Consider the following 55,869-nt stretch of genomic DNA (forward strand, 5'->3'; position numbering starts at 1 on the left):
TAGCTCTGATTGGTGAGCATCGGGCAGTGGCCGAAAACCTCGTGGAACAGGTCCGGTTCCTCGATATAGTCGATATGTTCGCGACGGCGCAGGAAGGTTGCAAGCGGGAATTTGCCTTGCGACAGAAGCTCATAAAAGCGTGAGGGCGGAATGAGGGCCGGCACGCCTTCGACGCCGAAGCCGGTGGTCTCGTTCAGGCGTCTGTTCACATCGAGAAGCTGAGGCACCTTATCAGGCGTCAGTCCCAGCAATTTGACGCCGTCCAGATATTCGCGGCACGCCGTATCGGCGAGCAGCTTCATCTGACGCCGGTAGAGCTCGCCCCATATCGCATCTTCATCCGGGGTATAGTCATAGAGGCCGTCCGGGCCGGGCAGTTTGGCGGTGTAGCTGCTTTCCTTGGTCATTCGCTGATCCTCCCAGATGCGGCGCTATTCCTCCCATTATGATCCAGGTTTGGAGGATTTTCTTTTCTTTCGTGCTGGCTGTTGCCATACTGTTGGCAAATCTTCCCGAAAGCGGCGCATAAAATGAAAGAAACTGGGAATTTTCACCGCAAGCTTCTGCAACTCGTTCAGGCCGACGGCAGCCTTTCGCTGGCAGACCTGGCCGAAAAGGCCGGCATGTCGCAGAGTTCGGCTTGGCGGAAGATCCAGGAACTGGAAGCCGACGGCGTCATCCGCAAGCGGGTGACGCTGCTCGATCCCGGAAAACTCGATCTCAAGCTCTGCGTCATTGCCCATGTGACGCTGGAGGATCACCACGAAGAGGCGGTTGCCTCTTTCGCTTCCGTTGTGCTGGAGCGGCCGGAGATCATGGAGTGTTACGCCCTGTCAGGTGCCTTCGACTATATGCTGAAGATCCGGGCGAGGGACGTGGAAAGCTACGAAGCCTTCATGACCCGCTACCTCATGCGCAATCCGCATGTGCGCACCGTCGTCTCGAGCTTCGTGCTGCGCGAGCTGAAATTCTCGACCGAACTGCCGCTCTGATTGAGATGCGTCTAGGGCGATGCTGTCGCCGTATCAATGACCCGGCATGTGCACCGGAAAGCCTTCGAATGTCTTCAGCGTGTCGAGCACGATCGACGTCTTCACATGCTGCACCGACTCGTGCGGCAACAGAACGTCGTTGACGAATTTGGAGAGGTCGGCGAGCCCGCGGGTCGCCACTTTCAGGTGATAGTCCATTTCACCGGTCAGCGCATAGGCTTCGAGAACTTCCGGCAGTCCGTTGATCAGCTGCGAAAACCGGCGGGCATTGTCCCGGTTGTGGGTGGCAAGCGTCACCGAAATGACCACCAGCATATCCAGACCCAGCTTCTGCTGATCGAGGTAGGCGCGGTAGCTGCGAATATATCCCTCAGCCTCCAGTCTCGTGCGCCGGCGCGAGCATTGCGACGGTGAAAGCGCGATCCGCTCGCCGAGCTCGTTGTTCGTCAACCGTCCGTCCTTTTGAAGTTCCTGGAGCAGGCGCAAATCCAATTTGTCGAGCTGTTCATCCATTGCGCAAAATCTCCAAAATACTCACGAACCGTGCATAATATCTTCTTGGAACATGAAGAATGCAAGAACTTTGCGCGCGTTTTGGGCCACACTTTGCACCAGTCAAGGTTCAATCCTCAGGAGGAGAAAATGGGCCCTTTTCCACATGACGCGCCGCCTTCGGAAATCACCCCCGACAACCCGGCCGGCACCGACGGCTTCGAATTCGTCGAATTCGCCCATCCCGAGCCCGAGAAGCTCAGCGAGCTCTTCACACGCATGGGCTATGTCGCGGTCGCCAGGCACAAGACCAAGGACATCACCGTCTGGCGCCAGGGTGATATCAACTATGTCCTGAACGCCGAACCCGGCAGCCATGCCGCCCGTTTCGTCGCAGCTCATGGTCCCTGCGCCCCGTCGATGGCATGGCGCGTCGTCGACGCCAGGCACGCCTTCGATCATGCGGTGTCGAAGGGCGCCGTTCCCTATGAAGGGGACGACAAGATGCTCGACGTCCCGGCGATCGTCGGCATTGGCGGCTCGCTGCTCTATTTCGTCGAGACCTATGGTGCAAAGGGATCGGTTTACGATGCCGAGTTCGATTGGCTTGGCGAGCGCAACCCGCATCCCCAGGGGATCGGCTTCTATTATCTCGACCATCTCACCCACAACGTCTTCCGCGGCAACATGGACAAGTGGTGGGATTTTTACCGCAACCTGTTCAATTTCAAGCAGATCCACTTCTTCGATATCGATGGCCGCATCACAGGTCTGGTCAGCCGCGCCATCACCTCACCCTGCGGCAAGATCCGCATTCCGCTGAATGAATCGAAGGACGATACCAGCCAGATCGAGGAATATTTGAAGAAGTACCGGGGCGAGGGCATCCAGCACATCGCCGTTGGAACGGAGGACATCTACGACGCGACCGACAGGCTGGCCGATAACGGCCTGCGCTTCATGCCGGGTCCGCCGGAGACCTATTACGACATGTCCTATGAACGGGTGAACGGCCATAGCGAACCGATCGAGCGCATGAAGAAGCACGGCATCCTCATCGACGGCGAAGGCGTGGTGAATGGCGGCATGACGAAAATCCTGCTGCAGATCTTCTCTAAGACCGTCATCGGCCCGATCTTCTTCGAATTCATCCAGCGCAAGGGCGACGAGGGCTTCGGCGAGGGCAACTTCCGTGCGCTGTTCGAGTCAATCGAGGCCGATCAGATCAAGCGTGGTGTCATCGGCACGGCGGCGGAGTAAACTCTAAGCGCCGCGGGTTTTCAGACCCGCGGCGCTGCGGCGTTTTCGGGGAGGAGTTGAGAATGGACCAGACATCGATCCAGGCTTCCGAGAGTGAAGCCGCGACGGCAAACAAGCTGAAATACATGCCGGGCTTCGGCAACGACTTCGAAACCGAGTCGCTGCCCGGCGCCTTACCGCAGGGCCAGAACAGCCCGCAGAAATGCAATTACGGCCTCTATGCCGAGCAGCTGTCCGGCTCGCCGTTCACCGCGCCGCGCGGCACGAATGAAAGGTCCTGGCTTTATCGCATTCGACCGAGCGTGCGCCACACCCGCCGCTTCTCCAACGCTTCCTATCCGCTCTGGAAAACCGCACCCTGCCTGGACGAGCATTCGCTGCCTCTCGGCCAGCTTCGCTGGGATCCGATCCCCGCGCCCACGGAAAAGCTGACCTTTCTCGAGGGAGTGCGGACCATCACGACGGCAGGCGATGCCACCACCCAGGTCGGCATGTCGGCCCATGCCTACCTCTTCAATGAGGACATGGTCGACGATTACTTCTTCAACGCCGATGGTGAACTGCTGATCGTGCCGCAGCTCGGCGCCATCAGAGTGTTCACCGAAATGGGCATCATGGATGTCGAGCCCCTGGAAATATGCCTCATCCCGCGCGGCATGATGTTCAAGATTTTGAGGGGCGGCGAGCAGACGGTGTGGCGTGGCTATATCTGCGAGAATTACGGCGCGAAATTCACGCTGCCGGACCGCGGGCCGATCGGCGCCAACTGCCTGGCCAACCCGCGCGACTTCAAGACACCGGTCGCCGCCTTCGAGGACAAGGAAACGCCCTGCCGCGTCCATGTGAAGTGGTGCGGAAAATTCTATGTCACGGAGATCGGCCACTCGCCGCTCGATGTGGTCGCCTGGCACGGCAATTACGCGCCTTACAAATATGACCTGCGGACGTTTTCTCCGGTCGGCGCCATCAGCTTCGACCATCCCGATCCGTCGATCTTTTCCGTGCTGACCGCGCCCACCGAAGATGCCGGCACCGCCAATGTCGATTTCGTGATCTTTCCGCCGCGCTGGCTGGTCGCCGAGCATACGTTCCGTCCGCCCTGGTACCACCGCAACATCATGAGCGAATTCATGGGCCTGATCCACGGCCAGTACGACGCCAAGGAGGAGGGTTTCGTGCCGGGCGGCATGAGCCTGCACAACATGATGCTTCCCCACGGGCCGGATGCGCTCGCCTTCGAAAAGGCATCCAATACCGAGCTCAAGCCGGTGAAGCTCGATCACACCATGGCCTTCATGTTCGAGACCCGGTACCCGCAGCAACTGACGAAATATGCGGCCGAGCTCGAAACGCTGCAGGATGACTACCTCGAGTGCTGGGACGGCCTGGAACGCAAGTTCGACGGAACCCCCGGATTCAAGTGAAGTATCAAGTGAAGCATCAAGCGAAGACATCCTCCAGCACAGGAATTCGGACATGAAACTTGCGACGTTGAAGGACTCTACGCGGGACGGCCGGCTGGTCGTCGTTTCCCGCGACCTGACCCGCTGTTCGGAAGTCGGCCACATCGCCCGCACATTGCAGGCAGCACTCGACGACTGGGAGCATGTGGCGCCGAGGCTTGCATTGATTGCCGAAGGCATCGAGACCGGAGCCCAGCCGACGATCCGCTTTCACGAACATGACGCAACGTCACCTCTACCGCGGGCCTACCAATGGGCCGATGGTTCCGCTTACGTCAACCATGTCGAATTGGTGCGCAAGGCGCGCGGCGCCGAGATGCCGGCGAGCTTCTGGACCGATCCGCTGATCTATCAAGGCGGGTCGGACACTTTCCTCGCTCCGCGCGAGCCGATCGTGATGGCCGACGAGGCTTACGGGATCGACATGGAGGGCGAGGTCGCCGTCATCACCGGCGACGTCGCCATGGGTTCCGGCCCGGAAGCGGCGCGCAGCGCCATTCGCCTGCTGATGCTCGTCAACGACGTGTCGCTGCGCGGTCTGATCCCCGACGAACTGGCGAAGGGATTTGGTTTCTTCCAGTCCAAGCCGGCCTCAGCATTTTCGCCGGTCGCCGTAACGCCGGATGAACTCGAAGACGCCTGGGATGGCGGCAAGCTGCACCTGCCACTGTTGGTGAGCTTGAACGGCAAGGCATTCGGCAAGGCCAACGCCGGCATCGACATGACATTCGATTTCGGCCAGCTGATCGCCCATGCCGCCAAAACCCGCCATCTCGCGGCCGGCACGATCATCGGCTCGGGAACGGTGTCCAACAAGCTGGACGGCGGCCCCGGCAAGCCGGTGGAGGAGGGAGGAAACGGTTACTCCTGCATCGCTGAACTCCGGATGATCGAGGCCATCGAGACCGGATCGCCGAAGACCCCCTTCATGAAGTTCGGCGATCAGGTCCGCATCGAGATGAAGGATCATGCCGGCCATTCGATCTTCGGGGCGATCGAGCAGACGGTCGAGAAATACGAGGGGGCCGGGCGGCAATGAACGAGGTCGTTCTCTACGACTACTGGCGATCATCGGCGAGTTATCGCGTCCGCATCGCGCTCAATCTCCTGGGCGTCGACTATCGGACCGTGCCGATCAACCTGTTGGAGGGCGCGCACAGGAGGCCGGACTATCTCGCGCTCAACCCGCAGGGCTTCGTGCCGACACTGGTGATCGATGGGAAAACACTGACGCAGTCGCTTGCTATCATCGAATATCTGGCCGAGACCCGACCGGAATGCGGATTGCTGCCATCGGATATCGCCGATCGCCAGAAAGTCCGCGCCCTCGCATATGCGGTTGCCATGGACATCCATCCGATCTGCAACCTGCATGTCGTCTCGCACCTCATGACGCTAACAGACAAGACGGATGCCCGCGAGGAATGGATGAAGCATTTCATCACCGACGGGCTTCGCAAACTGGAAGCCATGATCGGCAACGGCGATGGCGCGTTCAGCTTCGGAGATACACCGACGATGGCGGACCTCTGTCTCGTTCCCCAGGTCTACAACGCCCGCCGCTGGGGCGTGGATCTGACCGCTTTCACGCGTATCGTCGATATCGACGCCAGATGCGCCGAACTGCCCGCTTTCCAGGCGGCGCATCCTGACCGGGTGAAACCATAACGGCAGGCCTAACCACACGAAATCCGAAGGCGCACTGCCTTTTTCCTGCTGCTCCCACATCAATTGCCGGCACCGCGTCGGATCGCCTGGGCTGGGATCTATCGATCGCGGCGAGCTACCGGCGTTTACCGTGTCTTATCACTTCTGATTGTGCCGCTTGCCAGAAGATCGCTCCTTGTGCATTGATCAGGTCGCTGGGGTAGGTCTGAAATGTTCTCGTCAAAGCTGTTGATCTTCAAACTCGTAATGGACACGGGTTTGATCGCATTGAACGCTGATGGGATTTGATGATCACCCCCGGCAATACATACGTGAGCAAGATATGCTGCGAGTGACGACGGGAGAAATACACGTGCTCGAAGGCTGGAGAAGAATACGGAAATCCGTGTCGTTCATATCGATGCTGCTGGCTTTCGCCGCCCTGGCGCAAGAGACGCATGCGGCAATTTCCTATGAACGTCTCGACGGCGCGCCGGGCAAGCGCGGCCTTGCGATAAAGGGCGCGTTCGAAATCTCCGACGATCCGAAGGCGCTTGTCGACGAGTACAAGCAGTTCCAGCCGGCCTATATTACCTTTGACTCGCCCGGTGGAAACGTGATCGTCGCGATCGAGTTCGGCCGCACCATCCGCGCGTTGAATGCGCGAACGATCCAGCTCAGAGCCGTGGAATGCGCATCGGCTTGCGCCTTCGCCTTCGTCGGTGGCGTTCAAAGATTTGCCGAGCCGGGGTCCATCGGCGTGCATCGGGTTTCCCTATCCGAAGATGCCGCCATGGACAGCAATTTGGCAGTCTCGTCTGTTCAATCGCTGACCGGCGAGATCATCGGATATTTGACCGACATGGGGGTGAGCCCCAATCTGCTGCAGCTCAGCCTGTCGATTGACAGCACCGATATAAGGTATCTCACCGCTGCGGAAATGCGAGACTGGAATATCATCACGCCCGAGGACATGTCCTCGCCATCGGCGGGCGAGCCGCCACCGCCGGGCGCTGCGCCACAGGTGAGCGCCACACCCGCCGTCACGCCATCAGACCCAAGCGCTTCCGAGGAGGCCACCGCAGCCGCACCCGGCGACCTGACCACGGAGGCGGTTGATTTCGTCAACCGTTACAATGACGAATGGTCGAAAGACAGCGCTTCTGCGCTTGATTTCATGAAGAGCGTCTATGCCGATCAGGTTTCCTTCTTCGGGACCGTGGTCGACAAAGACGTCGTCTTGAAAGACAAGGCAGCCTTCGCCCAACGCTGGCCAGAACGCATATACAGCGTCAAACCCGGCTCCGTGACCGCCAGCTGCGCTGGAAAATGCGAAATGTCGGGAATTGTCGAGTGGTTTGCTCGAAACCGAGAAACGGGTAGGACAACCTCCGGGATGGCGGAATTCTCTTTCGTGTGGAACACCGCCTCCCTGCAGATCGAGTCCGAGACCGGAAAGGTGATCGCCACGGACAAAGGAGCCAAAGCGCCGGATCGGTTGATCCAGCAGTGGATAGGACTGGACGACATCTGCCGCGGCAGCACCGATCGCTACGGCATCGAGACGGAGCGGGCCTGCAAACGGCGCAAGCAGATCAGTCCGCTGCTCAATCGCGTCGACTGGTGCTATGGCCATGAGGATGAAGCCGGAATGGATATGCAATGGCACAAATGCGATGCCAACTCCCGTAGGTATTGAGATTAAGTACGAGGCGGTTTCACCGTCGGCTGCGGCGAGCGCGGAGTAGAAGGCAAGAAGACCACGGCGTCTATCTCGAGCTTCAAACGAGTGGCGATCGTCTCGGCCAAATAAAAAGCCGCCGGCAGCTGACTGTCGGCGGCTTTTGACTATCGATCAGTTTGTGTCGGACGCCTTTCAACGGGGCGCGCTAGACAACAAGCGCCCACTCAGCTGCACCCGCTCGTAGCACCACACGTGTCGCACTTCTCGCAGGTCCCATTCCGCACCATCGTGAAGTTCTGGCACTCCGAGCACATGTTGCCGGTATAGCCCTGCATGATCGAGCGTTGGCGGCGTTCGGCCTCCCGCTTCTTGGCTTCGGATTTCGCCGTGGCCGCGTCGGCCGCCGCCTTGTCGGAGAAGAGGGCGGTTGCGTCGCTGGTGATTTCGTCGATCACCTCTTCGGCAATCTCTTCCGCCAGTTCCTTGGCGCGCTCCTCATAGTCGCGCTTGAAGGCGACGATTTCGGAGGTGGAGATGGCGACCGTCGGCTCCAGCTTGCGGGCGGCACTGCCGGCAAAGGCAGTCACGGTACCGGTGGAAGCAGCGCGGGCAGGGGCGGCAGTCGCCGCACCCTTGGGCTCGGCCGCTGCCTGGCGTTCGCCGCCGGTGCCGGAGACCAGGGTCGGCTTGTAGCCGCGGGTCCAGCCGGTGGAGAGCAGGTTGGTCTTGCCCTCCTGGATGCCCTTGCCGAGCGCGGTGTTGGAGAAGTCGGACGTATCAACATGCGCCAAGTCGTGGCGGCCGAGATAGGAGACGGCAAGTTCGCGGAAGACGTAGTCGAGGATCGACGTGGCGTTCTTGATCGCGTCATTGCCGATGACCATGCCGGCCGGCTCGAACTTCGTGAAGGTGAAGGCCTCGACATATTCCTCGAGCGGCACGCCATATTGCAGGCCGAGCGAGATGGCGATGGCGAAATTGTTCATCATCGCGCGGAAGGCAGCGCCTTCCTTGTGCATGTCGATGAAGATCTCGCCGAGGCGGCCGTCGCCGAACTCGCCGGTGCGGAGATAGACCTTGTGTCCGCCGACGGCGGCCTTCTGGGTGTAGCCCTGGCGGCGGTTCGGCAGCTTCTCGCGTTCGCGCGAAACGCGTTCGATCACCCGCTCGATGATCTTCTCGGTGATGGTGACGGCCTGGGCGGCGACCGGCGCCTGCAGCAGTTCCTCCAGCGCATCCTCGTCATCCTCGTCTTCGATCAGCGAGGCATTGAGCGGCTGCGACAGCTTCGAGCCGTCGCGATAGAGCGCGTTGGCCTTGAGGCCGAGCTTCCAGGAGAGCAGGTAGGCGTTCTTGCAATCCTCGACGGTCGCCTCGTTCGGCATGTTGATCGTCTTGGAAATCGCACCCGAGATGAACGGCTGGGCCGCCGCCATCATGCGGATGTGGCTTTCCACAGAGAGGTAGCGCTTGCCGATCTTGCCGCAGGGATTGGCGCAATCGAAGACCGGCAGATGCTCATTCTTGAGGAAGGGCGCGCCTTCCAGCGTCATCGCACCGCAGACATGGATGTTGGCGGCTTCGATGTCCTTCTTCGAGAAGCCGATATGGTCGAGCAGGCTGAAGCTCATGTCGGACAGTTGTTCGTCGGAAACCTTCAGCGTGTCCCTCAGGAAGTCGGCGCCGAGCGTCCACTGGTTGAAGACGAACTTGATGTCGAAGGCGCTCTTCAGCGCGGCGTTGACGGCTTCCACCTTCTCGTCGGTGAAGCCCTTGGTCTTCAGCGTCGAGGGGTTGATCGCCGGCGCCTGGTTCAGGTTGCCGTGGCCGACGGCATAGGCCTCGATCTCGGCGAGCTGGCTCTCCGAATAGCCGAGCGTGCGCAGCGCTTCGGGCACGGCGCGGTTGATGATCTTGAAGTAGCCGCCGCCGGCGAGCTTCTTGAACTTGACGAGGGCGAAGTCGGGCTCGATGCCGGTGGTGTCGCAATCCATGACGAGACCGATCGTGCCGGTGGGCGCGATGACCGAGACCTGGGCATTGCGATAGCCATGCTGTTCGCCGAGCTCGAGCGCCTTGTCCCAGGCCGATTTGGCATGGGCGACGAGATCCTGGTCCGGGTTTTCCGAATGGATCAGCGCGACCGGGTTGATCGACAGGGCCTCATAGCCCGATGTTTCGCCATGGGCGGCGCGGCGATGGTTGCGGATGACCCGCAGCATGCTCTCGCGGTTTGGCGCGAAGTTCGGGAAGGGCCCGAGTTCGGCAGCCATTTCGGCCGACGTCGCATAGCAGACGCCGGTCATGATCGCAGTCAGCGAACCGGCAATGGCGCGGGCCTCGGTGGAGTCGTAGGGAATGCCCGACGACATCAGCAGGCCGCCGATATTGGCGTAGCCGAGACCGAGCGTGCGGTATTCGTAGGAGAGTTCGGCAATGCGCTTCGACGGGAACTGCGCCATCATCACCGAGACTTCGAGCACAACGGTCCACAGGCGAACTGCATGTTCGTAATCGGCAATGTTGATGCGCTTGGTGGCCTTGTCCTTGAACTGCAGCAGGTTCAGCGAGGCAAGGTTGCAGGCCGTGTCGTCGAGGAACATATATTCCGAGCACGGGTTCGAGCCGCGGATCGGGCCGCCGGCCGGCGAAGTGTGCCAGTCGTTCATCGTCGTGTTGAAGTGGATGCCCGGATCTGCCGAGGCCCAGGCAGCGTAGGAAATCGTTTCCCAGAGATCGCGCGCCTTCAGCGTCTTCATCACCCTGCCATCCTTGCGGGCGGTCAGGTTCCAATCGCCATCATTCTCGACGGCGCGCAGGAAGTCGTCCTTGATCGAGACGGAGTTGTTGGAGTTCTGGCCCGATACCGTGAGGTAGGCTTCCGAATCCCAATCCGTGTCGTAGGTCTTGAACTGGAGATCCTTATAGCCCTGGCGGGCGAACTGGATGACGCGCTGGACGTAGTTCTCCGGAACCTGGTCCTTCTTGGCAGCGCGGATTTCGCGCTTTAGGGCAGGGTTCTTGGCCGGGTCGAAGCAATCGCCGTTGTCGCCGCCTTCACAATTGAAGCAGGCCTTCATGATCGCCTTCAGATGCTTGGCGACGACCTTCGAGCCGGTGACCAGGGCCGCGACCTTCTGCTCTTCCTTGACCTTCCAGTTGATGTATTCCTCGATGTCGGGATGGTCGATATCGACGACCACCATCTTGGCGGCGCGGCGCGTCGTGCCGCCCGATTTGATGGCGCCGGCGGCGCGGTCGCCGATCTTCAGGAAGCTCATCAGACCGGAGGAGCGGCCGCCGCCGGAAAGCTTTTCGCCTTCGCCGCGCAGCATGGAGAAGTTGGAGCCCGTGCCGGAGCCGTATTTGAACAGGCGCGCTTCACGCACCCAGAGGTCCATGATGCCGCCTTCGTTGACGAGATCGTCCTCGACCGACTGGATGAAGCAGGCATGCGGCTGCGGATGTTCGTAGGCCGACTTGGACTTGGTCAGCTTGCCGGTGAAGGGATCGACATAGAAATGGCCCTGGCCTGGGCCGTCGATGCCGTAGGCCCAGTGCAGGCCGGTGTTGAACCATTGCGGAGAGTTCGGGGCGACGCGCTGGGTGGCGAGCATATAGGCAAGCTCGTCCTTGAAGGCCGCGGCGTCTTCCTCGGAGGAGAAATAGCCGCCCTTCCAGCCCCAATAGGTCCAGGTGCCGGCAAGACGGTCGAAAACCTGGCGCGCATCGATTTCGGAGCCGGTCTGCTCATCCTTCGGCAGGGTCTTCAGCGCAGCATCGTCGGGAACGGAGCGCCACAGGAAGGAGGGAACGTCGTTTTCCTCGACCTTCTTCAGGCGGGTGGGGACGCCAGCCTTGCGGAAATACTTCTGCGCCAGAACGTCGGTCGCGACCTGGGAGAACTGCGCGGGAACGTCGATATTCTCGAGGCGGAACACGATCGAACCGTCGGGGTTCTTGATCTCGCTCGTCGCCTTGCGGAATTCGATATCCGCATAGGCGCCTTGGCCGGCCTTCGTGAAACGACGTTCGATGCGCATGGTCTTGACCTCGTGTTGGCGCCCGATCCCCAGCGACCGGGGCGCAAAATTCCTATCCGGCGGCACTTTGTCGTCGTGCAGCCAGCCTCGTTTCCGTATCGTGACAGGGGTGTCATCCGGAGATGTCCTTCCTGTATCTTGTGGTGATGGTGGCTGCAAACGCTAAATATAGTATTAACAGCTTATTATCGCCAGTCCCGACGTCACTTTTTTTGGAGGCTGAAAACCGCGCAGAGAACCTGTCGGGTCTGAACCGCTCCCGGCGCATCACCCTGATTCTGCGTCCTGATTTTCAAAAGGGAACCGGGCTCGTTACCTCCGGTCCTGTCGCCGCCGCAACATCGAAAACAGTAAAGTTTGAAACAGCTGATTCCGTCAAGGGCTGGCTTTTAATTGATTGCTAACCACAACATGTTGTGGATGCGCCTGTGGAGATTGGGGAAAGCCGGGGAGCGCTGAAATTACAATGGCTTGCAGGCGTTGCCGGCTAAGGAAAAGGCCGGAACGATAAAAAAGCGCCCTGCGGCAAATCTTGTGATGGCATTTCCGGCGCAAATGCGCATGGCGATTCGGCGAGAAAACGAGCGGTCTTAAAGCGCGTCGATGGCGATGGTAACGGTGGCCACGCCGATCGGCCTGTTCTCTTCGTCCATGACCACGAAGCTCGCCTGCGTCTCGAGTATCTGAGTGGATTCGTTGCGCTCGGCCCGGTCGATGAAGACCTCTCGCGAGCCGTTGGCGAAGGTTCTGAGATATTTCTCTTCGTCGCCCTGCCAGTAGTCGGCGGTAATGATGCTCTGCCCGACATTCAGTCCATGACTATCGGTGACGAAAAATTCGACGATCGCTCCCTGCGAGGCGTCCTGCCTGGCTTTCAGGTAATGCGACACGGATCTGTCGAGCAGCAGCTTGACCATATGCAGGTGATGCTGATCGACCTCAGATCGGTAAGTGTCATCGAGCACCCGCATATCCATTTCGCTGACGTTGCCGAACTCCGCGTTCTGCTCGGCAATGGCCTTCAGCACCAATGGCGTTTCCACCATTGGCCGGATCTGCTTCTCGACATAGTCGCGCACAAGGGGGATATAGGCAGGCTCGGCGCGGACAGGCGTGAGGGAAAACAGACATGCCGCCAGCCCGACGGTCACAACCGCTGCTCTACGCCCCCACCGCGCCATCTTGTTTCCCTATATCACATCGTTTGCTGCACGCTTTAAGCGCAATTTGATGCGATTCGCAGCTGTCGAGTTTATGCGAACACGATAAAATAGATGTGCTGCTCCCGATAGCGGATTCAGGAAACCCCGCAGACAAAAACTGGAACAATTTCAAGTGGTAAATACGAAGGCCGCGCGCTGTGATCGGTGGCGATCAGCCTGCGCCTTTGGCGATCGGCTCCTGATAGGTGAAGCCCATGTCCCAGGGGAAGTAGATCCAGGTGTCCTGGCTCACCTCGGTGACGAAGGTGTCGACCGTCGGCACGCCCTTCGGCTTGGCATAGACGCAAGCAAAATGCGCCCTCGGCAGCATGGCGCGCACCTGGGCGGCGGTCTTGCCGGTATCCGTCAGGTCGTCGACGACGAGCACGCCTTCGCCGCCATTTTCCTGAAGTTCGGGCGCGATCCCCTTGAGCAGCACCATGTCGCCCTGGTTGACATAATCATGATAGGAGGCGACGCAGACGGTCTCGATCAGCCGGATGTTCAGCTCGCGTGAGATGATCGCCGCCGGAACGAGGCCGCCGCGGGTGATGCAGACGATCGCCTTGAACGCCTGATTGAGGCCGGCTAGCCGCCAGGCAAGGGCGCGTGCATCGCGGTGGAACTGATCCCAGGAAACGGGAAAGGCTTTATCGGGAAGGGACATTCGGGCTGCTCCGCGGCATGAAAAACGATACGCCGTTTGCCGGCGACCAGATGGGCTTGGAACGGCGATCGGCAAAACGAGAAATCGCGTAGCCGAAACTGCGCGAAATCGCGAGCTGCAGCTGCGCGAGATCGCGAGCTGCACTGCGCGAGTTGTGGCCGAGGCTCGAAGCTCTCATCGGTCGCTGCAATTAGCGGGATTTGCCGGCAAAACGCAAGAGCAGCAATGATTGCGGCAAGAGGATCATCGCGACAACAGGGTCAGCGCCGTCATCGATTGCAGCAAGCTCTTCGTCGTGCCGCCGAAGATCATCTGCCAGAGCCAGGAATGCGTATAGGCGCCCATGACGAGAAGATCGATGCTGCTGTCCGAAAGCCGGTTCTCGATGACATGCGACGCGTTCTTGTCCACACTTTGGGCCGTCGAAAGCGTCGTCTTCACGCCATGACGGGCGAGTGTGGCGGCAATCTCGGCGCCGGCGGTGAGCGGCGATTGCAGCGCCGTGTCGGCCGGATCGACCGAAAAGATCTCCACCTCCTCGGCGGCTTTGAGGATCGGCAACGCGTCGAAGGTCGCGCGCGCCACCTCCTTCGAGCCGTTCCAGGCGATCAGCACGCGTTTGATCGGCTTCGGCTGGCGGATGATATAGGGGATCATCAGCACCGGCCGGCCGGTTTCGAAAAGGAAGCTGTCGACGTCGACTTGGCTGTCGGAAGGTTTGGCCGGATCGGCCTGCGAGGCGATCAGAAGGTCGGCGCTGCGTGCACTTTCGATCAGCGGCGCGGAGCCGTAGCCGGTTGAGGTCGCAAAGCTGCGCCACTCGTAGGAGGCGCCTGTCGCAGCCGCTTTTGCCCGGAAGATGCGCTCAACCGCGAGCGTTTCGCTATGCGCCATGTCCTGCAGCGCCTGCACGGCGACGGGATCGGGGATTTCCATCGGCGCCACCAGCGGCACGGCGGAGATGATTTCGGCATGCAGGCCGATCACATGGGCACCGCTTTCAGCGGCGATGGCAAAGGCGAAATCGGCAACCGCAGCACTATTATCGGATGTATCGAGTATGGCGAGAATGGTTTTGTAAGACATATCAATTCTCCTTGCGCTGAAATGGCGTGCGCGAGGGAAGGAATGCACCGGCCCCTTCTGCTGTTCCTTGACAGGGATCAAGGATGACCCCCGTTCCGGCGTTTCCTTCAAGCCTCGGCAGAATGGTTTTCTGTGATGTCCTTCCTCCGGCGGATGGCTTCGATCATCGCCTGCACCTCGGCGCCGGCCGCATCGATCACTGCCTGCGAGCGGCCGCGCACGACGATCTCGGTCGAGAATTTCTGGCCGATATAGCGCGGGTAGGAGCCGATGCTGGTTTCCGGATGCGCTTTCTGGATCGCGGTCAAGGGCGTGCCGATTTCACCTTCGCCGTAAGGGCAGGCGATGGCGAGCGACAGCACCGGCGTGCCGGTCCGAAGCGCCGGCAGCACATTGTCGACCATTGCCTGGAAGACCTGCGGGACGCCGGCCATGACATGGACATTGCCGATGATGAAGCCAGGCGCCGTCGAGACGGGATTGGCGATATGCACGGCCCCGCGCGGCATGCGCGCCATGCGCTGGCGGGCTTCGGTGAATTCCATCTCGCGGCGCCGATACATTTCGGCCAGCAGCGTCATCGCCGTTTCGTCGTATTCGCAGGGCAGGCCGAAAGCCTTGGAGATGGCGTCGGCGGTGATGTCGTCATGCGTCGGCCCGATGCCGCCCGAAGTGAAGACGTAATCATATTTGCCGCGAAGCGCATTTAGCGCCTCGACGATCGCCTCCTCGTCGTCGGCGACGATGCGCACCTCCTTGAGGTCGATGCCGGAAAGCGTGAGCAGATCGGCGAGATGGCCAATATTTTTGTCCTTGGTGCGGCCGGAAAGAAGTTCGTCGCCGATGGCGAGCATGGCGGCGGTGACGACGATGTCTTGGCTCATGGGATGTTCCGTAATGTGAAGCTGGTGAATAGGTAGCGCCGTTCGATCTCTTTGCAAACAGCCGGAGCATTATGCCGCAAGTGCAAGCGGTTATCGGACGGCAGCATCTGCGTCCATTTTGCTGAAATGAAAAGGCAAGTGAATTTTCGTCTACATCAGTTGAACACTGAGTTCTTCAGGCCGGGGCTTTGTTCAAGCAGGCGGGCTGATAGACATCCTCCGGTCACGAAATTCAACCCGATGTTTCAAGAAAGATAGAAGATGGCGAAGGTTCTCGTCCTTTATTATTCGGCTTACGGCCATATCGAAACCATGGCCTATGCCGTCGCCGAAGGCGCGAAGTCGGCCGGTGCCGAGGTCACCGTCAAGCGCGTTCCGGAACTGGTTCCGGAAGAGGTCGCCAAGGCTTCCTATTACAAGGTCGATCAGGCCGCTCCGATCGCCACCGTCGACGAACTGGCGGATTATGACGCGATCATCGTCGGTGCCGGCACCCGCTTCGGCACGGTCGCCTCGCAGATGCGCAATTTCTGGGATCAGACGGGCGGCCTCTGGTTCGCCGGCAAGCTCGTCGGCAAGATTGGTTCGGTCTTCACCTCTTCGGCCACCCAGCATGGCGGCCAGGAATCGACCATCCTCGGCTTCATCCCGACCTTCCTGCACCAGGGCATGGTCGTTGCCGGCCTTCCCTATGCCTTCCAGGGCCAGATGGGCACCGAGGAAGTCAAGGGCGGCTCGCCCTACGGCGCGTCCACCATCACCAACGGCGATGGCTCGCGCCAGCCCTCCGAGATCGAGCTGGAAGGCGCGAAATACCAGGGCGCCCATGTTGCCAAGCTGGCCGCCAAGCTCGCCTGAGCGTTGATACTGACATGATGAAGGGTGCGGCGGGCGTGAGGCTCGCCGCGCCTTATCCGTTTTCGTTGGCGCAGCCGACAAAACGAGCACAATTTTACGCCTCGCGGCTCTTCCCATCGCCAATGACGCAAGATATTGAAAACGCAGCAAGCGGGCGTGGCGAAACTGGTAGACGCAAGGGACTTAAAATCCCTCGGCCTTGGCTGTACGGGTTCGACCCCCGTCGCCCGCACCATCTTCACAATCCTGTTTGAATATGCCTGTATTTTGTGCGTAAAAGCGCGTTGTTGCTTGACAATGACATTTTCGGTGCAAGGATTGCGCCGCGGCGGTTGAGTAAGTGTTGTCTTGTGGGAGTAAGACGATGGTTTACGATTGGAGTGGGGCGAGGGTTCGGCGCATCCGAATCTTCAAGACCAGTGTCGCACTTGTTCTGGGAACTGCGATGGCTGCAATACCACTGTTCTTTTGGGCAGTGCAGTTGCGCGCTTTCTAAGCTGGGACAATCAGCGTTCCGCTAGGGGAAGCGCGTTGGGCGCTTTCGTGTCGCGCCGCCTGTTGATCACCCAGCCGGCGAGCAGCCCGACGGCGGCACCCATGGCCTTGATACCCGCGTCATGCAGGCGCGGATGCCGCGTCGGCGAGAAGTACTGCAAATATTCGATGCCAACCGCACCGGCGATCAGCAGCACCGCCACCAATTTCCACTGTTTCGGATAGGCGAGCGCAAAGGCAAGGCCGAGGAGAACATAGGCGCTTGCGCGATCGGTATTGACCGTCGTCACTGTATCCGGCCTCAGCCCGATCGGTGAAATCGTGACGACGAGGATGAAGGCGAGCAGCAGCCAGGCGAGCGGTTTTGCGAGTTTGAATGTGATCATGGCTTCATATTAGTGGCTGGCCTTTTCATTGACAGTTAAAATCAGTTCATGTGCCGCTGATTTTGCGATTGGCTTAAGAAAAGCTTCCCAGGAGCGAACTGCAAATGGTCGAAGCGGGCTTTCTATTGCCGGCCGGCCTGTGCCATAGCGGCGCTGCAATCATGAGAATGGATCACGCCCGTGACGAGACTTGATGTCGAAAGCGCCGAAGAGGCAATGCGCAGCCTGTTTCCGGCAACGCCACTGCAGCTGAACGACCATCTGTCGGCCCGCTACGGGGCCGACATCTGGCTGAAGCGCGAGGACCTGTCGCCGGTGCGCTCCTACAAGATCCGCGGCGCCTTCAATTTCTTCCGCAAGGCGATCGGGCAGGGTGCGGCCGGCAAGACTTTCGTCTGCGCCTCGGCCGGCAATCATGCCCAGGGCTTTGCCTTCGTCTGCCGCCATTTCGGGGTGCCGGGCGTCGTCTTCATGCCGGTGACGACACCGCAGCAGAAGATCGACAAGACCCGCATGTTCGGCGCCGAATTCATCACCATCCGGCTGTTCGGCGACTTCTTCGACCAGTGCTACCAGGCCGCCCGCGAACATGTCGAGGCGGTCGGCGGCGTCATGGTGCCGCCCTTCGACCATGAGGACATCATCGAGGGCCAGGCGACGGTCGCCGCCGAAATCATGCAGCAGCTGCCGGAAGGAACCGTGCCCGACATGGTCGTCCTGCCGGTCGGCGGCGGCGGACTTGCCGCCGGCATCACCGGTTATCTCGACGGCACCGTGCCGAAATCGGCCTTCGTCTTCACTGAACCCGCCGGCGCGCCGAGCCTCAGGCGCAGCATCGAGGCGGGCAAGGTGACGACACTGGCCAAGGTCGACAATTTCGTCGATGGCGCCGCCGTCGCCCGCATCGGCGACCTGAATTTCGCCGCCCTTCGCCATTTCCCGGCAAGCCAAGTGCATCTGATGCCGGAGAACGCCATCTGCGTCACCATTCAGGAGATGCTGAATGTCGAAGGCGTCGTGCTGGAACCGGCCGGCGCCCTGTCGCTGACGGCGATCGCCGCGATGGACGGCCAAACGATCCGTGGCAAGACCGTCGTTGCCGTCGTCTCCGGCGGCAATTTCGATTTCGAGCGTCTGCCTGACGTAAAGGAAAGAGCCATGCGTTACGCGGGGCTGAAGAAATACTTCATCCTGCGGCTCGCCCAGCGCCCCGGCGCGCTCAGGGATTTCCTCAATCTGCTCGGTCCCGACGACGATATCGCCCGGTTCGAATATCTGAAGAAATCGGCACGCAACTTCGGCTCGATCCTGATCGGCATCGAAACCAAGGCGCCTGAGAATTTCGCCCGGCTGATCGGAAATTTCGAAGCTGCCGGCATGGGTTACGAGGATATCACCGAAAACGAGATCCTCGCCAACCTGATCATTTGACTTGGCGACAGCGATGCCGTCGTGCTAAAGGCGGAGCATGGCTTCGTTCATTTCAAATATCTTTTCGATGTTCTCCGGCGGCGGCAAACCGGCCACGGAAGCGGCAGGCCCTTCCGGCGAGCCCCAGCTTTACGGCGATTGCACGATCTATGCCGAGCCGCGCAGGGAAGGCAGCCAGTATCGCCTTGCCGGCCGCATTGAAAAGAAGGTCGGCGACGAGGTGCTGGTGCGCAATTTCATTCGCGCCGATCTGTTTTCTTCCTCCGACGACGCGATCGAATGCACGGTGCGCAAGGCGCATCAGATCATCGATCAGCATGGTTCGTCACTCTTTGGTGACGGCGAAAAGATTCGTCAGGTCTGAAATCGGGATCCGCCGGATCAGCACGCGATGCCGGCCCGCAATTGTTCTTGTTTATCAATCGGGTGACCCCGGGCCCCCGCCGGCGAACGCGATCTCACTCACGCAATCTTAAAGGATTGGGGTGAAAGGTATCTCCTGCAGGATTTGCAGGACGCCCTCGTGTTTGACTTTTTCCGACGATCGACCAAAGGATTCGCTGTCGCGATCGCCGCGCCGGCAGGAGACCGAGGGCGGATGTCCGGAGCCGAGCTATCGTGATGGAGACACTCAACCTCCTTCTCTTCGTCGTCGAAGCCATCGCCTATTTCGCGCTGATGGTGACGCTTCTGCATTTCCGTCATCGGCTCGGTCTCGGGGTTTTCCTGACGGCGCTCGGCGTCATGCATTTCATGGAGACCTATCTGGCGGCGGTCTTCTACGTCTCGCTGCCGTTCGGGGACGTATCGCCGGGTTCATCCGTCTTCTTCTCCGGCAAGCTGATGATGATCCTGATGCTTTATCTGCAGGAGGATGCCGCGACGGTGCGCCAGCCGATCTATGGCCTGTTCCTCGGTAACCTGCTCACCGTCGGCATCGCCGGGGTGCTCCAGCTGCACCAGCCCCTGCAGATGTCGCCGGACCACACCCCCGACGTCGATTTCCTCAAGGAGATGGGCTGGCTGATGGTCTGGGGCACGGCGCTGCTCTATGTCGATTCGCTCGGCATCATCCTGCTGTACGAAAAACTCGGCGACTTCTTCCGCCGCCGCGTCGTCCTGCGCTTCCTGATTTCAGGCTTCGTGCTGCTGACTTTCGACCAGATCGGCTTCTTTTCCGCGCTGCATTATTTCTTGGGAGTGCCGATCGCCGCCTTCTGGGGCGGCTGGAAGGCAAAGATGTTTGCCGTCTGCCTCTATGCGGCGATGTTCGCCATCTATGAGTATTACATTCGCCGCGGTCGGGCGGCCGTGTCTGCACGCTCGATCAGCGACGTGTTCGGCGACCTGACATTCCGCGAGCGCTACAACGATCTTCTGGAGCGCACCGGCCGCGATATGCTCACCGGCGTCTACGATCGGACGCGCATGGAGATGGAAGCGCCGCTGATGCTGCGCGAGGCGCTGAAGCAAGGCCTGTTCGCCACCGTCCTCATTCTCGATGCCGATCACTTCAAGGATGTCAATGACGGCTACGGCCATCTCCAGGGCGACGAAGTGCTGAAGGCGATCGCCGCCCGATTGGGCACGACGCTGCGGTCCAGCGACCGCGTCTTCCGCTTCGGCGGCGAGGAATTCGTTGCCGTCTGCCCAGGCACTGACCACGAGGAGGGGCTGCGGCTCGCCGAGCGCCTCCGTTGGACGATCGCGACCAGCGTCAAGACGCCGGATGACAGGCCGGTCACCGTCAGTATCGGCGTTGCGACCGCCGATGAGGACGGCGTCGATTTCACCGCCGTGCTGACGGCTGCCGACGGCAGGCTCTACGCGGCGAAGAAGAGCGGCCGCAACTGCGTCGTCGGCCGCTCAGGCGTGGTGAAACTCAATTAGTCCGGCTGGCCTTAATTTTGAAACTCTTCCCACTTGACTGAACTCGATGTTGAGGATGTTGCTCCAACCGCAACATTTGTCATTGGATTTCAGTATTTTCAATATGTTAGTGGAAACATAAAAACGGCTTGTTCGTAAAATCCAAACGTGATCTCCATTGCCGCAATATCCCGGATGAGTTTTCCTGCGAAGGGCGTGGAGACATGAGTGATTCAATGGCACGGAAGAAAGTCGATGGCGGCGAGTTCGCCGTTTTGTGTATCGGAGGGTTTCTTCTTTCGATCGCTTATGGCGTGACCTTTCTGATCCCGGTGCTGGTGGGTCAGCGTGGCGGCGACGAGGCGCTGGCCGGTCTGATCATTTCGGCCGCCACTGTCAGCACCGTCATTATGGTGATCCTCTCCGGCCACATCGCGGATGCCATCGGCTCGGCGCGGGCGGTGGCTGTTTCGGGACTGTTTCTTGCGGCATCGGCGCTGGGATTCGCCATCATCCCATCGGCGGGATTGAGCCTGATGATTGTCGGTTTCATCCTCGGCATCGGTTGGGGCGCGTTTTATACGCTCGGACCCATTCTGGTCGCCGCGATCGTCGAGCCCGTGCACCGCATCAGGTTTTTTGCCCTGCTTTCGGGATCGATGATGTCGGGCATCGGCGCTGGACCGATCATTGGCCGCATTGCCACCGGCTGGTCGATGCCGATCGAGACAGCCTTCGTATTTGCCTTCCTCTCCAGTCTCGCCGGCGGTGCGCTTTACTTTTTGCTCCACATCAGGCTGACCAAGGCCGGCAAGATCTTGCCGCATGTCAACAAGATCTCGTTTGGCGCGACGCGGGAGGTGATTGCTTCGCCGGCCATCTATTCCATCGTCATGGTCGGCATCGGCGGTGCGATGTTCGGCGGGCTGTCCAGCTTTCAGACCAGCTACGCCAAGGCGCACGGGTTCGACTACTCCCTGTTCTTCATCGGCTTCATGTCCGCCGCGATTCTGAGCCGGCTGTTCGTGGCGGGCTATGTGGTCAAGAAGGACCCGCTCTATTCGCTCTTGATCCTGACCAGCCTGACGCTGGCATCGATCCTGCTGTTCCTGATGCTGATATCAAGTCAGCTTGCCTATCTCGGAGGCGCAGCGATGCTGGGTCTGGGCTATGGGCTGACCTATTCCGTCATCAACGGCCTGGCTGCCAATGAGGCTCCCGCCGGCCTTATGCCGCAATCACTTCTGTTGTTCTCGCTGGCCTATATCATCGGCGTCTTCGGCTTTCCGCTGATCGCCGGCAATCTGATCGTTTCCTCCGGCGTGCAGACCATGCTGTACGTCGTGCTCATGCTTGCCGTCCTGAATTTCGCACTTGTCCTGTTTCGTATTGCCCAGCGCGCGACAGGCGCAAACGAAGCAAGCGTCCTCAGGAGAAAATAGCAGCGCTCGAGGACGGCGGACCGGGTCGGCGAGGAGATTGACGGCGGGGCCGGGCAAGGTCACTTGCCCGGCCCGGCAGGTTCAGGCGGCGCGAAAAATCTTGGCGCCGGAGGGGGCGCTCGTCATGCCGCCATCGACGGTGATCTCGATGCCGGTGACGTTGGCCGAATCATCCGAAGCCAGATAGAGCGCCGCCTTGGCGATTTCGTCGGCTTCGCTCATGCGGCCGAGCGGGCTCATGCCGCCGATGCGGGCCTCGAGCGCCGACATTGCATCTTCCGTCTGGGCCATCGGCGACCAGATCGGCGTCTTCGTGCCGCCTGGCGTTACCTGATTGACGCGGATGCCGCGCGGCGCAAGTTCGGACGCCATATTGCGCGTCATCGCCCGGACCGCCGCCTTGGTCGCCGCATAGGCCGACCAGCCGGGAGCGCCGAGCACGGCATGCACCGAACCATTGAGGATCACCGAAGCGCCGTCATTGAGATGCGGCAGGGCCGATTGCACCGTGAAGAAAACCGCCGTCAGATTGGTGCTGATGATCTGGTTGAACTGCTCCGGCGAGGTGTCACCAAGTGGCGTCGCGCCGCCGATGCCGGCATTGGCGAAGACGATGTCGAACTTGCCGACCTTTCCGGCGGCTTCCGCAAAGGCCTTTTCGGTGGCGGCGGCATCGGTGACATCGACCTTCAGCGCCAGCACGCCGGCCCCGAGCGCCTTTTCGGCAGCGGCGAGCGTTTCCGGGTTGCGGCCGGTGATGACGACCCTGGCGCCCTCATCGATGAAGACTCGGGCGGTCGCAAGACCGATGCCGCTGTTTCCGCCGGTGATCAGGGCGATCTTGTTTCTTAGACGCATGATTCATGCTCCTCTTGGAATTGGCAACGATCTAGATTATGATCGTTATCTATCAGGATTACGATAGTAATCCATATGAGTCAAGAAGCAGTACTGGAGAGATTTCGGATGGGCCGTTCGCAGCTGGAGAAACAGAAGACGCACGAGAAGATTGTCGAGACCGCGTCGAAGCGGCTGCGCGAGGAGGGGCTTGACGGTATCGGCGTCGCCGACCTGATGAAGGAAGCCGGACTGACCGTCGGCGGCTTCTACAAGCATTTCGCCTCCCGCGACGATTTGGTCGCCGAGGCGATCCAGTCCGCTTTCGATTCATGGGGACGCAAGCTGGAGGCCGAAGGCATCAACCCGGCGGAGATGACGGCCGCCGATGTCGCCGATCGTTATGTCAGCGCCTATCACCGTGACAATCCGGGTGAGGGCTGCCCTTTTGCCGCGCTGACCTCCGACATATCCCGCAGCGGCGAGAAGGCGCGGGGGATCGCGACGGACGGGCTCCGGCGTAATTTCGCGTCATTGGCGGGCAAGGCTGCGGGAGCGGACGATAGAGAACGGCGGCGCAAGGCGATCATGGCCTTCGCGATGATGGCCGGCGGCGTTGGCCTTGCCAGGATTTCATCCGATGAAGAACTCTCGGCCGAAATCCTGGCGACCGTCCGGGATTTTGTCGCCGATATCGACAAATGACGAACGGCCGGCGAGAGCCGGCCGTTCCATGGAGCGTTTTAGGCGCCGATCAGGCGGCTAAGGCGATTTCCTGGACGCGCGACTTGGCGGCGCCGATGGCTTTTTCGGCAGCTTCCGGTCCGAAGGCCAGGCCTTCGACATAGATGGTCTCGACATCGGTGATGCCGAGGAAGCCGAGAACCGACTTCAGGTACGGAACGGCATGGTTCAGCGGAGCAGCCGGTCCCTGCGAATAGACCCCACCGGAAGCCAGTACCACATAAACCTTCTTACCGGTCAGGAGGCCGACCGGGCCGCTTTCCGTGTACTTGAAGGTCACGCCGGCGCGGGCGACGTTGTCGATCCAGGTCTTCAGCGACGAATAGATGTTGAAGTTGATCAGGCCGGTGCTGATGACGATCGTGTCGGCGGCAAACAACTCGTTGACGAGTTCGTCGGAGGTTTTGATGGCTGCGATTTCTTCGGCGGTACGGGCTTCTGCCGGCTTGCGGATCGCGCCGGTAAAGAGGTCATCGATATGCGGCAGCGGGTTGGTGGCCAGGTCACGGCGGACGACGACGCTGCCCGGGTTCTGGCTCTTCAGCTTTTCGGCGAGATCGACGGCGATCGGCGTCGAGAGCGATTCGGCACGCGGGCTGGACGTCAGAAGAAGGATGGACGACATGGTGCATTTCCTTTCGAATTGAATTTGACGGCCCGTTGCTGGGAGATGAGCCGCAGTCTCGATCAGGAAAATAGGTCTGGCCTGCTATCGAAAAAACGGGGATAATGTCGATCGAAACTATCGATGGAATGGATGGAAGATGCTGCCGAACCCAACGCTGGACCAATTGCAGGTGTTTCTGACCGTTGCCGAAACCGGCAGCTTCTCGGCCGCTTCGCGGGCGCTGAACCGGGCGCAATCGGTGGTGAGCTATACGATCGCCAATCTGGAGGCGCAGCTTGAAGTGCCGCTTTTCGAGCGCTCCGGTGCGCGCCAGCCGAAGCTGACGGAAGCGGGCAAGGCGATGCTGGAGGATGCGCGGCGCATTCTGGGCGACCTGCAGGTCATGCGGGCGCGGGTCAAGAGCCTGAGGGAAGGGCTCGAAGCGGAGGTGTCCGTCGCCATCAGCGTCATGGTGCCGTCACGGGCCATGGTGGATGTATTGCGCGAATTCCGCGAGATGTTTCCCACCGTTTCGTTGAACCTCAATGTCGGCGAGCTCGGAATGGTCATGGATCTCGTCCTCAGCGGCAAGGCGACGATCGGCATTGGCGGCGCAGTCGTCAAGCAGGACGATTCGATCGTTACGGAGCGGATCGGTCATTCCTTCATGTTGCCGGTTGCCGCGCGCAACCACCCGCTGGCTGGGATTGGCCGGCCGCTGACGCTGGGCGATGTGCGTGAGGAAGTGCAGCTCGTCGTTACCGATGCGTCGGGCCGGACGAAGGGCCGCGATTTCAACGTTCTGTCCTACAAGACCTGGCGCGTCAGCGATATTGCAACGAAGCACCAGCTCATCAAAGCCGGTCTTGGCTGGGGCGGCCTCCCGGCTTCCCTGATCCATGACGATCTGGTGAGCGGCACGCTCGTCCATCTCGATCTGGATGCCTATGAACAGGGGGAGTATCCGATATATTCGGTGCGCCAGCTCGCCAACCCGCCCGGACCTGCCGCCACCTGGATGATTGATGCGTTCCGCTCGCGGCTTTCCCATTGCCCGAGCCAGGCCGATTTCCATGCGCAGATGGCCGAACTCCAGGAACCCGCGGCACCGCTCGCGGCAGAATGATGAAGGCGCGGGTGCCGCGCCTTCGTCTACATATCCTTCGATGCGTAGATTCAAGGTGTTAGAGCGTCCTTTGTGCGTCCGAAAGGACGCACGGCGCTCTAGAGAACCAGCCTGAACTTGGAGAAACCGTCGGCGCCTTCGCCGGCATCCTCGATCTTGACGCTCTTTACCTCGCCGAGGAACTGCTTCGCCTTCGGGCCACTTTCGAAGGTCGCGGTCGTACCGGGAAGCGGTTTGAAGGTCCAGTTTGCGTCGGCCGACGGATTGATCGTGCCCTGGTCATGGATATAGCGGACGATGACGTCGCGGTTGGTATCCGGCGCCTGGAAGATCACCTTGTCTGCGGTGATCTCCGGGAAATTGCCGCCGCCGCCGGCGCGGTAATTGTTCGAGACGACGACGAACTTTTGGGCCGGATCGATCGGCTTGCCATCGAAGGCGAGGTTCTGGATGCGGTTGGCGTCCGGATTGATCGCCTTGCCGGATGAATCATATTTCGGCGGCTGCGACAGGTCGATCTGGTAGGTGACCCCGTCGATCACGTCGAAATTATAGGACGGGAAGTCGCTGTTGAGCAGCGGCGCGTCCTTCGAGCCCGCTTCGATGTGATTGAACATGCCGGCCGACATTTCGAGCCAGTTCTTCACCTGTGCGCCGGTGATGGCGACAGCCTGCACCGTGTTCGGGTAGAGATAGAGATCGGCGACGTTCTTGATGGCGATATTGCCGGCTGGAACGTCGGTATAGTAGTCGGCGCCGCCACGCCCGCCGGCCTTGAAGGGAGCCGCCGCCGAAAGCACCGGCAGGTCCTTGAAAGCGGTATCGGCGAGCATCTGCCTGATGTACCAGGTCTGCGCCTGTGAGACGACCTGCACCGAAGGGTCGTCGGCGACCAGCGCGAAGTAGGAGTAGAGCGGTGCGGACGTCTTGCCGACCGGGGTGCGGACATAGGCAAGGGTCGCCTCGTGCTCGGCCTTGGCGGCCTCGACCACTTCCTTCTTGTCTGCGTAATCGGCCACCACCTTCTTCTTGTCGTCGCGATGATAGATCGGCCGGGCTTCCGCGGTGAAATCGACGATCTTCCAGCTATTGCCGTCCTTTTCGAGCAGCAGGTCGATCAGGCCGAGATGCGAGCCCCAGAAGCCGGCCATCACGGTGGGCTTGCCATGCAGGGTGCCCTTGACCGGATCGGCATTGGCGATGCCGTCCCAGCTCTTCGGGCCGGGGAAGACGAGATGCTGGTGACCGGTGAAGATGGCGTCGATCCTGTCGACGGCCGCCAGATGCAGTGAGGCGTTTTCCATCTTTTCGGACGGTGCGCTGCCGTCGATGCCGGAATGGGAGAGTGCGATGACGATATCGGCGCCGGCCTCCTTCATGGCGGGAACCCAGGCCTTGGCGGCCTCGACGATATCGCGCGTTTGCGCCTTGCCTTCGAGGTTCTTGATGTCCCAGAGCATGATCTGCGGCGGGACGAAGCCGATGAAGCCGATCTTGACCGGGCTCTCATTACCGGCGCCGTCCTTGATCTGTTTTTCCAAGACGACGTAGGGCTTGAAGAAGAGGTCGTCCTGCTTCGGGTCCGAGGCAAGCTGGCCCTTGGTCAGGTTGGCGCAGACGAAGGGGAAGTTCGCGCCCGAGAGTACCTTGAACATGAAGTCGAGGCCGTAGTTGAACTCGTGATTCCCGAGCGTTCCCACCGTATAGCCGAGCGTGTTCATCGCCTTGATCACCGGATGGACGTCGCCCTCCTTCATGCCGTGCTGATAGGCCATGTAGTCGCCCATCGGATTGCCCTGCAGCACGTCGCCATTGTCGATCAGCAGCGAGTTGACGGCCTCGGCGCGGATGCCGTCGATGATCGTCCCGGTGCGGGCAAGACCCATCGTGTCGTTCGGCTTGTCGGCATAATAGTCATAGGGGAAGACGTTGACGTGAATATCCGTCGTTTCCATCAGCCTCAGATGCGCCTGGTTGGCGCTGGCCCGCGCGCTGAAGGGGTGCAGCAGCACCAGGGCGGAAGTGGCGGCGAGGCCGCCGAGCAGGGAACGGCGGCTCATTACGCCAACATCGAAAATAGAAGACATGGAAACTCTCCTTCAAGGATCATGCATCGTCCGGCCCGTCAGAATTAGGACGATTTGCCGTGGAGTACACTGCGAAAATGACAGGACGTCAAAACAATCCGCCGGGAAAGCAGCGTGGCTCCGAAATACAATTTATGGTGCAGTGGTCCGGCTGAAATTTCATCGGGGACGGATCATCGGCAGGATCGATCCTGCTCCGCCGTCAACGCCAAGAGCGCCGCCATCGACTTCGGAGGCGTCAGGCTGTCGTAGACGCAAGGGGCGGTCACCCTCGACGTCAACGTCAACCGCAGCTACTGGAACGATCTTAGCCGCTCCTTCGGGGCAAAGGCGGTGCAGCCTTACGATTTCAGTGTCGATGCCGCCAAGTGAGGCGTCCGATCGCCATTGGCGCCTGATATGGTCAACGGGCGGGTCGCCAGTACCGGCCGGACTTCTTTATGGAAGAATCGGAAATAGGAGGACACCTGTGCCCGCGCATTAGAGTTCACGTCGAACTGGATGCCGACGCGGCCGTTGTGCTTCCAGCGGATGACGCCTTCGAGCAGCCCGAGGTTTTCGGCCTCGATCCGCACCTTGCTGCCGGAGGCGGCATGGAACGGCCCTTTCATCTCCAGGGCGGCGCCGGTTACCGACAGGTTGAGAATGCGGGCATCCACCTGGCTGTTCAGATATTTGACATTGCCGAAAACGCGGCAGCTTTTCCGGTCGGCCTTTCGGGCCGTGATTTTCAAATTACGAGTCATACTGTCTCCCTTCTACAGCGAGGGAGCATAGCGCCCGAAAATTGAAATGGTTTTAGGGGCTTGGCTAAAATTGCAGTGAAACCGTCAGTTTGCCGCGGCGGCTCTGCGTCCCACTACATGTTCGCGCCAGACCGTGAAGATGCCGGCGGCGACCACGATCGCCGAGCCGACGATCATGTTGATGCTGAGCGTTTCGTCATAGATCACCATGCCGATGATCGAGGCGTAGACAAGTGACAGATAGGTCAGCGGCTGGACGGCGGCAGCATCGAGAATATCGTAGGCGCGAATGAGGAAATAATGGCTGGAGATGCTGGTCATACAGACGAGCGCCATCCAGCCCCAGTCGCCCGGCGACATCCAGCTCCAGTAGAATGGTCCGACCAGCGTCATCGTGACGCCGCCGACGACGCCGGTATAGAAGAAGCTGGTCATCGACGAATCGTCGCGGCTGACCAGGCGGGTGGCGATGACATAGAAGGCGAAGTTGAAGCAGGAAATGACGGCCAGAAGCAGCTTGAGGTCGAAAAATTCGCCTTCCGGCTTCAGGATCAGCAACACCCCGAACAGTCCGGCGCCGATCGCCGCCCACCGCCGCCACCCGACCCGCTCGCCGAGGATCGGCATTGCCAGCAGCGCGATCAGGATCGGCGTCGCGGAAAAGATCGCCTGTGAACGGGCAAGGCCGATCATGGCAAAACAGGTGATGGCGAGAACCACCTGAATCGCAAGCAGAACGCCGCGCGTCACCTGCAGGAAAGGCCGCTTGGTGCGGGCCGTCGCCTTGAGACCGCCGCGCATCTTCGAGGCGAGAATGATCGTGAAGAGCGCGAAAGCCCAGTAGCGGATCATCGTCACGAAGATCGGCGGATAGGTCGATGCCAGATGTTTCGAGATCGCGTCCTGCAAGGAGAAGATGGTGATTGCCAGCAGGGCGAAAATATAGCCGTGGGTCTTCGATGTCATGACATGCCGTTGAGCGGGAAACGCCCGCGCGCACCGAAAGTCTGGGCAGGCTTTCAATGAATATGCAAGGCCTCAAAGGCCGACATTCGGCCTGTCGATGATTTCTCTGAGCGCGAAACTGGAATTGATCTTGACGACGTGGGGCAGGGCAGACAGCCAGTCGCGGTGGATGCGCTCATAATCCTCGAGATCGCGCGCGGCGACGCGCAGGATATAATCGTATTCGCCCGACATCAGGTAGCAGACGAGCACGTTGGGGCAGAGCTTCACCGCCGCCTCGAATTCGGCCAGCGTCTTGGCGAACTGGCCGGAGAGCGAGATATGCACGATGGCGATCATCTTGTAGTCGAGCGCCTTGTGCGAAAGGCGGGCATGGTAGCCGTCGATGACGCCGCTTCTTTCCAAGATGTCGAGCCGGCGTGAACAGGCCGAAGGCGACAGTCCGATCCTTTCGGCAAGCTCGGCATTGGTGATGCGGGCATCGGCCTGCAGCACCTTCAGAATCGCAAGATCGATGGTGTCGAGATCGGCCATTCGAAGAACCTTCGAAGAAAGAGGGGCATTGCACAATAATCGCCGAAAAAATGCATTTGTGCAAATCGTCTTTGCAAGGACATTTCGCGGCCTTGATGATTGGATTCATCGTCTGAGGAGATCCGCGACTGCGGAGTGACATGAGAGGAACGCCAATGCGTGTCGGTTGCCCGAAGGAAATCAAGAATCATGAATATCGCGTCGGCCTGACGCCGGCTTCGGTGCGCGAATATGTCGCCCACGGGCACGAAGTCTGGGTCGAGACCAAGGCGGGCACCGGCATCGGCGCCGATGATGCCGCCTATGCCGCGGCTGGCGCCAAGATCGCCGCCTCTGCTAAAGATATCTTCGAAAAGTGCGACATGATCGTCAAGGTGAAGGAGCCGCAGCCCTCTGAATGGGCGCAACTCCGCGACGGTCAGCTTCTCTACACCTATCTGCATCTGGCGCCGGATCCCGAACAGACCAAGGGTCTGATCGCCTCCGGGGTGACCGCGATTGCCTATGAGACGGTGACCGACGAGCGCGGCGGCCTGCCGCTGCTGGCGCCGATGTCGGAAGTGGCAGGACGCCTGTCGATCCAGGCAGGAGCGACCGCGCTGCAGAAAGCCAACGGCGGCCTCGGCGTCCTGCTCGGCGGCGTACCCGGCGTGCTGCCGGCCAAGGTCGCGGTGATCGGCGGCGGCGTCGTCGGCCTGCATGCGGCCCGGATGGCCGCCGGTCTCGGCGCCGATGTCAGCATCCTCGACAAGTCGCTGCCGCGCCTACGCCAGCTCGACGATATCTTTTCCGGCCGCATCCACACCCGTTATTCCAGCATCCAGGCGCTGGAGGAGGAAGTCTTTTCGGCCGACCTGATTATCGGCGCGGTGCTGATCCCCGGCGCTGCTGCTCCGAAGCTCGTCACCCGGGAAATGCTTTCCGGCATGAAGAAGGGCTCCGTCATTGTCGATGTCGCCATCGACCAGGGCGGCTGCTTCGAGACCTCGCATGCGACGACCCATTCCGATCCGACCTATGAGGTTGACGGCGTCGTGCATTATTGCGTCGCCAACATGCCGGGCGCCGTGCCGGTCACCTCGGCGCATGCGCTGAACAATGCCACGCTGGTTCATGGTCTGGCGCTTGCCGATCGCGGCCTGCGCGCCATCGCCGAAGACAAGCATCTGAGGAATGGTCTCAACGTCCACAAGGGCCGCATCACCAGCAAGCCGGTCGCCGACGCACTGGGTTACGAAGCTTTCGCGCCGGAGAGCGTACTGAACGTAGCGTAAGCTATCTCACTCAAGGTGATGGCTTACAGCATTATTCTTCGATCGGCAGGGCGGTATCCGAAGGGATGCCGCCTTCTTTGTATGACGGCGCACCTGTAATCGAACCGCGACCGTCGGCGGCGTTGGAGCTATGTTTTTCCTCGTCAGGCAGCGCGATGAGTTGTGTCCCTCCCGAACAGTTGCCATCGTATCATGCCGATGTGCAGTCGCCATCCAAACGGAGCAGCAATGACGGTTGAGAGTCGAGAGCAAACATCGCCGGTTCCGCTTCGAACGTCACCGACCGGGCTCGAAACATATATTGCCGGCAGAACACTCGTCAGCGGGGATGGCCCAGCCTGGACCGACATATTCGTGCAGGTGTTTTCCCGCCTGAAGGTGCAACACCCCTTTCTTGTTCCGGCAGTCGCCGAGCCTCTCGTTGTTTGGGTGATCTCAGGCCAAGCATGTGTCGAGGAACGCGATCTGGGCGGGGAGTGGGAGGCCAATACAGTCAAAGTTGGGGACTTTTTTCTGACGCGGTCGCCCACGCCATACGAAATGCGCTGGCATGCCGAGGGAGACGAACCTTTCCAGGTAATGCATCTCTATCTCTCCGTTCCGTTGTTCGACCGGGTGGCGGAAGGGGTTCTCGGCAAGGCTGCCAGCGCCATGCGCCTGCGCGACGTATCTGGCGGCCGCGACCAGCATCTTTCCACCATGCTGGAACTGATCCATGCTGAACTGACGGCAGAAGGGCAGGGAAGTCGGCTCTTCGTGCAGGGATTGGCGCAGACGCTCGCTGTTCATCTTATTCGACAATATGCAACATTTGATGCAGAGACACGGCCGTCAAATGCCCTCCCGGGCGCCAAGCTACGGCGGGCCATCGCATTCATGGAAGCCAACCTTCAAGAGCCGTTTGATCTCGCACGTCTGGCGCAAACGGCCGGCATGAGCGCTTTTCACTTCAGCCGCCTCTTCAAGAAAGCCACCGGCCTTTCCCCATCCCATTACTTCATTCGCCAACGCATAGCCAAAGCCCAGCAACTTCTGCAGGAAACCAGCACCAGCATCATCGAGATCGGCATGTCCGTGGGGTATTCGAGCCCCAGCCATTTTGCTCAGATTTTCCGCCGGGAGGCCGGCGTCTCCCCCAGCGACTACCGTCGCAGTTAAAACGCGTCGCGATCTTTCAGATTGGCTCCTTGCGCTTTTAGGCCTTTGTTTTTGCGCATGTCTCGCAAAATCGCTGCACAGTTTTGCGTGGCATGCTTTAGGAATTCAGCTTGGTCCTTGCGGTTTTGAGCAAGATCCCAACAGGTCCCGCAAGGTCCCGAGAGAGGGATCATGCCCGCTTCCTTATGTTCCTCCTTGTCGAACACGACCGTCCTTTCGGTTGGAAGGGCGCCAGACAAGGAGATAAACCATGACGAATATCAGTGGAAAAATCGCGCTGGTCACCGGCGCCTCGAGCGGCATCGGCGCCGCTACCGCGTTGAAGCTCGCCGAGGCCGGCGCAAAGGTTGGGATCGCCGCCCGTCGCACCGACAAACTTGAAGGCCTCCAAAAGGAGATCGCCTCCAGGGGCGGTGAAGCCCTTGTGATCGAAATGGACGTGGTCGATCCAGCCTCCGTCGAAGCCGGCGTCAAAAAGCTGTTGGGTGCCTATGGTTCGATCGACATTCTCGTCAACAATGCCGGTCTGATGCCGCTTTCGGATGTCGATCAGTTCAAAGTCGACGAATGGCACCGGATGGTCGACGTCAATGTGAAGGGCCTGCTGAATACCACGGCTGCCGTTCTGCCGCAGATGATCAATCAACATTCCGGCCACATCTTCAACATGTCGTCGATCGCTGGCCGCAAGGTCTTCAAAGGCCTGTCGATCTATTGCGCCACCAAGCACGCGGTGGCCGCGTTCTCCGACGGCCTGCGCATGGAAGTGGGCCAGAAGCACAATATTCGGGTGACCTGCATCCAGCCGGGTGCCGTGGCGACCGAGCTGTACGATCACATCACCGAACCCGGCTATATCAAGCAGATGGACGATCTTGCCAAGCAAATGACGTTCCTGCAGGGCGAGGACATCGGCGACACCATCGTCTTTGCGGCGCAGGCGCCCGCACATGTGAATGTCGCGGAACTCTTCGTTCTGCCGGTCGAACAGGGCTGGTAACCACGCCAGAAGGTCTTTCAGCTTCCCTGCATACGTGCGGGGAAGAAACTCGCGAAGGAACCGCACGATGAAAGAGATTTCCGCTTCCCAGGCCTATCGCCTGCTCGAACCGGGCCCGATCGTTCTTGTGACGACGAGCCTTGAGGGAACGCCCAATGTGATGACAATGGGTTTTCACATGATGGTCCAGCACGCACCGCCGCTGATCGGTTGCGTCATCGGCCCCTGGGACTTCAGCCACCAGACTTTGAAAAAGACCGGCGAATGCGTGATTGCGATTCCAGCCACCGATCTTGCCGAAACCGTGGTGGACATCGGCAATTGCTCCGGTGACACGGTGGACAAGTTCGAGCGGTTCGGCTTGGGGACTCGTCCAGCAAAGGATGTCGCGGCGCCGTTGCTGGTGGACTGCCTTGCCAATATCGAATGCCGTCTTGCCGATCCGAGCCTCGTCGATCGATACAATCTCTTCATCCTCGAAGCGAAGAGGATCTGGATCGACGAGGCCCGCAAGGAACGGCGGACCATGCATCATCGTGGCGACGGCAGCTTCACCGTGGATGGCGGCACACTCGATCTCCGGAAGCGCATGGTTAAGTGGCGGCACTTGCCATAAGGCGCGCCGCCGCACGCAAAACACACATCCCAAACTTCACATTGATTGAAAGGATATAATCATGTCCGCCTACCTCGTTGTCGATCTTGATATCCACGACCCCGAAGCCATTGCCGATTACCGTTCGAAGGCCCTGCCTCTGGTGGCAAAGGCCGGCGGCCGTCTCATCGCTCTCGATGACGCCCCCCTCGAACTCGAAGGCTGGCAGGCGACGAATATGCTGATCATCGAGTTTCTCGATATGGATGCCATCCGTGGTCTCTTTGCATCGCCCGAATATGCGCCGCTCGCACACCAACGGCAGGCTGCCGCAGGTTCGCGGATCATTGCTTTACGCGGCGTTTGATAACATTCGAGGGCGCGATCCTGGCAGCATTCGTCCGGGGAAACCGAAACGGCCCGCCGATTACAGCAGAAGGAGCGTGCCGGCGAATTCACGACTTCTTGTTGCGCCTCGACGGCCGCCGATCAGGCGCCAGCCTCCGCCAGGGCCGGCGCCTTTAGCTTGTCGATCCGGCACTGGAAGCAGTTGTTGCGCGCGGAGCGCACATGCACATAGGCGATATCAGATCGTCCCAGCAGCTCTTCGCCATAGGCCGGAATATCGCCGATCTCAGTCACCGCGCCGGTACCGTAGACGATGCGGTCGTTCTCGCTATAGCCGCGGACGATGAAGTCGCGACTCGTCGTCAGCACCGGCGGCATGATCTCTTCGGCGGCATAACGTGCACAAGGTTGCTTGTGCAGGAAGACCGGGCCGGTTTCGGCATAGGGCTGCAGCTTCGGGAAGGGCCGGTAGGCGAAGACCAGCAACGCCTTGCCGGCATCGATATTCTGAAGGCAGTGGCGGCAGGGATGGCCGGGACCATCGGAAACGATCGTCTCGGGCAGCCTGTCATAGGCGTCGCGCCCGCCGTTCCAGAGGTGTTCGGCGTCGGTCGTCGGCATGGCGACAAAACGAATGGCGGTCATGGCAGATCTCCTTTGTGATTGCCATGAAATGCACCCGGACGAGCGTGCAAGCCACCCGTTTCTTGCGCGCCGCAGGCATTGGGCGATCGTGGGCCAGCTTGCCTCTGCGGTATAATGCTATCGTCGCGTCAATCGTGTCTCTCGTCGCCGCGGCGGGTATGTCTGGCGTCTTCATCCCGTGATACACGATCGGGACGGTACATGTACGGCCCATGCTGGGTCTGAGAGGCTGCGCGGGCCGGGCGGCTAACTCCTCACGAATTTCGGTTTCTAGGGATAGATCATGGCTGACGAAACGGCATTGAATTTCGCGGACTTCTATGATGCCGAGCTTGCTCTTCATAACGCGCATTTTCGGGTCGCCGCCGCGGTTGGGCAGTCTGATTGTGTGCTCGATATCGGTTGCGGCGCCGGACAAACCACTCGTGATGCCGCTCGTGTTACAGAAACAGGACGAGCGCATGGAATCGACCTGTCCGTGACGATGCTGGATATCGCCCGTCGCCGCAGCGCCGAGGAGGGGTTGTCCAATGTTACGTTCGAAGTGGCGGATGCACAGAACCATTTCTTCGCACAAGGGGGGTTCGACCTTTGCATCAGCCGATTTGGCGTCATGTTCTTTGCCGATCCGGCGGCCGCCTTCGCCAATATCGCCAACGCCGTACGGCCGGGCGGGCGTTTCGTTTTCATGGTCTGGCAGGGCAGAGATCGCAATGAGTGGGCGACCGCTATACATGAGGCGCTCAACCCGGATTCAACCGGTCCGGTTGCGGCCGGCAAAGCCTTTTCACTGAGCGAACCCTCGGTGACGTCTCGATTGCTCGAGACGGCCGGGTTCACTGCCGTCGAGTTTCGTGAAATCAGCGAGCCTGTGTTCTACGGTCCGGATCCTGAGACTGCATTGGCGACTATTCAGACATTTGAAAATGTCGAGACGGCTCTCAATCATCCCACTGCTGCGTCCGAAATACGGGCGCGTCTACTCGACATGCTGCGAGCGCACCAGACATCCCATGGAATTCAGTTCGATTCGCGCGCATGGCTGATCACCGGCCACCGGCACGGCTAGAGCCTTTCCGGGTCCGCCGCAACACTGCATGACGAAAAGGAGAAACCCTTGGCCGACGTCGATCTCGCGCTGCTGGCGCAACAGAATGCCGAAATACTGGAAGAGCTGAGGGCTCTGCGCCGGGAGGTGGCGGAGCTCAAGGAACAGTCGGGCCGCACGCTCGATTTCGAGCGCCGCAACGATCCGCGCCGCCCGAACAGCCTTACACAGCGTTAGTCATCTCCACCTATGTCGGGGAGGAGGCCGTCAACTTTTCCGCGCGAGCTCCAGAAGCTCCTTGTCGCTCAGCGGCCGGACGATTCCGGTGCCGGTGGAGACGGGGGAGAAGCCGTACATCTGATAGAGCTGCAGCGCGCGCGGGTGGTCGAGATTGTTGGTGGTGGTGGTGACCCGCTTCGGATTGAGCGACCAGATGGCATAGAGCGCCTGCAGCAGGAACCATTTGCCGATGCCGAGACCGAGCGCATGTTCGATCAGGCCGAAATGGCTGAGCTCGATCACATCCTCGTCTTCGCAGAAATATTCGTAGAATCCGGCGGGTGCGCCGTTCACATAGAGAACGCTGATATTGTTGCGCTTGTCGTTCAATGTCTCGGCAAGCTGCTCGTCGCTCATGCGCAACCGGTCCACCCATTGCCAGCGCGCGCCCACCTGCCGGTAGAGATAACGATAGAAGGGTAGCGGAATCTGGGGAGCGCGCATGATCGCCGTCTGGATATTGACGGGCACCGGCATGCTTGCCTTCGGCGGCGACGTCATTTCGAGCCGGGTGATGTGAGCTTTCAGCGAAGCAGGTGTCTTCCCCATGGCGATCAGGCTTTGACCGGTGTCGGCGGACCGGTAACGATGGGCGTATCGTCACGGCTGCCCCATTCGCTCCACGAGCCGTCATAAAGCTTGTTGTCGTTATGGCCGAGCGATTCCAGCGCCAGCGTGATGATCGCTGCGGTGATCCCCGAGCCGCAAGAGGTGACGACGGGCTTCGAAAGATCGATGCCGGCATCCTCGATCGTCTGCCTGAGTTCGGGCAGCGATTTGAACCGGCCCTGGTTGGCAAATACGCCGGAAGGCAGGCTGCGGGCGCCCGGCATATGGCCGGAGCGCATGCCGGCACGCGGTTCGGGCTCGGCGGCGGCGAAGCGGCCGGCGCTGCGGGCATCGGCGATTTGCATGGCACCGCTGGAGACGATGTCGCGCATTCTATCGAGCGTCACCACGCGGCTTTCGTCGAAGTCAGGCGTGAAACTCGCCGGCGCAAGGTTGGGTGCTGCGGTTTCCAGCGGACGGCCTTCTGCCTTCCAGCCATCGAGGCCGCCGTCGAGCACGAAGACATTCTTTGCCCCCATCACCCGGAACAGCCACCAGACGCGTGGCGAGGCGAACAGGCCGATGCCGTCATAGACGACGATCCGATCCTTCTCGCTGATGCCGAGCCGCCCGACTTCGGTGGCGAAATAGTCGGGCGAGGGGATCGTGTGCGGCAGTGATGTCGAGTGGTCGGCGATCTTGTCCTGGTCAAAGCGGATGGCGCCGGGAATATGGCCGGCCGCATATTCGGCATCGGCATCGCGTTTTTGCGCCGGTAGATAGAAGGAGGCGTCCAGCACGCGCAGATCGGCTTTCCCGAGTTCGGACTGCAGCCAATCGGCCGAAACGACGAAACGGCTCTTGGTCTCACTCATGATGGTCTCCCTTGATGGTCAGGCTTCGTCGCCGGGCGTGCCGAAGCGGATGCGGAAGCGCCGGTTCTCTTTGCCCTTTTTTTCGATCTTGGCGATATGGATCCGGCCGACTTCCTGGGTCTCGGAGACATGTGTGCCGCCGCAGGGTTGGCTGTCAATCGAGGAGTTCTCGCCGATGCAGACGAGGCTGACGCGCCCGAGCCCGATCGGCGGGCGTACATTCTTCGATTTGACGATGTCAGGATTGGCGACAAGCTCCTCGTCGGTGATCCACTGCAGATAGACCGGATGGTTGTCACCGACCAGTTCCATCAGCTTGGCCGTCACCTCATCCTTGTCGATCGTCTCGGCCATGTCGAAATCGACGCGGCTCTCCTCCTCGCCGACGGCAGCCCCGGTTATCGGATAGGAGCAGACAACGGAAAGCAGGTGGCAGGCCGTGTGCATGCGCATCAGCCTGTAGCGGCGCGGCCAGTCGACATGCAGCACCAGCGTTTCGCCGATCACAGGCCTCGGCTCGTTTTCGAGCGGCACATGGATGATGATATCCTTGCTCGGACCATGCTTCGTCTGGCCGAGCGCGATCTTGCTGCCGTCGGCGCGTTCGAACTCACCGGTATCACCAGGCTGGCCACCTGATGTCGCATAGAAACAGGTCTGATCCAGTTCGATGCCCCCGTCTTCGTGAACGGCCGTGACGACCGCTTCGCACGTCGAGAGATAGAAGTCGTCACGATAGAGGGCATTAACGGGCATGGGGTCTCACGCGGGCTCGTAGGGAACGTGGATATCAGGCGACTTGGCCATCCAGCCCGGAACGGGTAGTCCCTTCGACGTCAGGAAATCCGGGTTGAAGAGCTTCGACTGATAGCGGTTGCCGTAGTCGCAGAGGATTGTCACCACCGTGTGACCGGGGCCGAGATCCCGGGCGAGATTGACCGCGCCGGCAATGTTGATGGCTGTCGAGCCGCCGAGGCACAGGCCCTCGTTCTCGACGAGATCGAAAAGATAGGGAAGCGCTTCGGCATCGGAGACCCGATAGGAGAAATCGGGCGTGAAGCCTTCGAGATTGGCGGTGATACGGCCCTGGCCGATGCCCTCGGTGATCGAGGATCCTTCGGATTTCAGCGTGCCGTTCTGGTAGAATTCATAGAGTGCAGCGCCGTCGGGGTCGGCGATGCCGATCTTGACGTCTGATTTGAAAGCCTTGAGGCCGGCCGCCACGCCGGCCAGCGTGCCGCCGGAGCCGACGGAGCAGATGAAGCCGTCGACCTTGCCGTCGGTGTCTTTCCAGATTTCCTTGGCGGTCGTTTCGACATGCGCCTGACGGTTGGCTACGTTGTCGAACTGGTTTGCCCAGATTGCGCCGTTCGGCTCGGTCTTCGCCAGCTGTTCTGCCAGCCGCCCGGATACCTTCACATAGTTGTTCGGGTTTTTGTAGGGAACGGCGGGCACTTCGACCAGTTCGGCGCCGAGCAGCTTCAGCGCATCTTTCTTTTCCTGGCTCTGCGTTTCCGGGATGACGATGACGGTGCGGTAACCGAGCGCCTTGGCGACCAGCGTCAGGCCGATACCGGTATTGCCGGCCGTGCCTTCGACGATGACGCCGCCCGGGCGAAGCAGTCCCTTCCGCTCTGCGTCGCGGATGATGTAGAGCGCGGCGCGATCCTTCACCGACTGGCCGGGGTTCAGGAACTCCGCCTTGCCGAGAATGGTGCAGCCGGTCACCTCTGAGGCGCCCTTGAGTTTGATCAGGGGCGTGTTGCCGATGGCTTCGAGGACGGAGGGGTGGAAGGTCATGGAATCTGCCTCTATTCGAACTCTTACTTTAGGAACGGTCTTTTCCCTTCACAAGGCTGGGTTGGCAAGAAAAGCTATTCCACGCCTCTGTTGGACACGATAAAATTTCGCTTTCCTCCCCGAAATTGTGTACGGCCCGCAATCCCGCCCTGTGAGGGTGATCCGAAGATTGACTTTCCCCGTACGGATGACGACAAAGCGAAACGGAGCGCGGCAACAGGGCGTGACCGAAACAGACATGGTTCACGAGCAGATCGACACGATCGATGCATTGATGGCGCATTATGTTGCCGGCTCCTTGCCCGAGCCGGCGCGCGTGCTGGTACAGTCTCATCTCGAAATGAAACCGGACAATCGCAGCCTGGTGAACAGCCTCGAGCTGCTGGCCGGCGAAGCGTTGGAAAACGTGCCTGAAGCGGCTATTGCCGATCGCGACGGGCGGCTTGCGACGATCTTTTCCTCTGCATCTCCCGGAACGCCGCCGCCGGCGGCGGCGCGGCCGGAAAACGCGCTGTTTCCCCAAGCCTTGCGCGATCTCGTCGGCTTCGAGGCCGAGGATGTGCCCTGGCGCACGCGGCTGCCGGGCTTCAGGGAATATCCGCTCGACATGGACGGCTGCGAGGTCAACCTGATGTGGATCCGTCCGGGCCGCGCCTTGCCGGCGCACACCCACAAGGGCATGGAACTGATCCTCATTCTCGACGGCGCCTTCAACGATGAACGCGGCCGCTTCGGCCCCGGCGACATCTCTATTGCCGACGAGACGGTCGACCATCGGCCGGTCGCCGAAAAGGACAGGCCTTGCATCGCCTTTGCCGTTTCCGACGGGCCGGTCAGACTCACGGGATCCTTTCGTCAGCTGATCGGCGACCTGATCGGCTGAAAGCAGCCACAATGGTGTGATAGAGCCATAAATCCGGGAGAGGTGAGGAACTTCCGGACCTGTTTTCACATTGATCAGGCAGCCCGGAGGAACATGTCATGCGTGATTTCATCGCCCGTCCCGAACATGGAATCGTCTGGATCTCGGGCGCGAGTTCCGGCATCGGCCGGGCGCTGGCGCTGAAGCTGGCCGGCGAAGGATACAAGGTCGCCGTCACTGCCAGAAGCCATGAAAAGCTGGTCGAGCTGCAGACCGAGGCCAGCGGCCTTTCCGGCAGTATTGTCGTTCTCGACGGCGACGTCACCGATGCCGAGGACATGGAACATATCATGGCTTCCATCGAATATGAGCACGGCACGCTCGCCATGGCGATCCTCAATGCCGGCGTCTACCTGCCTGTTCATGCCGAGGATCTGAACCGCGCCGATTTCGAGAAGAGCTTCGCCGTCAATCTTTCCGGCGTCGTCAACTGCCTGTTGCCGGCAATCCGCCATATGAAGGAAAAGGAGCAGGGGCAGATCGCCATCGTCTCCTCCGTCACCGGCTATGGCGGCCTGCCGACAGGCGCTGCCTACGGCGCCACCAAGGCGGCGTTGATCAATATGACCGAGAGCCTGAAATTCGATCTCGATAAGATGGGCATCCGCATCCAGCTCGTCAGCCCGGGCTTCGTCGATACGCCGGCGACGCGGAAGAACGCCTTTCCGATGCCGGCCCTGGTATCGGTCGAGGAGGCCGCCCGGCAGATTGCTGCCGGGTTGAAATCGCAGGTCTTCGAGATCACCTTCCCGAAGCGCTTCACCACCATGCTGAAGCTCGGACGCCTGTTGCCTTACAGCGCCTATTTCGCGCTGGTGAACCGCGCGACCGGCTGGCGGGAGCGGCCGCCCTTGGCTGGTCACCATCCGGCGACGCCGCATCCGGCGGAATGATCAACGGCGCGAGAACACGACCTGGCGCACATCGATGTTGCGGGCGCGGAAGCCGGCTTCGCAATAGAACAGGTAGAATTCCCAGAGCCGCTTGAAACGCTCGTCGAAGCCCATCGGGCGGATGCGCTCCCAGACCGACCAGAAGCGTTCGCGCCATTCGGCCAGCGTGCGGGCATAGTCGAGCCCGAAGCCGAAATCCTTGACCAGCGACAGATCGACCTTGCCGGCAAGCTCGGCCAGATGATTGCGCGTCGGCAGCATGCCGCCGGGAAAGACGTATTTCTGGATGAAGTCGGGGTTGCTGCGATACTGGTCGAAGGATTCCGGCCGGATGGTGATGATCTGCAGGCCGGCCTTGCCGCCCGGCTTCAGACATTGCCTGAGCTTTGAAAAATAGGATGGCCAGTACCTCTCGCCGACCGCTTCGAACATCTCGATCGAGACGATCCGGTCGTAGAGGCCTGTTTCATCGCGGTAATCCTGGAAGCGGAATTTCACGCGGTCGTCGAGGCCGGCCTTTTGGATGCGCTCCTCGGCAAAGGCGAGTTGCTCGCGGCTGATCGTCAGGCCTGTTACCTTGCAGTTCAGCTCGCTTGCGGCAAACTCCGCAAAACCGCCCCAACCGCAGCCGATCTCAAGCACGTGGTCGCCGGGGCCGATGCCGGTCGCTTCGGCAAGCGCCCGGTATTTGGCATTCTGGGCCGATTGCAGGTCGTTGGCGCCCGTGGAATAGAGCGCTGAGGAATAGGTCATGCTCGGATCGAGCCATTGCCTGTAGAAATCGTTGCCGAGATCGTAATGGGCGGAGATGTTGCGTTTCGAGCCCGTCTTGGTATTGGCGTTCATCCAATGGCGGACGCGCTCGAAAAGGCGGCCGAGGCCGCCCTTGCCATGCGCATAGCTGTGCGCGGCCTCGCCGTTGACGAGGAAGAGCTCGAGGAAGGCGGCGATGTCGGGGCTGTCCCAGTCGCCATCCATATAGGTTTCGGCGACGCCGATCGTGCCGCTCGTCAGCGCCCTATAGGCAAGGTTCCAGTTGCGGAGGTGGAGTGCCGCCTTCGGTCCCGCCTTTTTGCCCTCGACCAGCAGCCTGCGGCCGTCGGGGAGTGTGACGGCAAGCGAACCGTGCTGCATGTGCAGAAGTCCGCGCAGGGCTAGCCTTGCCTTGAAGGGCAGACCCTTCACTATGCGGGACATATTTTCGGCCGTCAGCGTCACCGCATCACGAGCCAGCAGGTTCCAATCCTGCGCCTTGCTCATCTTTTCTCCTCCAGCATTTTCGTGCCGGTTAGGGACGACGATACACCCATTATGATATGCACGGCCGCCCCCTCGGCCATTGCATCGAACGCTACCGCATAATTCCCGAAATCGGAATAGATTTAGCAGTTCAAAAAGTTACGGCTCCTTTGCGCGGGGCAACGAGGCTGTCATGTCATTCCGCGGCTTCCGCAAGCGGGCGGGGCTGTCGGACGCTTACTTCAGGCGGCGGTGCCGGACGCCTGATGTAGCGAGCGCCCTTCAGCCACAATTTCAGCGCCTCCCAATGGATCCCGGCAATGATCTTGAAGGTGAGGAAGGGGATGCGCGCCGTCAGCCCCAGCAGCGAGGCGCTGGTCAATTGCATGTGCCTTCCGGAAAATGTCGCCGAGAGAAGCGGGCCTTCATGATCGTTTTCCAGGATGCGCCAGCGGATTTCGGCACCGGGCGGCAGCATGCGGAAATGATAACGCGCCGCCATGCCGATGAAGGGCGAAACGTGGAAGCGCTTGTCGCAGCTCTGGCGAAGCCCGCTTTCCGACATCTCACCGGGGCCGACGGGACAGACATAGCTGTGCCGCTCGCCAAACGTATTGCGCACCTCATAGATCATCGCGACGAGTGCGCCGCCGCCATCATAGGCGTGATAGACAGAGAGCGGGTTGAAGACATAGCCGAGAATTCGGGGGTAACAGACGAGCAGGATCCTGTCCGCGCGGTCGAGCCCCGTCTCGGCGAACAGCCTGTCGACATAGGCGCGCAGCGTCGCGCTCCCGGCACTGGCATGGTCCTTCTCGTGGAACGAGACAAGATTGCGCCGATTGACGGAAAACAGCGACGATAGCCTGCCAGCCTCATCCAGCCTGTCGAGGTCTACGAGCAGCGAGAAGACGCGGTAGCGGAAGCGATGACCGAACGGTTTCATCCGTTGATGCATGATGTCGCCGACATAGAGCGTTGCCGCGGCATCTGGTGGAGGGCCGTTGGTCATCGTATTCATGCCGTGTTTTTCGCCGCGCCCTGTCATGCCGCTACGTCCGGTTGAGGCTTGAGGATGGCGGTTCGGGTAGTTCGCCAGGGGATGATCCCGCCCAAGGCTTCCGCCGCCGCCAGACCGGAAACGAGGCCATCCTCGTGGAATCCGTAGCCCGTCCAGGCGCCGGCGAAATAGCAATGGCTTTGTCCCTGAATGGTGACAAGCGCCTGTTGTGCAGCCATGGCGTCCGCCGAGAATTGCGGATGGTCGTAGGTGAATTCGGCAAACACCTTGTCACGTTCCGGCTCCCGGTCGGGATTGAGAGTGACGAACAACGGAAAATTGTCGTCGATGCCTTGCAGCCGGTTCATCCAGTAGGTGACGGCAACGCCGGCATTTCCCTCTTCACGGCTGGAGCGCAAATAGTTCCACGAGGCCCAAAGCTTGCGCCGCTGCGGCATCAACGATTGGTCGCGGTGCAGGACGACGCGGTTCGGCTGGTAGGGAATGGCGGCAAAGAGCCTGCTTTCCCTATCGCTGGCATCGGCGAGCAGGCGTGCCGTCTGATCGCTATGGCAGGCGAAGATCACCTTGTCGAACAGGTGTTCGCCGCCCGTTTCGTCGATGAGCGTCACGCCGTGCTCGGAGCGGATGACGGCGCGCACGCCGCAGGAAAGTTTCACCCGTTCGCCGAGGGGTCGAAGCAGCCGGTCGAGATAGGTGCGGCTGCCGCCGGTGACCGTCCGCCACTGGTGCTGCCGGCGGTAGATCAGCCGGTGATTGTCGAAGAAATTGACGAAGTGCTCGGCCGGAAACTGCAGCATGCGGGCGGACGGCGTCGACCAGATTGCCGCCGCCATCGGCATCAGATAATTGTTGGTGAAACCGGGCGAGAAGCCGCGCCAGTCGAGATAATCGCCGATCGAGCGTGAGGCGAGATGGCCGGCGGCCCGATCTTCGAGGCAGCTGCGGTTGAAGCGCAGGATCTCGCGGATCATCCACAGAAATGACGGCCGCAGCAGGTTGCGCTTCTGCGCGAAGACCGAGGACAGTCCGCCGCCGCTCCATTCCAGCCTGCCGTGGTCGAGCGAGAGCGAAAAGCTCATGTCGCTGGCATGCGTCGCAATGCCGAGCTCGGCAAACAGCGCCGTCAGATTGGGGTAATTCTGTTCATTATAGACGATGAAGCCGGTGTCGACCGCAATCCGAAAGCCGTTGTAATCGACGTCGACGGTCGCCGTATGGCCACCGGCCCGCGCCTGGTTCTCGTAGAGCGTGACGTCGTGCACGGTGTTCAGCGCCCAGGCAGCGGAGGCGCCCGATATGCCGGAGCCGATGACGGCGATCTTCAGCCGGCGCGATGCGGGACGGACATGCGCGTTCATGCGGCATCCCTCGTGGCGTTGTAGGCGGCGAGCGCTCGGTTGCGTGCGTTCGCATGATCGACGATCGGTTTCGGATAGGTTTGGCCCAGCGTGATGCCGGCCTCGTCGAGCACGCCTTGCGGCGCCTCGAATGGCCGGTGGATGTATTTTGCCCCGAGCCCTCGAAGCTCCGGCACATGAGCTCTGACATAGTCGCCGCCGGGATCGAAGGTTTCGCCCTGCAGCACCGGATTGAAGATGCGGAAGAACGGCGAGGCGTCGGCTCCCGAGCCTGCCACCCACTGCCAGCTTGCCGCATTGTTGGCGGGATCGGCATCAACAAGCGTGTCACGGAACCAGGCCTCGCCGCGTCGCCAATCGATCATCAGATCCTTGATAAGGAAGGAGGCGACGATCATGCGCACGCGATTGTGCATCCAGCCGTGGCGCCAGAGTTGGCGCATGCCGGCATCGACGATCGGATAACCGGTCAGCCCTCTGCACCACGCCTTGAAATCCTCGCCGTCGTTGCGCCATTCGAAGCCGTCGAAACGATCGTTCCAGTTGGCCGAGGCAAGACGCGGGAAATGGAAGAGCAGGTGATAGGAAAATTCGCGCCAGGCGATCTCCTTGCGGAAATGCACGATATCGGTTGCCGGCACCCGTTTCGACAGGCCGCGTGTCGCGTGCCAGATGCGGGCAGGGGATATCTCGCCGAGAGCCAGATGCGGCGACAGCATCGATGTTGCCGGTCTTGCCGGATAATCGCGGTTTTGCTTGTAGCCGTCGAGTGCGTCCTCGGCGAAAGCATGGAGCTTCTTCCGGGCGCCTTCTTCGCCAGGTGTCCAGAGATCGGCGAAATCGCCTGCCCAATCCGGTTTCACCGGCAGCAGCTTCCAGCTCTCCAGCCTTTCCGAGTTCGGAAGTTGCGATGCGAGAAGCAGTTTCGCCGGCGCATCCAGCGGCGGCTCCGGTTCGCAGCCACCCTCCAGCGCGCGCCAGAATGGCGTATAGACGCGATAGGGCGTGCCATTGCCGGTCATTAGCCGGGAAGGTTCGTGCAGCAACTGACCGCCGAAGCTTCTCGCTTCGACCGCCTGCTTCTCCAGTTCGTGCTTGATCCGGATGTCGATCGACATTCCGGATGGATCGTAGCGCCGGTTCCAGAAGACGGCTTCCGCGCCGCTTTCCCTGATCAGGGCGCAGAGCACCGCAAGCGCATCGCCGCTGGCCAGCACCAGCCGCCCCTGCCGCTTGCCCAGCGAGCCGTCCAGCGCCGCCAGCGAATGGTGCAGCCACCAGGCCTGCGCGGCACCCAGTGGACCGGTGCCTGCCGCCTGCGGCTCTCTGATATAGAGAGGGATGACCGGCCGTCCGGAGTGATGGGCGGCGTTGAGAGCCTGGTTGTCGTCAAGGCGCAAGTCCTTGCGAAACCAGAGGATAACAGGTGTTGCCGTGTCCTTTGCCAATGAAGCCATTCCCGTTCGTGTTCTTTCAAGCTGTTACGGCGGTACGGAACACGCGGATCAAAAGTTTCATCCGAAAGAAAAGCTTTCATGGCTGTCATGAAAAAGGCCGGTGTGAACCGGCCTTTTTCAAGCATGGCGCACGTTTGTGCGACATGCTCAGAGCGGGGGACTGTCCGCTCAGTTGTCGTATTCGCGGCAGGCTTCGCTGATCGATGCACCGCTCTGGCCGCCGCGCGTGTCGACGCCGGACATCTGTTGCGGCATTCCGGGGCATTCCATCGTCTGCGGCCGCCCGATGCTCTGGGTCGTCATCGGATCGACCGGCGAGACGGGGACCGGGCGTATGCCATTGTCATCGTTGGTGTAATCGGACGAATAGGTACCCGAGCTCGGATCGGTCGAGCCGCCATTCGTCGGCCCGATCGGATCCGGGTTCGACTGGGCAAAGGCCGACGATGCCATGCCGATCGCGAGTAACGAAGCGGCGATAAGGGATCTAGACATGGGATATATCCTCCTTGGATTTTCATCTTGGATGACCCTGATGTAACTGCCAGGCTGAATCATTGTTCCGAAATTTGCCGAAAACCTGCATTCAAGCCGCACGGCGTGGCCGACATGGTTATGCGTAAACCTTAACGGGCGATGTCGCTGGATCGGTGCCAGCGCATGCCCTACTTGCATGCGGAGATACTAAAAAACCGTGGCATGAGGCCGCAATGTTCATCTCCTTTCGCGAAGCCGCAGATCTCGGTCTCCAGATCGCACTTGCACTCACCTTGACGGTGAGCGGCATGGCGGTCGCCTCTTACGCCGTCAGGAATGACAAGACTAAAATTTCCGCGATCAACGTCAGCCGTCCCTCGCTCTGGACCGCCGTTCCGGTGCGCGTCGACTTGACCACACAGACCTACCTGCGTGCCGACGCTCCAGCCGGACTGGAACTCGCCGGCGCCGCGGATGATTTTTGCCACGATCCGATCGGCCTCCGGCTCTCCTGCGACCTGATCACCACGACCGCCAGCACAGCCTTTTAGGCGAAGCCTCTCCGCAGCCTCCAGCCCGCAGGCATAGGCAGCGAGGCAGGCGATGACTTCAGCGCGAACGGCTGGCGGCCGCCGTCTGAACGGGCAGGATCGTCGATGCCTTGATGTCCTTCAGCACAAACATCGTATGCATCTCCTTGATGCCGGGCAGGCGGCGGATCACCGTCATGGCGAATTCGGCATAGCTGTCGAGATCGGCCGCGACCACCTGCAAAAGGAAATCGGCCTCGCCGGCGACGGAATAACAGGCGACCACCGCTTCCAGTGCGCCGACCTCGCGTTCGAACCGTTCGGCCTCGTCATGGGAATGCGTGTCGATCTGGACGCGGACGAAAGCGAGGACGCCGAGGCCAACGGCGCGGCGATCGACAACAGCCTGATAGCCGCGGATGACGCCGGCCTCTTCAAGCCTTTTCACCCTGCGCCAACAAGGCGAGGTCGACATCCCCACGCGTTCGGCAAGCTCCTGGTTCGTCAGCCGCCCCTCGCTTTGCAGCGCCTTCAATATGCGGATATCTCCCGGCTCGAATTCCATGATCGGTATGTCCTTTCGAATTTTTTCGGTCGCCGGGAAAATCCTACCTGATTTGGATGTGAGACGTCAGGAATAGGCAGGATATTTCTCTGCCTTTCGATAGGGTGAGGACGTCGAACCGAGAAGGAGCGGACGAATGATGGTTGAGGACTGGCGTGTCGCCGTGATCGTCGAGCCGGGGCTGCCGGCCGGCGAACTCGCCAATACGGTTGCGGTGCTGTCGATCGGCCTCGGTGCCGCGGCACCCGCACTTGCCGGGGCACGGCTGAGCGATCATGCCGGTCGGGCATTTCATGTCAGTGCCAATAAGCCGGTTCCGGTGCTGCAGGCGGCAGCGGCCGATCTGAGATCGCTCTTGCTGAAGGCACTGCCGGCGCCCGAAGGGGCGCTGGTGGTGCCGTTCCCGCGTTTTGCTCGAGCGCTGCACGTCTATGCCGATTATGAGGCTTCGATGCCCGAACGCGACCTCTCTTCGGAGGTCATCGACGGCGTCGGGCTCGCCGGCCCGACGAAATGGATCCGCTCGCTGACGGGCTCGCTAAAGCTGCTTCGTTGATCCGAGTGGCCGGGCGTGTGGATAGGCTCGTCTCGCGAAAGCTTGCAAAAGGCCATGATTTGCCGTTTGATCGAGCGATACGACGACCATCCGACACTCTTCCTTAAAAGGATCCGCCTTTGTCCCTGCCGATGCCCCGCGGCTTCGAGAAGCCTTATGCCGCCTTCCTGTTCGATATGGACGGCACCATCCTCAATTCGATCCGTGCGGCCGAGCGTGCATGGAGTGACTGGGCAAGGCGCCACGGGCTCGATGTCGCAACCTTTTTGCCGAAGATGCACGGATCGCGCGGCATCGACACGATCACCCGGCTGAACCTGCCCGGCGTCGATCCCGAACATGAATCCAGGCTGGTGACCGAGGCCGAGATCGCCGATGTCAGCGATGTCGTTGCCATCCCGGGTGCTGCGGCATTTTTGAGTTCACTGCCGCCGGATCGCTGGGCGATCGTCACCTCCTCGCCTCTGCGCCTTGCCCACAGGCGGCTGGAGGCGGCGGGGCTGCCGCTGCCGAAATTCATGGTGACGGCGGAGGACGTGAAGGTCGGAAAACCCGATCCGCAATGTTACATTCTCGGCGCCGAACGCCTCGGCGTCGGCACGCGGGACTGCCTGGTATTCGAGGATGTCGCAGCCGGCATCACCGCCGGCGAAGCGGCGGGCGCCGATGTCATGGTCGTCACCGCAACCCATCACGACAAGATGGAAACGCCCCATCCGACGCTCTCATCCTATGACGAGATCGCGGTTCGCATCTCTGCCGAGCGTAAGATGCTGATCGTCCCCGCCACGGCCTGACATCAGTCCCGCCGCGTTACAGCATCCTTTGCGCTTTCACTCCGCGGCTGCGGCAAGACATCGATCGATGATCCTGCCGATTTCGCTGCGGCAGGAGCCGCAATTGGTTCCGGCGCTCGTTTCCTTGCCGACCGCCTCGACGCTGTGGCATCCGCCGCGCACGGCGGCAGCGATCTGATTGACTCCGACGCTGAAGCAGGAGCAGACGGTGGCGCCCGGATCCGGCCTGCCGGCTCCGGGACGGCCAGCGACCAGCGCAAAGCGCTTCCTGAGGTCGCCATGCGAGGCAGTAAGCTGCGAGATCGCCCAATTGCGCGCGACGGCGACCGGCTCGCGGGCGAGAAACAGCGCGGCAAGCAGGACCTCGCCATCGAAAAAGGCTAGCCTGAGGTCGCCGGATTGCCGGTCGGCATAACCCAGTGGTTCGACCTCGGCCGGAATGGCGAACACCGCCCGGCACCAGGCTGTCCAGTCTTCGACAGCTTCACCGAAGGCAAGCTCCAGCCGCCAGCCGCCGGAGGCTTTCGCCAGCGCCCAATAGGCCGCGTTGGGCGTGGCCGGTTTTGTAGCAGAGACGGCGAAGCCATAATGGGTGGCGCGGAAGGGCCGGATGGCGACAGCAACATTCTTCGACGCCGGCTGACCGGAAACGGGATCGGTGATCGGCGCGACCACGGCATCGATCCGCGCTTTCGCGGCGAACTGATCGTTCCAGTGCATCGGCGCAAAGACGCCGCTGCGAGCCTGACGATCGGTCACCAGCGCCCGGACGATCGCCTTGCCATGGGGGCTTTCGATCTCGACCAGACCGGCGCTTGATATACCGGTCTCGATCGCGTCACGCGGATGGATCTCGGCAAAGGGTTCGGCGATGTGGGCGGAAAGGCGTGCGCTCTTTCCGGTTCGCGTCATCGTGTGCCACTGGTCGCGGATGCGCCCGGTATTCAGCGTGAAGGGGAAATCGGCACTGGTGCGATCCGTGGCCGGCGGTTTGACCGCGACAAAACGTGCCTTGCCATCCGGATGGAAGAATCCACCCTCGGCGAAGAAGCGGGTGACGCCGGGTGCGGTCCCTGCCGGCTGCGGCCACTGGAAGGGCGAAAGCTCGTCATAGGCGTCGCCGCTGATATCGGCGCGCGCGCCGATGTCGAAATCGCGGCTGCCGTTATTTTCGAAGGTGGAAAGCGCGGCGTGCTCCGCAAAGATTGCGTCTGGCGCATCAAAATCGAAGGCGGCGGCAAATCCCATGCGGCGCCCGACCTCGGCAAGCTGCCACCAGTCGGCTCTTGCATCGCCGGGGAGCCCTAGAAACGGCCGCTGCCGGGAAATGCGCCGTTCGGAATTGGTGACGGTCCCGTCCTTCTCGCCCCAGCCGAGCGAGGGCAAAAGCACGTCTGCGTGCCGGGTCGTATCCGTCTCTTTGAGGATGTCCGACACGACGACGAAGGGACAGGCGGCGATCGCGCTTTCGACGCTATCGGCATCCGGCATCGAGACGACGGGATTGGTGGCCATGATCCAGAGCGCCTTGATGCGTCCGTCGGCCACGGCGCGGAACATGTCGACCGCCTTCAGGCCGGGTTTTGCGGCGATGACGGGCGAATTCCAGAAGCGCTGCACGCGGTCCCGGTCATCGGTATTCTCGATCGCCATATGGGCGGCAAGCATATTGGCAAGGCCGCCGACCTCGCGCCCGCCCATGGCGTTCGGCTGGCCGGTCAGCGAGAACGGTCCCATGCCGGGACGGCCGATGCGGCCGGTCGCCAGGTGGCAGTTGAGGATGGCATTGACCTTGTCGGTGCCGGAGGCGGATTGATTGACGCCCTGGCTGTAGCAGGTGACGACTTTCGGCGTCGTCTCGAACAGGCGGAAGAACTCCCTGATCTGCATGGCCGGCAGGCCGGTGCGTTCCAGGAGTTCGTTGATATCAAGTGCTGCGGCCGCCGCAAAAGCCTCGCCGAAACCTTCCGTATGGGCGCCGATATAGTTCTGATCGATGGCCGGGCTTGTCGCGAGATGGGCAAGCAGTCCCATGAACAGCGCGACGTCGCCGTCGGGGCGGATCGCCAGGTGCAGGTCGGCGATATCGCATGTCATCGTCCGGCGCGGATCGATGACGACGATCCGCATGTTGGGCCGCGCCGTCTTGGCGGCGGCAAGCCGCTGGTAGATGACGGGATGACACCAGGCAAGGTTGGAGCCGGTCAGGATCACCAGATCGGCGAGTTCGATATCCTCATAGGTTCCGGGCACCGTGTCGGCGCCGAAGGCGCGGCGATGCCCCGCCACGGAGGAGGACATGCAGAGCCTTGAATTGGTATCGATATTGGCCGAGCCGATGAAGCCCTTCATCAGCTTGTTGGCGACGTAGTAATCCTCGGTCAGCAACTGGCCCGAGACGTAGAAGGCGACAGCGTCAGGCCCGTGTTCGGCGATCGTTTCAGAAAAACGCCGGGCGACCAGGTCAAGTGCTTCGTCCCAACCGCTCCGTTCGCCTGCGATTTCGGGATAGAGAATCCGGCCGTCGAGATCGATGGTTTCGGCAAGGGCCGACCCCTTCGAGCAGAGCCGGCCGAAATTCGACGGATGCTCGGGATCTCCCTTGACGCTGACGGTTCCGGCCTCATCGACCGTGGCGAGGACGCCGCAGCCGACGCCGCAATAGGGACAGGTGGTCTTGACCTCAGCCGCCATCTATTCCGCCGCCATCATCAGGCTTTCGAGCGCGATGAAGAGGGCGCCGTCCTCATTGCGGACCGGGATGGTCCGCACCTGGCCCTCGTCGGCGCCGAGCGCCTTGCCGGTTTCGAGGGAGATCACCCAGTTGTGCAACGGGCAGGTGACCGCCTTGGCATGCACGATGCCCTGGGAGAGCGGGCCGCCCTTGTGCGGGCAATGGTCTTCGATGGCGAAGACCTCGTTTTCAGCCGTGCGGAAGACGGCGATCTTGCCCTGCGGTGTTTTCACGCAGCGCGCGCCGCGTAAGGGGATGTCGGAGATGTCACCGATTGGATGCCAGTTTTCATTGGGCCAGTTCATGTCCATCTCCTTACTCGGCTGCCTGCGGATAGCCGATCGTCGCCATCGGCTTGAACTCGTGCTTGTCCTTGCCGGAAACACGCTCCGACCAGGGATCGACCTGGGCAAATTTCTGGCTGAAGACGAAGCGGTCGTAATAGGCCTGGCGCTTTTCGGCATCGCCCATGATCTGGCGGCGGATTTCCTCCAGGCCGATGCGCTTGGCCCACTTGTAGATGCGCTCGAGATAGCGGGCCTGCTCGCGGTACATCTGCGTCAGCGCCACGATATGCTCCAGCGCCTCGTCCTCGGTCCGGACAAGCCCAAGAACCTCCGTGCCCTTGATGTCGAGACCGGCCGCACCGGCAAAATGGATCTCGAAACCGGAATCGACGCAGATCACGCCGATGTCCTTGCAGGTCGCTTCCGCGCAGTTGCGCGGGCAGCCGGAGACGGCCATCTTCAGCTTGGCCGGCGTCCAGGAGCCCCACATGAATTTCTCGATGCGAATGCCGAGACCGGTGGAGTCCTGCGTACCGAAGCGGCACCAGTCCGAGCCGACGCAGGTCTTCACGGTACGCAGACCCTTGGCATAGGCCTGGCCGGAGACGAAGCCGGCCTTGCCGAGATCGGCCCAGACGGCGGGCAGGTCTTCCTTCTCGATGCCGAGCAGGTCGATGCGCTGGCCGCCGGTCACCTTGACCATCGGGATCTCGAATTTGTCGACGACATCGGCGATGGCGCGCAGCTCGTTCGAATTGGTGACGCCGCCCCACATGCGCGGAACGACGGAGTAGGTGCCGTCCTTCTGGATATTGGCATGCACGCGCTCATTGATGAAACGCGACTGGTAGTCGTCGGCATATTCGTCCGGCCAGTCGCAGACGAGGTAATAGTTGAGCGCCGGCCGACATTTGGCGCAGCCGCAGGAAGTCTTCCATTCCAGCTCCTGCATGACGGCAGGTATGCTCTTCAGGCCCTTGGCCTTGATCAGACGGCGGACATCGTCATGGCCGAGTTCGGTACAGGTGCACATCGGCTGGACGGCGGCCGGATTGTAGCTGTCGCCGAGCGTCAGTGCCATGAGTTGCTCGACGAGGCCGGTACAGGAGCCGCACGAGGCGGATGCCTTCGTGTGGGCACGGACGTCGTCGAGCGACGTCAGCCCCTTGCCTGAAATCGTCGAAGTGATTTTGCCCTTGCATACGCCGTTGCAGCCACAGATCTCCGCGTCATCCGGCAAGGCTGCAACGGCCGCCATAGGGTCCAGCGGCGACCCTCCCTGATAGGCCTGTCCGAAGATCAGCGTCTCGCGCATCTCCGAAATATCGGTGGCCTTCTTCTTCAGATCGTTGAACCATGCCCCGTCGGCGGTCTCGCCGTAAAGCACAGTGCCGATGATCTTGTTGTCCTTCAGCACCAGGCGCTTATAGACGCCGGCGCTGGCATCGCGCAGCACGATCTCCTCGCGGTCGTCGCCGTCGGCGAAGTCACCGAGTGAATAAAGCTCGATGCCGGTGACCTTGAGCTTGGTCGGCGTATCGGCGTGAACGAAGGCGGGCGAGCGATCGCCAGAGAGATGCGCGGCAGCGATTCGGGCCATTTCATAGAGCGGCGCAACGAGGCCATAGACCATGCCGCCCACTTCGGCGCATTCGCCGAGCGCGAGAATATCGCCATCCGAGGTCTGCATGCCGGAATCGACGACGATGCCGCGATTGACCGCAATGCCGGCGTCCTTCGCAAGGCCGACACTGGGACGAATGCCGACGGCCATCACAACAAGCGTTGCCGGGATGATGCGGCCGTCGTCAAGCTCGATGCCTTCGACCTTGCCGTTGCCGATGATCGCCTTGGTATTGGCCTTGCAGATGACCTTGATGCCGCGCTCCTCCACCGCCTTCTGCAATAGATAGCCGGCGGCGGGATCGAGCTGGCGCTCCATCAGCGTCGGCATGACGTGCAGCACGGTGACGTCCATGCCGCGCTGGGCAAGACCGGCGGCTGCTTCCAGGCCAAGCAGGCCGCCGCCGATCACGACAGCCTTTTCGCGCGACTGGGCGGCAAGCAGCATGGCCTGCACGTCGTCGAGATCGCGATAGGTGATGACGCCGGGCAGATCCTTGCCGGGAACGGGGATGATGAAGGGCACCGAACCGGTTGCGATCACCAGCTTGTCGTAGCTTTCGGTGACGCCGTGGTCGGAGGTGACGGTCTTGGCGACGCGATCGATATTGACGATCTTGTGGCCCTTGTAGAGCATGATGCCGTGCTTGATATACCAGCCGTCACCGTGAATGATGATCTGCTCGTAATCCTTCTCGCCGGAGAGAACCGGCGACAGCATGATGCGGTCGTAGTTGACGCGCGGCTCGGCATTGAAGATCGTAACTTCATAGCGTCCGGGCGCCTGTTCGAAGAGGTGCTCCAGCATGCGCCCGGGCGCCATGCCATTGCCGATGATGACGAGTTTTTCGGTCATATTTCCAAGTCCTTAGATCAGGTTGCAGCCACGGGCGCCGAGTGCCCTTGGCGCGACAGTTGCTTGACGGACAGGTGCATCCAGATGAGTGAGGTGACGACGATCGCAAACAGCAGCAGGAAACAGCTGGACCAGAGGCCGGTCATGTCCTTGAGGAGGCCGAAGGCGATCGGAAGGATGAAGCCGCCAAGGCCGCCCATCATCCCGACGACGCCGCCGACTGCGCCGACGTTTTCCGGATAGTAGGCCGGAATGTGCTTGTAGACGGCGGCCTTGCCGAGGCTCATGAAGAAGCCGAGCACGAAGATCACCACGATGAAGATGACCGGCGTGATGGTCGCAGCCGGTAGCGACAGGATGAGGGTGGCGACGGCCGACACGGCAAACATCGTATACATGACGCTGCGCGCGCCCTTCTTGTCCGACAGCACGCCGCCGAAGGCGCGGAAGATGCTGCCGGGAATGGAATAGGCGGCCGCGATCATGCCGGCAGTTTCGAGGTTGAAGCCGTAGACGCCGACGAGGTAGCGCGGCAGCCACAGCGACAGGGCGACGAAGCCGCCGAAAGCGAAGAAATAGTAGAGCGAGAAGCGCCAGACCTGAACGTTCTGCAGCGGCGCGAATTCCTGGGCAAAACTCTTGGACGCGACGTTGCGCTCGCGGCGGAGACGGTAGGCCGGATCATCGGTCGTGGTGAACCAGAAGACGATTGCCATCAGCGCCAGACAGACGGCCCAGATCTCGGCAACCGCCTGCCAGCCCCAGGCGAGCAGCACGAAAGGAGCGGCGAATTTGGTCACGGCTGCGCCGACATTGCCGGCGCCGAAGATGCCGAGCGCGGTTCCCTGCTTCTCCGCCGGAAAGAAAGGCGAGACATAGGCGACACCGACCGCAAACGAGCCGCCGGCAAGGCCGACACCGAGGCCGGCGATCAGCATTTGCGTATAAGTCTGGGCATAGGAGAGCAGGAAGGTCGCCAATGCGGCGGCCAGCATGGTGAGCGTGTAAACGAGACGGCCGCCGTAACGCCCCGTCCAGATGCCGAGGACGATGCGCACGAGCGAACCGGTCAGCACCGGAGTGCCGACCAGCAGGCCGAACTCGGCCTCGTTCAGCCCGAGATCCTGCTTGATGCGAATGCCGATGATCGCGAAGATCGTCCAGACGGCAAAACAGAGGGTGAAGGCGACCGTGGAAATCCACAATGCTTTGGCTGGTTCGCCGGCGGACATGGGTGGCACTTTCTCGATGACAGACATAACTTCTCCGGGGCCCGACAAGGTCGTGCCGATCCATCGCTGAGGGTTAAAACAAAAAGCCGCTGGTCAGGACGCGCATACACGAGGTGCGCGAAATATCCTGATCAGCGGCTTTGCTGGTGGCGCCCGCCGTTGGACGCCGAATTCTTGGGCCTTCCGGCCGGTTACCCGGA

At 60.9% G+C, this 55,869-nt stretch carries 56 protein-coding genes and 1 tRNA gene (1 of these 57 cut by a window edge); 27 read left to right on the forward strand and 30 right to left on the reverse strand.

Annotated features, from left to right (window positions below; all coding sequences use genetic code 11):
• Positions 1-407 carry the 5' portion of a phenylalanine 4-monooxygenase gene (locus tag NE851_RS19050; protein ID WP_047614550.1) on the reverse strand. Its footprint begins 385 nt before the window's first position, so 407 of the gene's 792 nt are visible here — the first part of the coding sequence; the start codon lies at positions 405-407; its stop codon lies beyond the left edge, outside the window.
• A 123-nt stretch (positions 408-530) separates the two neighbouring features.
• Here NE851_RS19050 and NE851_RS19055 point away from each other — a divergent pair, with 123 nt between their 5' ends.
• Entirely contained in the window at positions 531-992 is a 462-nt protein-coding gene (locus NE851_RS19055; protein ID WP_029867957.1) for an Lrp/AsnC family transcriptional regulator, read from the forward strand.
• Positions 993-1,025: 33 nt separating this feature from the next.
• Here the strand turns inward: NE851_RS19055 and NE851_RS19060 are convergent, their stop codons facing one another.
• The gene (locus NE851_RS19060) at positions 1,026-1,505 is read right to left on the reverse strand and encodes an Lrp/AsnC family transcriptional regulator (RefSeq protein WP_029867958.1); all 480 of its coding nucleotides are present in this window, start codon (positions 1,503-1,505) and stop codon (positions 1,026-1,028) included.
• A 129-nt stretch (positions 1,506-1,634) separates the two neighbouring features.
• Between NE851_RS19060 and hppD the strand changes: the two genes are divergently transcribed.
• The 5 genes from hppD to NE851_RS19085 all read left to right on the forward strand — a co-directional run bounded on the left by hppD (position 1,635) and on the right by NE851_RS19085 (position 7,553).
• Complete coding sequence (gene hppD / locus NE851_RS19065; RefSeq protein WP_029867959.1) at positions 1,635-2,744, forward strand: 4-hydroxyphenylpyruvate dioxygenase; 1,110 nt, start codon at positions 1,635-1,637, stop codon at positions 2,742-2,744.
• A gap of 62 nt (positions 2,745-2,806) precedes the next feature.
• On the forward strand, positions 2,807-4,168 hold the full coding sequence (gene hmgA, locus NE851_RS19070; RefSeq protein ID WP_097545181.1) for a homogentisate 1,2-dioxygenase: 1,362 nt from the start codon (positions 2,807-2,809) through the stop codon (positions 4,166-4,168).
• Positions 4,169-4,220: 52 nt separating this feature from the next.
• Positions 4,221-5,246, forward strand: a complete 1,026-nt coding sequence (locus NE851_RS19075) for a fumarylacetoacetate hydrolase family protein (RefSeq protein WP_029867961.1) — start codon at positions 4,221-4,223, stop codon at positions 5,244-5,246.
• A complete protein-coding gene (gene maiA, locus NE851_RS19080) occupies positions 5,243-5,875 on the forward strand; it encodes a maleylacetoacetate isomerase (RefSeq protein WP_097545182.1) in 633 nt (210 codons plus the stop codon). Before NE851_RS19075 ends, maiA begins: the two co-directional genes overlap by 4 nt.
• A 352-nt stretch (positions 5,876-6,227) precedes the next feature.
• Entirely contained in the window at positions 6,228-7,553 is a 1,326-nt protein-coding gene (locus NE851_RS19085; RefSeq protein ID WP_097623492.1) for a COG3904 family protein, read from the forward strand.
• Between the two features lie 209 nt (positions 7,554-7,762).
• On the opposite strand, the gene NE851_RS19090 is transcribed toward NE851_RS19085, so the two are convergent.
• Positions 7,763-11,581 carry a vitamin B12-dependent ribonucleotide reductase gene (locus NE851_RS19090; RefSeq protein ID WP_029867963.1) on the reverse strand — a complete coding sequence of 1,273 codons (3,819 nt, stop codon included), beginning with the start codon at positions 11,579-11,581 and terminating at the stop codon, positions 7,763-7,765.
• Positions 11,582-11,703: 122 nt separating this feature from the next.
• Here NE851_RS19090 and NE851_RS19095 point away from each other — a divergent pair, with 122 nt between their 5' ends.
• Entirely contained in the window at positions 11,704-11,985 is a 282-nt protein-coding gene (locus NE851_RS19095; protein ID WP_029867964.1) for a hypothetical protein, read from the forward strand.
• Positions 11,986-12,171: 186 nt separating this feature from the next.
• On the opposite strand, the gene NE851_RS19100 is transcribed toward NE851_RS19095, so the two are convergent.
• The 4 genes from NE851_RS19100 to NE851_RS19115 all read right to left on the reverse strand — a co-directional run bounded on the left by NE851_RS19100 (position 12,172) and on the right by NE851_RS19115 (position 15,420).
• Positions 12,172-12,762 carry a hypothetical protein gene (locus tag NE851_RS19100; protein WP_029867965.1) on the reverse strand — a complete coding sequence of 197 codons (591 nt, stop codon included), beginning with the start codon at positions 12,760-12,762 and terminating at the stop codon, positions 12,172-12,174.
• A 193-nt stretch (positions 12,763-12,955) separates the two neighbouring features.
• Positions 12,956-13,450: a xanthine phosphoribosyltransferase gene (gene gpt, locus NE851_RS19105; protein ID WP_029867966.1), complete on the reverse strand. Its 495-nt coding sequence runs from the start codon at positions 13,448-13,450 to the stop codon at positions 12,956-12,958.
• A 243-nt stretch (positions 13,451-13,693) separates the two neighbouring features.
• On the reverse strand, positions 13,694-14,536 hold the full coding sequence (locus tag NE851_RS19110; protein ID WP_029867968.1) for a universal stress protein: 843 nt from the start codon (positions 14,534-14,536) through the stop codon (positions 13,694-13,696).
• Positions 14,537-14,643: 107 nt separating this feature from the next.
• Entirely contained in the window at positions 14,644-15,420 is a 777-nt protein-coding gene (locus NE851_RS19115) for a competence/damage-inducible protein A (protein ID WP_029867969.1), read from the reverse strand.
• A 261-nt stretch (positions 15,421-15,681) separates the two neighbouring features.
• Here NE851_RS19115 and wrbA point away from each other — a divergent pair, with 261 nt between their 5' ends.
• Both wrbA and NE851_RS19125 read left to right on the forward strand, forming a co-directional pair.
• Positions 15,682-16,278, forward strand: a complete 597-nt coding sequence (wrbA, locus tag NE851_RS19120; protein WP_029867970.1) for an NAD(P)H:quinone oxidoreductase type IV — start codon at positions 15,682-15,684, stop codon at positions 16,276-16,278.
• A gap of 150 nt (positions 16,279-16,428) precedes the next feature.
• Positions 16,429-16,513: transfer RNA gene (locus NE851_RS19125), tRNA-Leu, on the forward strand.
• Positions 16,514-16,784: 271 nt separating this feature from the next.
• On the opposite strand, the gene NE851_RS19130 is transcribed toward NE851_RS19125, so the two are convergent.
• Positions 16,785-17,159 carry a VanZ family protein gene (locus tag NE851_RS19130; RefSeq protein ID WP_029867971.1) on the reverse strand — a complete coding sequence of 125 codons (375 nt, stop codon included), beginning with the start codon at positions 17,157-17,159 and terminating at the stop codon, positions 16,785-16,787.
• 180 nt (positions 17,160-17,339) lie between these two features.
• On the opposite strand from NE851_RS19130, the gene ilvA reads away from it, so the two are divergent.
• From ilvA to NE851_RS19150, 4 genes are all read left to right on the forward strand, one after another.
• Positions 17,340-18,590, forward strand: a complete 1,251-nt coding sequence (gene ilvA / locus NE851_RS19135) for a threonine ammonia-lyase (protein ID WP_029867972.1) — start codon at positions 17,340-17,342, stop codon at positions 18,588-18,590.
• A 37-nt stretch (positions 18,591-18,627) separates the two neighbouring features.
• Positions 18,628-18,954, forward strand: coding sequence for an HlyU family transcriptional regulator (locus NE851_RS19140; protein WP_029867973.1), 327 nt, complete (start codon positions 18,628-18,630; stop codon positions 18,952-18,954).
• A gap of 254 nt (positions 18,955-19,208) precedes the next feature.
• A complete protein-coding gene (locus NE851_RS19145; RefSeq protein ID WP_049813629.1) occupies positions 19,209-20,480 on the forward strand; it encodes a GGDEF domain-containing protein in 1,272 nt (423 codons plus the stop codon).
• A gap of 203 nt (positions 20,481-20,683) precedes the next feature.
• Complete coding sequence (locus tag NE851_RS19150; RefSeq protein ID WP_029867976.1) at positions 20,684-21,901, forward strand: MFS transporter; 1,218 nt, start codon at positions 20,684-20,686, stop codon at positions 21,899-21,901.
• A gap of 81 nt (positions 21,902-21,982) precedes the next feature.
• On the opposite strand, the gene NE851_RS19155 is transcribed toward NE851_RS19150, so the two are convergent.
• On the reverse strand, positions 21,983-22,759 hold the full coding sequence (locus NE851_RS19155) for an SDR family oxidoreductase (RefSeq protein ID WP_029867977.1): 777 nt from the start codon (positions 22,757-22,759) through the stop codon (positions 21,983-21,985).
• A 108-nt stretch (positions 22,760-22,867) separates the two neighbouring features.
• On the opposite strand from NE851_RS19155, the gene NE851_RS19160 reads away from it, so the two are divergent.
• Positions 22,868-23,443 (forward strand): TetR/AcrR family transcriptional regulator, encoded by a 576-nt coding sequence (locus tag NE851_RS19160; protein WP_029867978.1) that lies wholly within the window; start codon positions 22,868-22,870, stop codon positions 23,441-23,443.
• A 49-nt stretch (positions 23,444-23,492) separates the two neighbouring features.
• Here the strand turns inward: NE851_RS19160 and NE851_RS19165 are convergent, their stop codons facing one another.
• On the reverse strand, positions 23,493-24,107 hold the full coding sequence (locus NE851_RS19165) for an FMN-dependent NADH-azoreductase (RefSeq protein WP_029867979.1): 615 nt from the start codon (positions 24,105-24,107) through the stop codon (positions 23,493-23,495).
• 139 nt (positions 24,108-24,246) lie between these two features.
• On the opposite strand from NE851_RS19165, the gene NE851_RS19170 reads away from it, so the two are divergent.
• The gene (locus NE851_RS19170; RefSeq protein ID WP_029867980.1) at positions 24,247-25,215 is read left to right on the forward strand and encodes a LysR family transcriptional regulator; all 969 of its coding nucleotides are present in this window, start codon (positions 24,247-24,249) and stop codon (positions 25,213-25,215) included.
• 98 nt (positions 25,216-25,313) lie between these two features.
• Here NE851_RS19170 and NE851_RS19175 read toward each other — a convergent pair whose 3' ends face one another.
• The 4 genes from NE851_RS19175 to NE851_RS19190 form a co-directional block, all read right to left on the reverse strand.
• Positions 25,314-27,302 (reverse strand): bifunctional 2',3'-cyclic-nucleotide 2'-phosphodiesterase/3'-nucleotidase, encoded by a 1,989-nt coding sequence (locus NE851_RS19175; RefSeq protein ID WP_029867981.1) that lies wholly within the window; start codon positions 27,300-27,302, stop codon positions 25,314-25,316.
• A 341-nt stretch (positions 27,303-27,643) separates the two neighbouring features.
• Positions 27,644-28,048, reverse strand: a complete 405-nt coding sequence (locus NE851_RS19180) for a PilZ domain-containing protein (RefSeq protein WP_029867982.1) — start codon at positions 28,046-28,048, stop codon at positions 27,644-27,646.
• Positions 28,049-28,132: 84 nt separating this feature from the next.
• Positions 28,133-29,014 (reverse strand): DMT family transporter, encoded by an 882-nt coding sequence (locus tag NE851_RS19185; protein WP_029867983.1) that lies wholly within the window; start codon positions 29,012-29,014, stop codon positions 28,133-28,135.
• Between the two features lie 72 nt (positions 29,015-29,086).
• On the reverse strand, positions 29,087-29,548 hold the full coding sequence (locus NE851_RS19190; protein ID WP_028757384.1) for an Lrp/AsnC family transcriptional regulator: 462 nt from the start codon (positions 29,546-29,548) through the stop codon (positions 29,087-29,089).
• A gap of 155 nt (positions 29,549-29,703) precedes the next feature.
• Here NE851_RS19190 and ald point away from each other — a divergent pair, with 155 nt between their 5' ends.
• Positions 29,704-30,822 carry an alanine dehydrogenase gene (gene ald, locus NE851_RS19195; RefSeq protein WP_028757383.1) on the forward strand — a complete coding sequence of 373 codons (1,119 nt, stop codon included), beginning with the start codon at positions 29,704-29,706 and terminating at the stop codon, positions 30,820-30,822.
• A gap of 228 nt (positions 30,823-31,050) precedes the next feature.
• The gene (locus NE851_RS19200) at positions 31,051-31,980 is read left to right on the forward strand and encodes a helix-turn-helix domain-containing protein (protein WP_028757382.1); all 930 of its coding nucleotides are present in this window, start codon (positions 31,051-31,053) and stop codon (positions 31,978-31,980) included.
• On the opposite strand, the gene NE851_RS19205 is transcribed toward NE851_RS19200, so the two are convergent.
• Positions 31,977-32,186 (reverse strand): hypothetical protein, encoded by a 210-nt coding sequence (locus tag NE851_RS19205; protein WP_047615663.1) that lies wholly within the window; start codon positions 32,184-32,186, stop codon positions 31,977-31,979. The genes NE851_RS19200 and NE851_RS19205 overlap by 4 nt on opposite strands.
• Positions 32,187-32,230: 44 nt before the next feature.
• Here NE851_RS19205 and NE851_RS19210 point away from each other — a divergent pair, with 44 nt between their 5' ends.
• From NE851_RS19210 to NE851_RS19220, 3 genes are all read left to right on the forward strand, one after another.
• Positions 32,231-32,980 (forward strand): SDR family oxidoreductase, encoded by a 750-nt coding sequence (locus tag NE851_RS19210; protein WP_028757380.1) that lies wholly within the window; start codon positions 32,231-32,233, stop codon positions 32,978-32,980.
• A gap of 67 nt (positions 32,981-33,047) precedes the next feature.
• Positions 33,048-33,596 carry a flavin reductase family protein gene (locus tag NE851_RS19215; RefSeq protein WP_029867985.1) on the forward strand — a complete coding sequence of 183 codons (549 nt, stop codon included), beginning with the start codon at positions 33,048-33,050 and terminating at the stop codon, positions 33,594-33,596.
• Between the two features lie 61 nt (positions 33,597-33,657).
• On the forward strand, positions 33,658-33,942 hold the full coding sequence (locus NE851_RS19220) for a DUF1330 domain-containing protein (RefSeq protein WP_028757378.1): 285 nt from the start codon (positions 33,658-33,660) through the stop codon (positions 33,940-33,942).
• A gap of 122 nt (positions 33,943-34,064) precedes the next feature.
• Here the strand turns inward: NE851_RS19220 and NE851_RS19225 are convergent, their stop codons facing one another.
• A complete protein-coding gene (locus NE851_RS19225; RefSeq protein ID WP_029867986.1) occupies positions 34,065-34,568 on the reverse strand; it encodes a DUF1203 domain-containing protein in 504 nt (167 codons plus the stop codon).
• Positions 34,569-34,848: 280 nt separating this feature from the next.
• Here NE851_RS19225 and NE851_RS19230 point away from each other — a divergent pair, with 280 nt between their 5' ends.
• Positions 34,849-35,637 carry a class I SAM-dependent methyltransferase gene (locus NE851_RS19230; protein ID WP_029867987.1) on the forward strand — a complete coding sequence of 263 codons (789 nt, stop codon included), beginning with the start codon at positions 34,849-34,851 and terminating at the stop codon, positions 35,635-35,637.
• Between the two features lie 48 nt (positions 35,638-35,685).
• Positions 35,686-35,853: a hypothetical protein gene (locus tag NE851_RS19235; protein WP_164735956.1), complete on the forward strand. Its 168-nt coding sequence runs from the start codon at positions 35,686-35,688 to the stop codon at positions 35,851-35,853.
• A gap of 30 nt (positions 35,854-35,883) precedes the next feature.
• On the opposite strand, the gene NE851_RS19240 is transcribed toward NE851_RS19235, so the two are convergent.
• Genes NE851_RS19240 through NE851_RS19255 form a run of 4 tightly spaced genes read right to left on the reverse strand, consistent with a single transcriptional unit; the run spans position 35,884 to position 39,119 of the window.
• On the reverse strand, positions 35,884-36,444 hold the full coding sequence (locus NE851_RS19240; RefSeq protein WP_029867988.1) for a GNAT family N-acetyltransferase: 561 nt from the start codon (positions 36,442-36,444) through the stop codon (positions 35,884-35,886).
• 5 nt (positions 36,445-36,449) lie between these two features.
• On the reverse strand, positions 36,450-37,319 hold the full coding sequence (sseA, locus tag NE851_RS19245) for a 3-mercaptopyruvate sulfurtransferase (RefSeq protein ID WP_029867989.1): 870 nt from the start codon (positions 37,317-37,319) through the stop codon (positions 36,450-36,452).
• An 18-nt stretch (positions 37,320-37,337) separates the two neighbouring features.
• Positions 37,338-38,075, reverse strand: coding sequence for an alanyl-tRNA editing protein (locus NE851_RS19250; protein ID WP_029867990.1), 738 nt, complete (start codon positions 38,073-38,075; stop codon positions 37,338-37,340).
• 6 nt (positions 38,076-38,081) lie between these two features.
• Entirely contained in the window at positions 38,082-39,119 is a 1,038-nt protein-coding gene (locus NE851_RS19255) for a cysteine synthase A (protein WP_029867991.1), read from the reverse strand.
• Between the two features lie 223 nt (positions 39,120-39,342).
• Between NE851_RS19255 and NE851_RS19260 the strand changes: the two genes are divergently transcribed.
• Together NE851_RS19260 and NE851_RS19265 are read left to right on the forward strand one after the other, a co-directional pair.
• Positions 39,343-40,002 (forward strand): ChrR family anti-sigma-E factor, encoded by a 660-nt coding sequence (locus tag NE851_RS19260; protein ID WP_029867992.1) that lies wholly within the window; start codon positions 39,343-39,345, stop codon positions 40,000-40,002.
• Between the two features lie 98 nt (positions 40,003-40,100).
• Positions 40,101-40,934, forward strand: coding sequence for an SDR family NAD(P)-dependent oxidoreductase (locus NE851_RS19265; protein ID WP_029867993.1), 834 nt, complete (start codon positions 40,101-40,103; stop codon positions 40,932-40,934).
• On the opposite strand, the gene NE851_RS19270 is transcribed toward NE851_RS19265, so the two are convergent.
• The 5 genes from NE851_RS19270 to NE851_RS19290 all read right to left on the reverse strand — a co-directional run bounded on the left by NE851_RS19270 (position 40,935) and on the right by NE851_RS19290 (position 46,507).
• Positions 40,935-42,194 carry an SAM-dependent methyltransferase gene (locus NE851_RS19270; RefSeq protein WP_047614699.1) on the reverse strand — a complete coding sequence of 420 codons (1,260 nt, stop codon included), beginning with the start codon at positions 42,192-42,194 and terminating at the stop codon, positions 40,935-40,937.
• A gap of 175 nt (positions 42,195-42,369) precedes the next feature.
• Complete coding sequence (locus NE851_RS19275; protein ID WP_047614700.1) at positions 42,370-43,221, reverse strand: DUF1365 domain-containing protein; 852 nt, start codon at positions 43,219-43,221, stop codon at positions 42,370-42,372.
• Positions 43,218-44,555 carry an NAD(P)/FAD-dependent oxidoreductase gene (locus NE851_RS19280; protein WP_097543822.1) on the reverse strand — a complete coding sequence of 446 codons (1,338 nt, stop codon included), beginning with the start codon at positions 44,553-44,555 and terminating at the stop codon, positions 43,218-43,220. Before NE851_RS19280 ends, NE851_RS19275 begins: the two co-directional genes overlap by 4 nt.
• Positions 44,552-46,003: a cryptochrome/photolyase family protein gene (locus tag NE851_RS19285; RefSeq protein WP_097543917.1), complete on the reverse strand. Its 1,452-nt coding sequence runs from the start codon at positions 46,001-46,003 to the stop codon at positions 44,552-44,554. Before NE851_RS19285 ends, NE851_RS19280 begins: the two co-directional genes overlap by 4 nt.
• Before the next feature lie 177 nt (positions 46,004-46,180).
• Positions 46,181-46,507 carry a hypothetical protein gene (locus NE851_RS19290; protein WP_028757671.1) on the reverse strand — a complete coding sequence of 109 codons (327 nt, stop codon included), beginning with the start codon at positions 46,505-46,507 and terminating at the stop codon, positions 46,181-46,183.
• 215 nt (positions 46,508-46,722) lie between these two features.
• Between NE851_RS19290 and NE851_RS19295 the strand changes: the two genes are divergently transcribed.
• Positions 46,723-47,040 (forward strand): hypothetical protein, encoded by a 318-nt coding sequence (locus NE851_RS19295; protein ID WP_028757670.1) that lies wholly within the window; start codon positions 46,723-46,725, stop codon positions 47,038-47,040.
• A 58-nt stretch (positions 47,041-47,098) separates the two neighbouring features.
• Here NE851_RS19295 and NE851_RS19300 read toward each other — a convergent pair whose 3' ends face one another.
• Complete coding sequence (locus tag NE851_RS19300) at positions 47,099-47,584, reverse strand: Lrp/AsnC family transcriptional regulator (RefSeq protein WP_028757669.1); 486 nt, start codon at positions 47,582-47,584, stop codon at positions 47,099-47,101.
• Positions 47,585-47,720: 136 nt separating this feature from the next.
• On the opposite strand from NE851_RS19300, the gene NE851_RS19305 reads away from it, so the two are divergent.
• Together NE851_RS19305 and NE851_RS19310 are read left to right on the forward strand one after the other, a co-directional pair.
• A complete protein-coding gene (locus tag NE851_RS19305) occupies positions 47,721-48,140 on the forward strand; it encodes a DUF2000 domain-containing protein (protein WP_028757668.1) in 420 nt (139 codons plus the stop codon).
• A 119-nt stretch (positions 48,141-48,259) separates the two neighbouring features.
• Positions 48,260-48,937 (forward strand): HAD family hydrolase, encoded by a 678-nt coding sequence (locus NE851_RS19310; protein WP_047614706.1) that lies wholly within the window; start codon positions 48,260-48,262, stop codon positions 48,935-48,937.
• 36 nt (positions 48,938-48,973) lie between these two features.
• Here the strand turns inward: NE851_RS19310 and NE851_RS19315 are convergent, their stop codons facing one another.
• Genes NE851_RS19315 through NE851_RS19330 form a run of 4 tightly spaced genes read right to left on the reverse strand, consistent with a single transcriptional unit; the run spans position 48,974 to position 55,696 of the window.
• Complete coding sequence (locus NE851_RS19315) at positions 48,974-51,631, reverse strand: nitrate reductase (RefSeq protein WP_097543824.1); 2,658 nt, start codon at positions 51,629-51,631, stop codon at positions 48,974-48,976.
• Positions 51,632-51,982 (reverse strand): nitrite reductase small subunit NirD, encoded by a 351-nt coding sequence (nirD, locus tag NE851_RS19320; protein ID WP_047614709.1) that lies wholly within the window; start codon positions 51,980-51,982, stop codon positions 51,632-51,634.
• Between the two features lie 4 nt (positions 51,983-51,986).
• On the reverse strand, positions 51,987-54,437 hold the full coding sequence (gene nirB, locus NE851_RS19325; protein ID WP_047614711.1) for a nitrite reductase large subunit NirB: 2,451 nt from the start codon (positions 54,435-54,437) through the stop codon (positions 51,987-51,989).
• Positions 54,438-54,454: 17 nt separating this feature from the next.
• On the reverse strand, positions 54,455-55,696 hold the full coding sequence (locus tag NE851_RS19330; RefSeq protein WP_047614713.1) for an MFS transporter: 1,242 nt from the start codon (positions 55,694-55,696) through the stop codon (positions 54,455-54,457).
• Positions 55,697-55,869: the final 173 nt, after the last annotated feature.

This window comes from Rhizobium anhuiense bv. trifolii, assembly GCF_024346605.1.
GTDB classification, from domain to species: domain Bacteria; phylum Pseudomonadota; class Alphaproteobacteria; order Rhizobiales; family Rhizobiaceae; genus Rhizobium; species Rhizobium anhuiense.

Bases quoted from the DNA above. Each gene is read 5' to 3' on its own strand.
- NE851_RS19055 (WP_029867957.1), top strand. From the start codon at position 531: ATGAAAGAAACTGGGAATTTTCACCGCAAGCTTCTGCAACTCGTTCAG.
- NE851_RS19060 (WP_029867958.1), bottom strand. From the start codon at position 1,505: ATGGATGAACAGCTCGACAAATTGGATTTGCGCCTGCTCCAGGAACTT.
- hppD (WP_029867959.1), top strand. From the start codon at position 1,635: ATGGGCCCTTTTCCACATGACGCGCCGCCTTCGGAAATCACCCCCGAC.
- hmgA (WP_097545181.1), top strand. From the start codon at position 2,807: ATGGACCAGACATCGATCCAGGCTTCCGAGAGTGAAGCCGCGACGGCA.
- NE851_RS19075 (WP_029867961.1), top strand. From the start codon at position 4,221: ATGAAACTTGCGACGTTGAAGGACTCTACGCGGGACGGCCGGCTGGTC.
- maiA (WP_097545182.1), top strand. From the start codon at position 5,243: ATGAACGAGGTCGTTCTCTACGACTACTGGCGATCATCGGCGAGTTAT.
- NE851_RS19090 (WP_029867963.1), bottom strand. From the start codon at position 11,581: ATGCGCATCGAACGTCGTTTCACGAAGGCCGGCCAAGGCGCCTATGCG.
- NE851_RS19095 (WP_029867964.1), top strand. From the start codon at position 11,704: ATGTCCTTCCTGTATCTTGTGGTGATGGTGGCTGCAAACGCTAAATAT.
- NE851_RS19100 (WP_029867965.1), bottom strand. From the start codon at position 12,762: ATGGCGCGGTGGGGGCGTAGAGCAGCGGTTGTGACCGTCGGGCTGGCG.
- gpt (WP_029867966.1), bottom strand. From the start codon at position 13,450: ATGTCCCTTCCCGATAAAGCCTTTCCCGTTTCCTGGGATCAGTTCCAC.
- NE851_RS19110 (WP_029867968.1), bottom strand. From the start codon at position 14,536: ATGTCTTACAAAACCATTCTCGCCATACTCGATACATCCGATAATAGT.
- NE851_RS19115 (WP_029867969.1), bottom strand. From the start codon at position 15,420: ATGAGCCAAGACATCGTCGTCACCGCCGCCATGCTCGCCATCGGCGAC.
- wrbA (WP_029867970.1), top strand. From the start codon at position 15,682: ATGGCGAAGGTTCTCGTCCTTTATTATTCGGCTTACGGCCATATCGAA.
- NE851_RS19130 (WP_029867971.1), bottom strand. From the start codon at position 17,159: ATGATCACATTCAAACTCGCAAAACCGCTCGCCTGGCTGCTGCTCGCC.
- NE851_RS19140 (WP_029867973.1), top strand. From the start codon at position 18,628: ATGGCTTCGTTCATTTCAAATATCTTTTCGATGTTCTCCGGCGGCGGC.
- NE851_RS19150 (WP_029867976.1), top strand. From the start codon at position 20,684: ATGAGTGATTCAATGGCACGGAAGAAAGTCGATGGCGGCGAGTTCGCC.
- NE851_RS19155 (WP_029867977.1), bottom strand. From the start codon at position 22,759: ATGCGTCTAAGAAACAAGATCGCCCTGATCACCGGCGGAAACAGCGGC.
- NE851_RS19160 (WP_029867978.1), top strand. From the start codon at position 22,868: ATGGGCCGTTCGCAGCTGGAGAAACAGAAGACGCACGAGAAGATTGTC.
- NE851_RS19165 (WP_029867979.1), bottom strand. From the start codon at position 24,107: ATGTCGTCCATCCTTCTTCTGACGTCCAGCCCGCGTGCCGAATCGCTC.
- NE851_RS19170 (WP_029867980.1), top strand. From the start codon at position 24,247: ATGCTGCCGAACCCAACGCTGGACCAATTGCAGGTGTTTCTGACCGTT.
- NE851_RS19175 (WP_029867981.1), bottom strand. From the start codon at position 27,302: ATGTCTTCTATTTTCGATGTTGGCGTAATGAGCCGCCGTTCCCTGCTC.
- NE851_RS19180 (WP_029867982.1), bottom strand. From the start codon at position 28,048: ATGACTCGTAATTTGAAAATCACGGCCCGAAAGGCCGACCGGAAAAGC.
- NE851_RS19185 (WP_029867983.1), bottom strand. From the start codon at position 29,014: ATGACATCGAAGACCCACGGCTATATTTTCGCCCTGCTGGCAATCACC.
- NE851_RS19190 (WP_028757384.1), bottom strand. From the start codon at position 29,548: ATGGCCGATCTCGACACCATCGATCTTGCGATTCTGAAGGTGCTGCAG.
- ald (WP_028757383.1), top strand. From the start codon at position 29,704: ATGCGTGTCGGTTGCCCGAAGGAAATCAAGAATCATGAATATCGCGTC.
- NE851_RS19200 (WP_028757382.1), top strand. From the start codon at position 31,051: ATGACGGTTGAGAGTCGAGAGCAAACATCGCCGGTTCCGCTTCGAACG.
- NE851_RS19210 (WP_028757380.1), top strand. From the start codon at position 32,231: ATGACGAATATCAGTGGAAAAATCGCGCTGGTCACCGGCGCCTCGAGC.
- NE851_RS19215 (WP_029867985.1), top strand. From the start codon at position 33,048: ATGAAAGAGATTTCCGCTTCCCAGGCCTATCGCCTGCTCGAACCGGGC.
- NE851_RS19220 (WP_028757378.1), top strand. From the start codon at position 33,658: ATGTCCGCCTACCTCGTTGTCGATCTTGATATCCACGACCCCGAAGCC.
- NE851_RS19225 (WP_029867986.1), bottom strand. From the start codon at position 34,568: ATGACCGCCATTCGTTTTGTCGCCATGCCGACGACCGACGCCGAACAC.
- NE851_RS19240 (WP_029867988.1), bottom strand. From the start codon at position 36,444: ATGGGGAAGACACCTGCTTCGCTGAAAGCTCACATCACCCGGCTCGAA.
- sseA (WP_029867989.1), bottom strand. From the start codon at position 37,319: ATGAGTGAGACCAAGAGCCGTTTCGTCGTTTCGGCCGATTGGCTGCAG.
- NE851_RS19250 (WP_029867990.1), bottom strand. From the start codon at position 38,075: ATGCCCGTTAATGCCCTCTATCGTGACGACTTCTATCTCTCGACGTGC.
- NE851_RS19255 (WP_029867991.1), bottom strand. From the start codon at position 39,119: ATGACCTTCCACCCCTCCGTCCTCGAAGCCATCGGCAACACGCCCCTG.
- NE851_RS19265 (WP_029867993.1), top strand. From the start codon at position 40,101: ATGCGTGATTTCATCGCCCGTCCCGAACATGGAATCGTCTGGATCTCG.
- NE851_RS19270 (WP_047614699.1), bottom strand. From the start codon at position 42,194: ATGAGCAAGGCGCAGGATTGGAACCTGCTGGCTCGTGATGCGGTGACG.
- NE851_RS19275 (WP_047614700.1), bottom strand. From the start codon at position 43,221: ATGACAGGGCGCGGCGAAAAACACGGCATGAATACGATGACCAACGGC.
- NE851_RS19280 (WP_097543822.1), bottom strand. From the start codon at position 44,555: ATGAACGCGCATGTCCGTCCCGCATCGCGCCGGCTGAAGATCGCCGTC.
- NE851_RS19290 (WP_028757671.1), bottom strand. From the start codon at position 46,507: ATGTCTAGATCCCTTATCGCCGCTTCGTTACTCGCGATCGGCATGGCA.
- NE851_RS19295 (WP_028757670.1), top strand. From the start codon at position 46,723: ATGTTCATCTCCTTTCGCGAAGCCGCAGATCTCGGTCTCCAGATCGCA.
- NE851_RS19300 (WP_028757669.1), bottom strand. From the start codon at position 47,584: ATGGAATTCGAGCCGGGAGATATCCGCATATTGAAGGCGCTGCAAAGC.
- NE851_RS19305 (WP_028757668.1), top strand. From the start codon at position 47,721: ATGATGGTTGAGGACTGGCGTGTCGCCGTGATCGTCGAGCCGGGGCTG.
- NE851_RS19315 (WP_097543824.1), bottom strand. From the start codon at position 51,631: ATGGCGGCTGAGGTCAAGACCACCTGTCCCTATTGCGGCGTCGGCTGC.
- nirD (WP_047614709.1), bottom strand. From the start codon at position 51,982: ATGGACATGAACTGGCCCAATGAAAACTGGCATCCAATCGGTGACATC.
- nirB (WP_047614711.1), bottom strand. From the start codon at position 54,437: ATGACCGAAAAACTCGTCATCATCGGCAATGGCATGGCGCCCGGGCGC.
- NE851_RS19330 (WP_047614713.1), bottom strand. From the start codon at position 55,696: ATGTCTGTCATCGAGAAAGTGCCACCCATGTCCGCCGGCGAACCAGCC.